This is a genomic window from Pseudomonas sp. NPDC089741 (genome assembly GCF_044748825.1).
GTDB classification, from domain to species: domain Bacteria; phylum Pseudomonadota; class Gammaproteobacteria; order Pseudomonadales; family Pseudomonadaceae; genus Aquipseudomonas; species Aquipseudomonas helmanticensis.
In genome coordinates, this window is sequence record NZ_JBIVGT010000026.1 from 35,990 (window position 1) to 81,114 (window position 45,125).

General features: G+C 59.4%; 49 protein-coding genes and 2 tRNA genes. 32 read left to right on the forward strand and 19 right to left on the reverse strand.

The annotated features are described in order from the left end of the window. From ACIPZE_RS21260 to recX, 23 genes are all read left to right on the forward strand, one after another. Positions 1-224: phage tail assembly protein (locus ACIPZE_RS21260; protein ID WP_400775093.1), on the forward strand; the 224-nt coding region annotated here is incomplete at its 5' end. A 130-nt stretch (positions 225-354) separates the two neighbouring features. Beyond that, positions 355-2,043 carry a phage tail protein gene (locus tag ACIPZE_RS21265; protein WP_400775096.1) on the forward strand — a complete coding sequence of 563 codons (1,689 nt, stop codon included), beginning with the start codon at positions 355-357 and terminating at the stop codon, positions 2,041-2,043. Beyond that, complete coding sequence (locus ACIPZE_RS21270) at positions 2,030-3,265, forward strand: DNA circularization protein (RefSeq protein ID WP_400775097.1); 1,236 nt, start codon at positions 2,030-2,032, stop codon at positions 3,263-3,265. Before ACIPZE_RS21265 ends, ACIPZE_RS21270 begins: the two co-directional genes overlap by 14 nt. A 3-nt stretch (positions 3,266-3,268) precedes the next feature. Beyond that, positions 3,269-4,315 carry a phage baseplate assembly protein gene (locus tag ACIPZE_RS21275; protein ID WP_283437483.1) on the forward strand — a complete coding sequence of 349 codons (1,047 nt, stop codon included), beginning with the start codon at positions 3,269-3,271 and terminating at the stop codon, positions 4,313-4,315. Between the two features lie 114 nt (positions 4,316-4,429). Next, entirely contained in the window at positions 4,430-4,939 is a 510-nt protein-coding gene (locus tag ACIPZE_RS21280) for a phage baseplate assembly protein V (RefSeq protein WP_129389952.1), read from the forward strand. Beyond that, on the forward strand, positions 4,939-5,337 hold the full coding sequence (locus ACIPZE_RS21285; RefSeq protein WP_038358016.1) for a phage GP46 family protein: 399 nt from the start codon (positions 4,939-4,941) through the stop codon (positions 5,335-5,337). Before ACIPZE_RS21280 ends, ACIPZE_RS21285 begins: the two co-directional genes overlap by 1 nt. After that, complete coding sequence (locus ACIPZE_RS21290; protein ID WP_400775101.1) at positions 5,327-6,367, forward strand: baseplate J/gp47 family protein; 1,041 nt, start codon at positions 5,327-5,329, stop codon at positions 6,365-6,367. Before ACIPZE_RS21285 ends, ACIPZE_RS21290 begins: the two co-directional genes overlap by 11 nt. Further along, positions 6,358-6,957: a YmfQ family protein gene (locus ACIPZE_RS21295; RefSeq protein ID WP_400775103.1), complete on the forward strand. Its 600-nt coding sequence runs from the start codon at positions 6,358-6,360 to the stop codon at positions 6,955-6,957. The genes ACIPZE_RS21290 and ACIPZE_RS21295 overlap by 10 nt, the downstream gene beginning before the upstream one ends. A 12-nt stretch (positions 6,958-6,969) precedes the next feature. Further along, a complete protein-coding gene (locus ACIPZE_RS21300; RefSeq protein WP_283437480.1) occupies positions 6,970-7,851 on the forward strand; it encodes a gp53-like domain-containing protein in 882 nt (293 codons plus the stop codon). A 17-nt stretch (positions 7,852-7,868) separates the two neighbouring features. Beyond that, positions 7,869-8,288 (forward strand): tail fiber assembly protein, encoded by a 420-nt coding sequence (locus tag ACIPZE_RS21305; protein WP_052178193.1) that lies wholly within the window; start codon positions 7,869-7,871, stop codon positions 8,286-8,288. Positions 8,289-8,359: 71 nt separating this feature from the next. Next, a complete protein-coding gene (locus ACIPZE_RS21310; protein ID WP_283437478.1) occupies positions 8,360-9,517 on the forward strand; it encodes a phage tail protein in 1,158 nt (385 codons plus the stop codon). After that, positions 9,514-10,029, forward strand: coding sequence for a phage tail protein (locus tag ACIPZE_RS21315; protein ID WP_400775107.1), 516 nt, complete (start codon positions 9,514-9,516; stop codon positions 10,027-10,029). The genes ACIPZE_RS21310 and ACIPZE_RS21315 overlap by 4 nt, the downstream gene beginning before the upstream one ends. A 139-nt stretch (positions 10,030-10,168) precedes the next feature. Continuing rightward, complete coding sequence (locus tag ACIPZE_RS21320; protein WP_283437476.1) at positions 10,169-11,248, forward strand: phage tail protein; 1,080 nt, start codon at positions 10,169-10,171, stop codon at positions 11,246-11,248. 7 nt (positions 11,249-11,255) lie between these two features. Further along, positions 11,256-11,822 (forward strand): tail fiber assembly protein, encoded by a 567-nt coding sequence (locus ACIPZE_RS21325; protein WP_283437475.1) that lies wholly within the window; start codon positions 11,256-11,258, stop codon positions 11,820-11,822. Between the two features lie 23 nt (positions 11,823-11,845). Next, positions 11,846-12,550 (forward strand): hypothetical protein, encoded by a 705-nt coding sequence (locus ACIPZE_RS21330; protein ID WP_283437474.1) that lies wholly within the window; start codon positions 11,846-11,848, stop codon positions 12,548-12,550. A gap of 9 nt (positions 12,551-12,559) precedes the next feature. Beyond that, positions 12,560-12,997, forward strand: a complete 438-nt coding sequence (locus ACIPZE_RS21335) for a phage tail assembly chaperone (RefSeq protein ID WP_283437473.1) — start codon at positions 12,560-12,562, stop codon at positions 12,995-12,997. 92 nt (positions 12,998-13,089) lie between these two features. Then, positions 13,090-14,292 (forward strand): carbohydrate-binding protein CenC, encoded by a 1,203-nt coding sequence (locus ACIPZE_RS21340; protein ID WP_400775111.1) that lies wholly within the window; start codon positions 13,090-13,092, stop codon positions 14,290-14,292. A 10-nt stretch (positions 14,293-14,302) separates the two neighbouring features. Continuing rightward, positions 14,303-14,518 carry a hypothetical protein gene (locus ACIPZE_RS21345; protein WP_283437471.1) on the forward strand — a complete coding sequence of 72 codons (216 nt, stop codon included), beginning with the start codon at positions 14,303-14,305 and terminating at the stop codon, positions 14,516-14,518. 36 nt (positions 14,519-14,554) lie between these two features. Continuing rightward, entirely contained in the window at positions 14,555-15,121 is a 567-nt protein-coding gene (locus tag ACIPZE_RS21350; RefSeq protein WP_283437470.1) for a glycoside hydrolase family 19 protein, read from the forward strand. Then, on the forward strand, positions 15,100-15,618 hold the full coding sequence (locus tag ACIPZE_RS21355; RefSeq protein ID WP_283437469.1) for a lysis system i-spanin subunit Rz: 519 nt from the start codon (positions 15,100-15,102) through the stop codon (positions 15,616-15,618). The genes ACIPZE_RS21350 and ACIPZE_RS21355 overlap by 22 nt, the downstream gene beginning before the upstream one ends. Before the next feature lie 67 nt (positions 15,619-15,685). Further along, positions 15,686-16,186 (forward strand): CinA family protein, encoded by a 501-nt coding sequence (locus ACIPZE_RS21360; RefSeq protein WP_283437468.1) that lies wholly within the window; start codon positions 15,686-15,688, stop codon positions 16,184-16,186. An 83-nt stretch (positions 16,187-16,269) separates the two neighbouring features. Next, positions 16,270-17,325, forward strand: a complete 1,056-nt coding sequence (gene recA / locus ACIPZE_RS21365) for a recombinase RecA (protein ID WP_201227715.1) — start codon at positions 16,270-16,272, stop codon at positions 17,323-17,325. Positions 17,326-17,333: 8 nt separating this feature from the next. Continuing rightward, positions 17,334-17,804 (forward strand): recombination regulator RecX, encoded by a 471-nt coding sequence (recX, locus tag ACIPZE_RS21370; RefSeq protein WP_400775117.1) that lies wholly within the window; start codon positions 17,334-17,336, stop codon positions 17,802-17,804. A gap of 54 nt (positions 17,805-17,858) precedes the next feature. Here recX and ACIPZE_RS21375 read toward each other — a convergent pair whose 3' ends face one another. Further along, positions 17,859-18,977: a TIGR00730 family Rossman fold protein gene (locus tag ACIPZE_RS21375; RefSeq protein WP_283437466.1), complete on the reverse strand. Its 1,119-nt coding sequence runs from the start codon at positions 18,975-18,977 to the stop codon at positions 17,859-17,861. A gap of 353 nt (positions 18,978-19,330) precedes the next feature. On the opposite strand from ACIPZE_RS21375, the gene ACIPZE_RS21380 reads away from it, so the two are divergent. After that, on the forward strand, positions 19,331-19,525 hold the full coding sequence (locus tag ACIPZE_RS21380; RefSeq protein ID WP_008077170.1) for a hypothetical protein: 195 nt from the start codon (positions 19,331-19,333) through the stop codon (positions 19,523-19,525). Here the strand turns inward: ACIPZE_RS21380 and ACIPZE_RS21385 are convergent, their stop codons facing one another. Next, a complete protein-coding gene (locus ACIPZE_RS21385) occupies positions 19,526-19,951 on the reverse strand; it encodes a PA3611 family quorum-sensing-regulated virulence factor (protein WP_129390005.1) in 426 nt (141 codons plus the stop codon). Positions 19,952-20,140: 189 nt separating this feature from the next. On the opposite strand from ACIPZE_RS21385, the gene ACIPZE_RS21390 reads away from it, so the two are divergent. The 3 genes from ACIPZE_RS21390 to ACIPZE_RS21400 all read left to right on the forward strand — a co-directional run bounded on the left by ACIPZE_RS21390 (position 20,141) and on the right by ACIPZE_RS21400 (position 22,198). Continuing rightward, a complete protein-coding gene (locus ACIPZE_RS21390) occupies positions 20,141-20,887 on the forward strand; it encodes a tRNA-uridine aminocarboxypropyltransferase (RefSeq protein ID WP_129390008.1) in 747 nt (248 codons plus the stop codon). Between the two features lie 223 nt (positions 20,888-21,110). Then, the gene (gene erdR, locus ACIPZE_RS21395; RefSeq protein ID WP_129390011.1) at positions 21,111-21,761 is read left to right on the forward strand and encodes a response regulator transcription factor ErdR; all 651 of its coding nucleotides are present in this window, start codon (positions 21,111-21,113) and stop codon (positions 21,759-21,761) included. Positions 21,762-21,835: 74 nt separating this feature from the next. Beyond that, complete coding sequence (locus ACIPZE_RS21400; RefSeq protein ID WP_129390014.1) at positions 21,836-22,198, forward strand: diacylglycerol kinase; 363 nt, start codon at positions 21,836-21,838, stop codon at positions 22,196-22,198. On the opposite strand, the gene ACIPZE_RS21405 is transcribed toward ACIPZE_RS21400, so the two are convergent. Beyond that, positions 22,195-23,121: a LysR family transcriptional regulator gene (locus ACIPZE_RS21405; RefSeq protein WP_034154937.1), complete on the reverse strand. Its 927-nt coding sequence runs from the start codon at positions 23,119-23,121 to the stop codon at positions 22,195-22,197. The genes ACIPZE_RS21400 and ACIPZE_RS21405 overlap by 4 nt on opposite strands. Before the next feature lie 133 nt (positions 23,122-23,254). Here ACIPZE_RS21405 and fpr point away from each other — a divergent pair, with 133 nt between their 5' ends. Beyond that, complete coding sequence (gene fpr / locus ACIPZE_RS21410; RefSeq protein WP_007908723.1) at positions 23,255-24,034, forward strand: ferredoxin-NADP reductase; 780 nt, start codon at positions 23,255-23,257, stop codon at positions 24,032-24,034. 110 nt (positions 24,035-24,144) lie between these two features. Here the strand turns inward: fpr and tsaA are convergent, their stop codons facing one another. The 6 genes from tsaA to rimO form a co-directional block, all read right to left on the reverse strand. Further along, complete coding sequence (tsaA, locus tag ACIPZE_RS21415; protein WP_400775124.1) at positions 24,145-24,843, reverse strand: tRNA (N6-threonylcarbamoyladenosine(37)-N6)-methyltransferase TrmO; 699 nt, start codon at positions 24,841-24,843, stop codon at positions 24,145-24,147. Between the two features lie 168 nt (positions 24,844-25,011). After that, positions 25,012-25,782 (reverse strand): SDR family oxidoreductase, encoded by a 771-nt coding sequence (locus ACIPZE_RS21420; protein WP_400775127.1) that lies wholly within the window; start codon positions 25,780-25,782, stop codon positions 25,012-25,014. A 128-nt stretch (positions 25,783-25,910) separates the two neighbouring features. After that, on the reverse strand, positions 25,911-26,381 hold the full coding sequence (locus tag ACIPZE_RS21425) for a DUF1456 family protein (protein WP_053117744.1): 471 nt from the start codon (positions 26,379-26,381) through the stop codon (positions 25,911-25,913). Positions 26,382-26,453: 72 nt separating this feature from the next. Beyond that, on the reverse strand, positions 26,454-27,164 hold the full coding sequence (locus tag ACIPZE_RS21430; protein ID WP_129390023.1) for an rRNA pseudouridine synthase: 711 nt from the start codon (positions 27,162-27,164) through the stop codon (positions 26,454-26,456). A 189-nt stretch (positions 27,165-27,353) separates the two neighbouring features. Next, positions 27,354-27,827, reverse strand: a complete 474-nt coding sequence (locus tag ACIPZE_RS21435; protein ID WP_283437462.1) for a GNAT family N-acetyltransferase — start codon at positions 27,825-27,827, stop codon at positions 27,354-27,356. 289 nt (positions 27,828-28,116) lie between these two features. Beyond that, positions 28,117-29,454 (reverse strand): 30S ribosomal protein S12 methylthiotransferase RimO, encoded by a 1,338-nt coding sequence (gene rimO / locus ACIPZE_RS21440; RefSeq protein WP_129390028.1) that lies wholly within the window; start codon positions 29,452-29,454, stop codon positions 28,117-28,119. A gap of 349 nt (positions 29,455-29,803) precedes the next feature. On the opposite strand from rimO, the gene ACIPZE_RS21445 reads away from it, so the two are divergent. Then, positions 29,804-31,645: a potassium transporter Kup gene (locus ACIPZE_RS21445; RefSeq protein WP_400775144.1), complete on the forward strand. Its 1,842-nt coding sequence runs from the start codon at positions 29,804-29,806 to the stop codon at positions 31,643-31,645. Between the two features lie 162 nt (positions 31,646-31,807). Here ACIPZE_RS21445 and ACIPZE_RS21450 read toward each other — a convergent pair whose 3' ends face one another. Next, on the reverse strand, positions 31,808-32,134 hold the full coding sequence (locus tag ACIPZE_RS21450; RefSeq protein WP_400775131.1) for a DUF3077 domain-containing protein: 327 nt from the start codon (positions 32,132-32,134) through the stop codon (positions 31,808-31,810). A 371-nt stretch (positions 32,135-32,505) separates the two neighbouring features. Between ACIPZE_RS21450 and ACIPZE_RS21455 the strand changes: the two genes are divergently transcribed. Further along, on the forward strand, positions 32,506-32,652 hold the full coding sequence (locus ACIPZE_RS21455) for a hypothetical protein (protein ID WP_283437460.1): 147 nt from the start codon (positions 32,506-32,508) through the stop codon (positions 32,650-32,652). Between the two features lie 195 nt (positions 32,653-32,847). On the opposite strand, the gene ACIPZE_RS21460 is transcribed toward ACIPZE_RS21455, so the two are convergent. The 4 genes from ACIPZE_RS21460 to ACIPZE_RS21475 all read right to left on the reverse strand — a co-directional run bounded on the left by ACIPZE_RS21460 (position 32,848) and on the right by ACIPZE_RS21475 (position 37,437). Next, positions 32,848-34,143, reverse strand: a complete 1,296-nt coding sequence (locus ACIPZE_RS21460; RefSeq protein WP_400775134.1) for an AcvB/VirJ family lysyl-phosphatidylglycerol hydrolase — start codon at positions 34,141-34,143, stop codon at positions 32,848-32,850. Then, entirely contained in the window at positions 34,143-36,782 is a 2,640-nt protein-coding gene (gene mprF, locus ACIPZE_RS21465) for a bifunctional lysylphosphatidylglycerol flippase/synthetase MprF (RefSeq protein ID WP_400775137.1), read from the reverse strand. The genes ACIPZE_RS21460 and mprF overlap by 1 nt, the downstream gene beginning before the upstream one ends. Positions 36,783-37,061: 279 nt before the next feature. Beyond that, positions 37,062-37,138, reverse strand: a tRNA-Met gene (locus ACIPZE_RS21470). 222 nt (positions 37,139-37,360) lie between these two features. Continuing rightward, positions 37,361-37,437, reverse strand: a tRNA-Met gene (locus tag ACIPZE_RS21475). Between the two features lie 280 nt (positions 37,438-37,717). Here ACIPZE_RS21475 and dinB point away from each other — a divergent pair. Next, positions 37,718-38,779, forward strand: coding sequence for a DNA polymerase IV (gene dinB, locus ACIPZE_RS21480; RefSeq protein ID WP_283437457.1), 1,062 nt, complete (start codon positions 37,718-37,720; stop codon positions 38,777-38,779). 102 nt (positions 38,780-38,881) lie between these two features. Here dinB and ACIPZE_RS21485 read toward each other — a convergent pair whose 3' ends face one another. From ACIPZE_RS21485 to ACIPZE_RS21500, 4 genes are all read right to left on the reverse strand, one after another. Beyond that, positions 38,882-39,835: a hypothetical protein gene (locus ACIPZE_RS21485; RefSeq protein WP_283437456.1), complete on the reverse strand. Its 954-nt coding sequence runs from the start codon at positions 39,833-39,835 to the stop codon at positions 38,882-38,884. Between the two features lie 17 nt (positions 39,836-39,852). After that, positions 39,853-41,568 (reverse strand): proline--tRNA ligase, encoded by a 1,716-nt coding sequence (locus ACIPZE_RS21490; protein ID WP_158832082.1) that lies wholly within the window; start codon positions 41,566-41,568, stop codon positions 39,853-39,855. Positions 41,569-41,697: 129 nt separating this feature from the next. Beyond that, entirely contained in the window at positions 41,698-43,257 is a 1,560-nt protein-coding gene (locus tag ACIPZE_RS21495; protein ID WP_283437455.1) for an AmpG family muropeptide MFS transporter, read from the reverse strand. Between the two features lie 43 nt (positions 43,258-43,300). Further along, the gene (locus ACIPZE_RS21500) at positions 43,301-43,654 is read right to left on the reverse strand and encodes an MGMT family protein (protein WP_129390056.1); all 354 of its coding nucleotides are present in this window, start codon (positions 43,652-43,654) and stop codon (positions 43,301-43,303) included. A gap of 164 nt (positions 43,655-43,818) precedes the next feature. Here ACIPZE_RS21500 and ACIPZE_RS21505 point away from each other — a divergent pair, with 164 nt between their 5' ends. Then, on the forward strand, positions 43,819-44,826 hold the full coding sequence (locus ACIPZE_RS21505) for a DUF481 domain-containing protein (RefSeq protein ID WP_283437453.1): 1,008 nt from the start codon (positions 43,819-43,821) through the stop codon (positions 44,824-44,826). A 153-nt stretch (positions 44,827-44,979) separates the two neighbouring features. Here the strand turns inward: ACIPZE_RS21505 and ACIPZE_RS21510 are convergent. After that, positions 44,980-45,125, reverse strand: a 146-nt coding sequence (locus ACIPZE_RS21510; RefSeq protein ID WP_400775145.1) for a cold-shock protein, incomplete at its 5' end; no start/stop codon positions are given.

The window sequence follows — 45,125 nt, forward strand, 5'->3', positions numbered from 1 at the left end:
GTCCACCGGTGCAGGACGCGCGAGCCATCACGGCGCTGCCCTACCAGATCGACAAGAGCGAAGAAGTCAGCCTCGACATGGACGTGGCGGCCAAATACATCGCCGTGTGCGCCGGCATTCCGCCGTCGTCGGTCAACCAGTTGGATCTGGCTGACCTCAACGCGCTGAGCTGGGCTGTTGCGAGTTTTTTCATGAGTGCGGCGTCGGAGCCATCACCGACCTGATCGCAGTCGCCTATGACCTGGCCTGGTTCTGGAAGGTTGACCCCGAACAGATGATGGCCAGGCCACTGGATGTGCTCCGCGAATCGCTGGAGCACGCGCAACGGATCAATGCGATGCAGCAGGTGCAGTGATGGCAGACGAAGAAACCAAAGTGAAAACCCCGGTGCTGATCACGGGCATCGATGAACTGTCGCCCAAGCTCGGCGCGTTGCGAGCGAAGGTCGACAGCTTCAAGAAAAACCTCGAACAGACCGGCCTCGGCAAACTGGACATCAGCGGTCTGTTCAAGGGCGGCAGCGTGATCACGCCGTTTGTCGAGGGGATCAAGTCGGCGGCCGCGTTTCAGGGCAAGTTGACCGAATTCAGCGACACGGCAAAAACCGTCGACTTGCCCGCCGCGCCGAAAGTCGCCGCACAGACCATGAACGTGTTCAGTGCGTCGATGGAGAAGGTCTCGACGGCGGTGAGTGCCGCGTTGGTGCCGGCGGTTGGCGCGGTGGTGATCGGTCTTGAACCAATGCTCAACGGTTTCGGCAGCTTGCTGGCCGACAACCCCGAGCTGGTACAAGGCCTCGCGGCGGGAGCCATCGCCTTCTCGGCAATGCAAACCGCGGTGACGGGCGCGACCCAAGTGTTCGACATCATGAGCCTGGTGATGAAGGCCAACCCGATCATGCTGATCGCCACCGGGATTGCCCTGGCCGCCGGTTTGATCGTCGCCTACTGGAAACCGATCTCGACGTTTTTCAGCGAGCTCTGGCAGAAGATTGCGCCGGTAGTGATCCCGATGGCCGAGTTCTTCAAGACAATGTTCAGCTACACCCCGCTGGGAATGCTGATCAACAACTGGGGACCGGTCACTGAGTTTTTCTCGTCGTTCTGGCGAGGAATCAAGGCTGTAGCAGTACCCGCGTTCGAATTCTTCAAGGCCCTGTTTGCCTGGACTCCGCAGGGTTTGATTGTGAATAACTGGGGGATCATCAGCCCGATATTCACGGCGATTTTCGCGCGTATCCAGGAGAACGCAACTTCGTTTTTCGCAAATCTCAAAGAGGCTTTCAGCTGGACGCCGTGGGGCTTGATAGTGAATAACTGGGGACCGGTCACTCAGTTGCTCGCGGCCATCTTCGATTTGCTGACGGCGCTGATCGTACCGCTCAAAGAGACGTTGCGCAGCGTATTCAATGACTACGTCCCGATGGACAAGATCAACGAACTCTGGGGTCAGGTGCCTGCGTTCTTTGCCGAAAAAACAGAATCCATTCGTGCCGTGATGATGGCGTTGGGGGCGATTTTCGGCTTGCCGTTCATGGGTTCACCGCTGGACATGTTTGATTTGAAATGGTCGCCATTGACCGACCGTATCCGTGAGTTTGCCGACAAGATCGAATCGTACATGGCGCCAATCAGGGAAATGCTCGGCGGCAGTTTCGGCGGGTTCATCACCAAGATCACCGGCAAGATCGAAGGCTTTGCTGACGCTCAGAAAAAAACCAATGCCGAAGGCAAGGGTGAACTGGCGCCAGCGTTCTTCGGTGGTGCCAGCGAGGCGGCGTCGGGTGCGTTGTCGGAACCCGGCAACTCGCTGCAAAAACCGTTGATGCAGGGCGGCTCTCTGCCGCAATCCTCCAGCGCCCTGATCCAGCAAAGCGCAATCAACAATCGCACGCAACTCGAAGGCGGCCTGACGGTGAGCTTCGTCAATGCCCCGCCGGGGATGCGTACCGATCAACCGCGAACCAATCAACCGGGCCTGGCGCTGTCTTCGCGCATTGGCTATCGCTCGTTGTCCGTGGGAGGTTCCAATGAACTGGCGTGACCGTTTGTTGCCGGCATCCTTTCGCGGTGTCGGTTTCTGGATTGATTCGACGAAAACCCCGGTCGGTCGCAAGGGTCAGTTGCACGAGTATCCGCAGCGTGACCTGCCGTACTTCGAGGACCTTGGCCAGCAGGCGAGGATTCATGACGTCACGGCGTTCATCATCGGCGCCGATTGCCTGGAGCAGCGCGACAAGTTGCTCAAGGCATTGGAGGCGGGCAGTGGCGAGCTGGTGCATCCGTGGCTCGGACGCCTGCAAGTCAAGGTCGGCGAATGCGACATGACCCACACCCGCCAGGACGGCGGGTTGGTGACCTTTACCCTGAAGTTCTATCCCGACAAGCCGTTGCAGTTTCCGACTGCGTCCGTCAGTACCCAACAGGCAATACTGCTCAAGGCCGGGACTTTTCAGGCTTCTGCCCTCGCGCGGTTCGAGCAGGCGATGACGATGATCAAAGCGGCGCGGATCGGCATTGCCAATTTGCGTAACAGTCTCGCCGGGGTCTACGAGATCATCAAAGAACAGCTCCAGCCGCTGATCACGTACTACAAAGACATCACCGACCTGGTCAAAGCGGTCAAGGAGTTGCCCAAGGAGCTGGCGGCGGAGTTCAACGGCTTGCTCGGCGATATCAAGGAGCTGAAGACGTTTGCGAAGGAAGGCTACCGTGGCGTGATTGCCGACGTGTCGCAACAACTCGAAGCGATCCGCAAGGCCGATGCGCCGAAGCTCACCACCGGCACGGACACCAATGCGGCGGCGCAAGCCATGGCCGATCTGGTGCAGGACACGCTGATCGTGAAAGCGGCGCAGTGGATCGCGTCGATGCCGGTCGCCAGCAAACCGATGAAGTTGCCGTCGACGCCTTCCGTCAACAATCAGGCCAGCCAGCCAATCACTCATCAGGACGTGCCGTCCACCGACGATACGCTGGCGATGCTGAAGAATCTGGTCAGCACGCTGGATCTGGCGAAGAACAAATCCAGTCCTGCGCATCACCAGGTAGCCAGCGATTTGCAGGATGCGTTGGTCACTCACCTCAAGGCTGTTGCGTCCTCGGGTATACGGGTTGTCACTAAAACCATTCAGGAAAGCGCACCGGCTCTGGTGATCGCCTACAAGTACCTGAGCGATGCCACGCGGGCCCTGGAAATCCAGCAGCGCAACCCGACGAATCATCCCGGGTTCTCACCCAACCAAGTGAAAGTCCCCGGGGAGTGAACCATGAGCGAGATGGATAACCGCGTCACGCTGACGGTCAACAACCTGGAGTATGGCGGCTGGAAAAGCGTGGAAATCACGGCTGATCTGGAGCGCCAGTTCCGTACCTTCAAACTCGACATCACCTGGCAATGGCCAGGGCAAACGGTGGATCAACCGATCAAGCCCGGCGACCCGTGCGAGGTGAAGATCGGCAACGATCTGGTGCTCACCGGCTACGTGTTCAAGGCGCCGATCCGCTATGACGGGCGGCAGATCAGCCTGACCATCGAAGGCAGTTCGAAGACCCAGGACCTGGTTGATTGCGCGGCCATCAATCGCCCGGGTCAATGGCAGGAGCAACCGCTGCTGAGCATTGTCGAGGCGCTGGCGATGGGCTATTCGCAGTCGGTGGTCAACGAAATACCCGAGACCGCACGACTGACCAAACACACCATCGTGCCGGGTGAAACGGTGTTTCAGTCGATCGACCGTTTGCTCTCGCTGCTGCGGGTGTTTTCCACCGATGACGAGCAGGGCCGGCTGGTGCTGGCCAAGCCCGGCAGCGGCGGTCGGGCCAGTGATGTACTGGAGCTGGGCAAGAATATCCTTTCGGCCAACGCGGCGATGGATTACAGCCAGGTGTTCTCCGAATACCGGGTGATCGGCCAGCAAAAAGGCTCGGACAAGAAGAGCGGGGCGGCGGTCAGCGAAGTCGAATCGATTGCTGCCGACCTGACCTTCAAACGTCGCCGCACTACGGTGATCAACGAAGGCACGCAACTGACCTTTGAGTTGGCGCAGCAGCGTGCCCAATGGGAAAGCGCCACCCGCATGGGCCGCGCGCAGACCACCACCTATCAGGTGCAGGGCTGGCGTCAGGCCAACGGGGATCTGTGGCGGCACAACACGCTGGTACGGGTGAAAGATCCGGTGCTTGGGTTTGATGGCGACATGCTGATTTCCAAAGTCACGTATTCGCTGTCGGCGCAAGGTTCGGTGACCACGCTGCAAGTGGCGCCGCCGCATACCTTCGACGCCAATCCCAGCCCCCCGAAAAAAACCACATAGGCCCTGAAAAGATCGCAGCCTTCGGCAGCTCCTACAGGTGTACGCCGATCCTGTGTAGGAGCTGCCGCAGGCTGCGATCTTTTGACGTCGGCCCGTTTCTTACAGGAACCAAGCATGAGCCTACTGACACGCCTGCTGGCGCGCGGCACTGTCGTGCTCGCCAATTCGGCATCCAAGCTGCAATCGCTGCAAATGCGCCTTACCGCCGGCGAAGTGAACGACGACATGGAGCACTTCGAACCCTACGGTTTCACCAGCCATCCGCTGGCCGGTGCCGAAGGTGTCGTCACGTTCATCGGTGGCGATCGCTCCCACGCCATCGCCCTGGTCATCGCTGACCGCCGCTATCGCCTGCAATCGCTGGCTGCCGGCGAAGTGGCGATCTACACCGACGAGGGCGACCGGATTCACTTCAAGCGTGGCCGGATCATCGACATCGAAACCGCCACGTTGAACATCCGCGCCAGCAGCGCGGTGAACTTCGATACGCCGGTGATCAACCAGACCGGCAAAATCGTCTCCACCGGCGACCAGCTCGCCGGTGGCATCAGCCAGATCAAACACGTGCACGTCGGCGTACAGGCCGGCAGCGGCCAGACCGGCGCGCCGGCGGGAGGCAAATGATGCTTATCAGCCCGAACCTTCACGCCGCGCTGACCCGCGCCGTGCTCATCAGCCTGTTTACCTGGCGCCGCGCCGCCGATGACGACGCCCTCGATGACGACGAGCGCTTTGGCTGGTGGGGCGACAGTTTCCCCACCGTCGCCGACGATCGCATCGGCTCGCGGCTGTGGCTGTTACGCCGGGTCAAGCTGACCCGACAGACCCAGATGGACGCCGAATTCTATGCCCGCGAAGCCTTGCAATGGCTGATCGATGACGGCCATTGCAGCGCCATCGACATCATCAGCGAACGCCTCGACGCTCAGCGCCTGAACCTGCGCACGGTCCTGACCCTGGCCGACGGCGAACGCCTGGACATCAACCCCGATAATAGTTGGCAGGTGATCTATGCCGTTTGAAACCCCTTCGCTGCCGGTGCTGATCAAACGCACCCAAAGCGACCTGGCCGGCGATTCGCTGCGCCAGTCCGATGCGCAAGTGCTGGCCCGAACGCTCAGCGGCGCCGCGTATGGCTTGTACGGTTACCTCGACTGGATTGCCGAGCAGGTCCTGCCGGACAAGGCCGACGAATCGACCCTGGAACGCATCGCTGCACTGCGTCTGAACCAGCCGCGCAAACCGGCGCAAGCGGCCACCGGCACGGTGAGTTTTACCGCCACCGCCGGTGCGGTGCTCGACGCCGATACGTTGCTGCAAACCAACGACGGCCGCACGTATAAAGTCACCAAGGCACGCACCACGACCAATGGCAGCAACAGCACCACCATCGCCGCGCTCGACGCTGGCAGCCTGGGCAATGCCGATGCCGGTCTGACGCTCACTCCGGTGCAACCGATTGCCGGTATCGTCGGTAATAGCTTCGTCGTTACCGAGCCGGGCCTGAGTGGCGGCGTCGCCCTGGAAAGCCTGGAGTCGCTGCGTTCGCGGGTGATCCGTTCCTATCGCGTAATTCCGCATGGCGGTGCGGCCAGCGATTACGAGACCTGGGCATTGGAGCTGCCAGGCGTTACGCGCGCATGGTGCCGCGGCGGTTTGCTCGGGCCGGGCACGGTCAGCCTCTACATCATGCGCGACGACGATCCGCAACCGGTGCCCAACGCCGAGCAACTGGCTGAAGTCCAGGCACACATCGAACCGTTGCGCCCGGTCACCGCCGAGGTCCACGTACTGCCACCGGTGCAGGTGCCGGTGACCTACAACCTGAAGCTGACGCCGGACACCTCTGCCGTGCGTGCGGCGGTTGAAACCCAGTTGCGCGACCTGCACAACCGCGAGGCCGACCTCGGTCAGAACCTGTTGATCAGCCATATTCGTGAAGCGATCAGCAGCGCCGCCGGTGAAACCGATCACGTGCTCAATTCGCCGACCGGCAACGTCGCTGCCGATGACAGCGAACTGTTGACCTTCGGAGGTTGCGTATGGGCGTGATCAGATCCGCTGCGCAATACCAGGCGCAACTGCGTGCGCTGCTGCCGAGCGGCAAGGCGTGGGATCCGGAGCGCGTCCCCGAACTTGAGGAAGTGCTGCAAGGCGTCGCCGTCGAACTGGCGCGCCTCGACGCCCGCGCCGCCGACCTGCTCAACGAGATGGACCCGGCCGGCGTCAGCGAACTGGTGCCGGACTGGGAGCGGGTGATGGAACTGCCCGATCCGTGCCTGGGCGCCACACCGCTGTTCGACGACCGCCGCCTCGCCGTACGCCGACGCCTGCTCGCGGTCGGCAGCCAGGCCGTCGGTTACTACCTCGATATCGCCAAAAGCCAGGGTTATCCCAACGCCACCATCACCGAACTCGAAGCCCCGCGCATGGGCCGTTCGCGTTTTGGTTCAGCGCACTGGGGCACGTGGGAAGCGCAGTTCATGTGGACGCTCAACACCGGCGGGCGCCTGCTGCTCGGCCGGCGTTACGGCGCGAGCTACTGGGGCGAGCGCTTCGGCGTGAACCCGGGCTCGGCGCTGGAGTGCCTGATTCACCGCAGTGCGCCGGCGCATACCAAGGTGCACATCAATTATGACTAGGGAGTAAGCCGGATGGATTATCCGAAAAGCATGCCCGGTGTCGGTTTGGTCAACAGTCGTTTTGTCGATGAAAATCCTGTTACCGGGACGCCCGGATCGCTGATTCCAGCAGAGTGGGGCAACGCCCTTACCGAAGAGGTGTTGACGGTCATCAAGGCCGCCGGGCTCGAGCCGACAGAAGGCTTGAACACGCAGTTGCTGGCGGCCATTCGCGGCACAAAGCTGTTTGAAACGCCGGCCCAGTTCGATGTCAGCCAGAAAGTTGCGACCACCGAGTTTGTACAGCGCGCACTCGGCAATCTGGCGGGGCAGACCAATTACGTCGGTGAGGTTTCGATGACCGTCGCTGACGTCGGCAAACTGTCGATCTTTACTGGCCCCAGCACTGCAACATTGCCGCAGTGGTCGACTGTGCCTGCCGGAGGGTTGGTGTCTCTGATGGCAAGCTCCGGTGGCTTGACCGTAAAAGTCAGAAGTGGCGAAAGTCTGGTCACCGCCGCCGGTAGTGTGCCGGATAACACGTTGTCATTTGTCGGTGGTAGCTACGTTACGTTTCGCCGACTTCTACTCGGCGGAGGCTGGGGTCTGGACTCCGGTGACGGTGCACTCAAGTACTCGCCCGCGTTTACCGCTTCATTGAACACTGCAGGCGGCTATCAGCGTTTACCCAGTGGCTTGATCCTGCAGTGGGGACTGGCCACGGGCGGAGCACTCAGCGAAACCATTACCTACCCGATTGCCTTTCCAAAAAGCGTGCTTTTTCTCTCGGGTGGCGATATCTCGCCGGGATTCGCGGATCTGCGCTTCTCCCTGTACAGACTTTCGCCAAGCCAGTTTCAGCGCTTCTCCAATGCTGACCCTGGCGGCTGGAACTGGTTTGCCTTGGGCTACTGAAATCAACGGTGAATGAAATGAAATACATTGATTTTGATGCCCAGGGCGAACTGCTTGGGCGCTATGACTCGGCGATTCACACGCAGATGCCCGCCACTGCCGTAGAGATCTCCGATGAGCTGTTCCTGCGCACGATCGAGGAGCGCGACGGCATCTGGAAATGGACCGATGGCAAGGTCACCAAACATGCATTGCCGAACGCATCGCTGCTGGTTGAAAGCGAACAGCGAGCATCGGCCCTGGCACGGCGGGATGAGTTGTTGGCCGAAGCAGACCAGCAAACCGTCGGTATGGCCGACGCCTACATCGCAGGGTTGCTGGATGCCGATGACATGCAGCGGTTCAAGGCTTTTGCTACCTACAAACTGGCGCTGAACAAAATCGACAGGCAGCCAGGTTATCCGCAAAGCGTGGACTGGCCAGTGTTGCCGGTTTGATGCCTTTTCTGACTTGAAGCCTGCAAAAACAGCTTCTTGAACAATCACCCAGAATAACGGGAGGTCCCCGCGTGGATTATCCAAACAGTGTGCCCAGCGCCGGATTGGTGAATGGGAAATTTGTTGATGAAAACCCGATGACCGGAACCCCGGGATCGCTGATTCCGGCGGAATGGGGTAACGGGGTTACGCTGGAAATTCTCAACGTGATCAATGCCGGTGGGCTGACCCCGGACGAGAAGAAATACGATCAGTTGTTGCAGGCGATTCAGTCGGTGACGGCCAAGGGCTGGAATCAGGATCTGGCGTTGCCTCTTGTGGCATTGCCGCTGCCGACCGTTGCCACTGCCGATGGCCGGCTGACGGTCAGCCCGGCTGCGGCATCCACCAGCGGTGGCAGGGTTGCAATTGCGGCGGGCACGTTTATCAGCCTGGGTCAGGAAGTCGTGAGTGGCCAATTGGGTCGTTCGCGCACTTTTGTGACGTCCGCCTGGAGCAGTGCTGATCTGTTGCCCAGCAGTCATTATTTTCTGCGCGCGCAAGTCTCTGGCGGTGCGCTGACGTTCTATGTGCAGCGCGGCAACATCCATGACGTGACGCCCGAATCGTTGAAAGGAACAGTCAACGGCGCCGCCGGTGGCGGATTCCAGTCAACAGCTCTGGACATGTGCCTGGCCTGGGTAATTACCGGCGCACCGGGGTCGGTACCCACTGTGCGAACCATTTACAACCGTGCCCGTTTGACCTGGACCCAGACCGTCAACGGGACGGGCGCAATTTTCCTGCCACTGGATCCCCATGCACGTTCTGCACGATTGGTTGCCGGCAACCCGACACCGTCGTCGACGGCGGTGACGTCGGTCGCGTTTCCATCAACCGGATGGGTGGGGGGCAACTATTGCTTCCTGTCGCCCGTAATTGCCGGCAGCTCCAACAACCCCGGGGGCTGGAATCCCGCAACGATTTCCCCTTGTGTGTTGTTCACCAACAACATCGTTAACGACGTGACGGTTGCAACGCTGACCGCCAGTTTCGACCATGCCAATTTGCGCTCGCTGTGGCAGTGCTATCAGGCAGAGCACAACCTTGGCCAGTCGAACGCCGAGAGTGATGAGTTGTTGCTGAGCATGGGCATCAAGACTCATCCAATCACCGACTACAGCGTTGGTATTGCAATCAACTTTGCCGACGCCGTGAACGTCCAACTGTCGTGGGAGCTTATTCGATGATCGTTATTCAGGAGCTTCATCAGTTCGACGGCGAAATGCGTCTTCCCCAACCCTCTGCCGCCCACGATTGGGATGGTGATAAATGGGTAGTGAACGGCGATAAACAGGCGGCGCTGGACGCGCAGGAGACTGAACGCTTGTGCGCAAAAATCGACGCCGCCGCTGACAGCGCCCGCACAGTGTTGGCTGGCGATCCGCTCAAAGCCATGGAATACGCTCAGGCTGCCGCTGACGCGCAGGCTTATCAAGACGCCGGTTACCCGAAAAAGGAAGTGCCGCTGTCGGTCGCTGCCTGGGTAGCCAAAGGTCGCACGGCCAAACAGGCTGCCGAGCAGATCCTGAGCAAGGCTGAGCAACTCACCGATCACTTGCTGACGCTGCGTACTCTGCGCCTGAAGGCCAAGGCGCAGATTCGCGCGCAGGCTGCCAAGGGCAAAATGGATCTGGTTCGCAGTGCAGGTGACGAGGCTTTGGTCGCGATCCGTGAGCTGGCCAGCGGTGTTTCCGGCTAAGCCAAAAAGCCTTCCTTCCGCTTCACCCAAGCCCACTTCAACGTGGGCTTTTTATTTTCAGAAAACCGACCGGAGACGGACACGCTTGAAACGCTGTGTCGACGTAGGTCATTTGTCATTTCAAAGGAACGAACAACCTATGGATTATCCAAAAAGCGTCCCCAGCGTCGGCCTGGTCGATGGCCGTTTCGTCGATGAAAACCCGGTGGCGGGCACGCCGGGTTCTTTGATTCCGGCGGTGTGGGGCAACAGTGTCACTCAGGAGATTCTGAGTGTGATTACTGGTGCCGGGTTGGTCGCTGCCGAAGCGGACACCGGCCAGTTGTACAAGGCGATTCAGTCGATTATTGGTAATTCCAGTCCGATGCGTTCGGTCATTACTCGGGTTGGCACCTCCAGGTCTCTGACCATGGATGAGTTGGGCCTGGTTCTGATCGATGCCGGGGCCGGGGCACTGAGCGTCAGTCTGCCGCCAGCCAATACCAGCCTGGGCGTGCGTGACGTCATTGTGCGACGTGTCGATAACAGCGGTAATCGCCTCGTCGTGAAAAGTTCAGGCGGCGACTTGATCAGGTTTCACACCCACCTGAATGTTTCGGGTTATCCGTTTTTCGTATTGATGGGGGCAGGTGACTGGTGGCATTTGCGCAGCGATACAGCGGGCAACTGGTGGCCGATCGGTCGTCTGGACGGAGCTTCGCTCGGCTACGTAGCCTTTGAAACCACTCTGGCTGTAATGCCCGGTGGCTATGCAGTGCTGAATGGTTCCTTACTCAATCGCTCGGAATGGCCATGGCTCTGGGATCACGCACAGCAGTCGGGCATGTTGCGTTCTGAAGCCGATCGGGGCGGCGCGTGGACGCTTGGAGATGGCGCCGCGACGTTTCGTCTGCCAGAAGCCCGTGGCGAATTTTTGCGCGTACTGGCCGAAGGCCGTTTGGTCGATACCGGGCGTGCACCGGGGTCTTGGCAAAAAGGCTCTTTAGTTCAGGGCGACAACGGCATTGGCGACAATATTCTGTTCGCGACACACATCAGTACGCAGAAGGCCCAACTGGGTTTCGATATGGGCGAATACGCCGATTACGCGGGCTCCACCGTCAAATACATCACTCCTGCAGCGCCGGTTACGCCAATCACTGACGCTGATTTGCTGAACCATGGTGGTATCACGCGTCCTCGAAATATTGCTTATCCGGGTCGAATCAAACTTATCTGAGGTGTCCATGTTCAATTATCTGATCGATGGCTCGGGCGCTCTGTCCGGCCCCGTCGAGTTTCCTGTCACGCCCGGAATCGGCATTCAGCTTCCCGCCAACGCAATTGAGCTGTCGTTTGAGTTGCCTGAGCCTGAAGCCGGTCGTAGCTGGGCGCTGATCAATGGCGTACCCCGTGAAGCGATCGATCGCCGCGGTGTGGTTTATCGCAAGGACGGGGGCGCCCAACAGATCTGGACCGAACTGGGGGCGTTGCCCGAAACCCTTACGTCACAGCCTTGGCCCGGCGAGCTCCATGTCTGGCGCGACAACGCCTGGGTGCTGGATGAGCAGGCTCGTTTGTCGAGCGTCAGCCAACAGTCTCTCGCCAAGCGTGATGTGTTGCTGCGCGAAGCCGTTTTGCGCATCGCACCTCTTCAGTACGCCGAAGACATCGGCGATGCCAGCCACGAAGAACAACTGCAATTGCTCGAATGGAAACTCTACAGCGTCGAGCTCAATCGCCTCGAAAAGCAGAGCGGGTTTCCTGACGAAATCACGTGGCCGATTGTCCCCGGCGCTGCCGTGAACGGCTGATTTCTACACAAGGAAAAAGTGAAATGGATTATCCAAAGAGTTTGCCCGGCACGGGCTTGGTCAATGGCAGGTTTGTCGACGAAAACCCGTTGACCGGGGCCATCGGGTCTTTGATTCCTGCGCAGTGGGGCAACGCTGTCACTGAGGAAGTGCTGAATGTGATTCAGTCGGCTGGCCTCGCAGCGGATGAGCAGGACAACGCTCAACTGAAGTCCGCCATCGAACAGAAAATCACCCAAAGCGTGGTGCCGGTGGCCAGTGTTCAAGACGCGGAACAAGGCACTGACAACGTCAAGCGCATGACGCCGTTGCGAGTTTTTCAAGCGATTGCCAAACGCGTGGTGCAGGCGAGCGAAAGCATTGCCGGGGTGGCGAAGACGGCCACTCAGGCGCAAACCGATGGTGGTGCGGATAACACCACGATCGTAACGCCGAAAACGCTGCGCTTTGGTTTTTCTGCCAGTCTGACCACCAACGGTTACATCGTTTTTCCTACTTGGCTGGGTGGTTTCATCATTCAATGGGTTGGAATCTCGACACTGGGGATTCAGGGTGCTTATTCAAGCTTCGCCCTCGCGTTTCCCAATACCTGCCTGGCGGTATTCCCCTCCACATTGAATGGCAGCGCGCCTGGCAGTGTTTCGCTGGGGGCGAAAACGCAGACCGGGTTTACGTTGTACTCGGAACTGTTGCCTTGCGGCTTTTGTGCAATCGCGTTCGGGCGCTGAGGAAAAACCATGAGTCGTTTTTATAGCCAGTCGACAGGCTGTGTGTACCTGTCCGGTATCAATCCAAGCATGCCGAGCGATGCCGTACCGATCACTGAGGAGCGTTTCATCGCCGTGATCGGCAACCCTGCACCTGGAAAAGTGCGTAGCCATGATGCTGAGGGGCTGCCGGTGCTCATCGATGCCGCACCCTTGTCGGTTTCCGAGCTTTCAGACCTGGCGCGGAAATGGCGCGACGAGCAATTGTTGGCCAGCCAATGGCTGGTGGACCGTGATCGGGATGAGGAGGCCGCGGGCAGGCCGTTGAGTCTGAGTATCGAGGACCACCAAGAGCTTCTTGACTATCGCCAGGAACTGCGTGACTGGCCGGCGAGCACGGAGTTTCCCGCAGACACGAGTCGACCTTTAGCGCCGGGCTGGCTGATGCGAATGCTGGCTGGGGCTTGATGTCGCCAGTTGAACAGAGTGCCTCATTCATTTTTTGCCAACGCCCGCCTTTGCGGGCGTTGGCGTTTCATGCGACTTGAAAGGAGCTGAAAGTGGATTACCCGAAAAGCGTCCCCGGCTCCGGCCTGGAGAACGGCAAGTTTGTCGATGAAGACCCGATTGCGGGCAAGCCCGGTTCACTGATCCCGGCCAGTTGGGGCAACAGCGTTACCGAAGAAATTCTCAGCGCAATTACTGCCGCCGGTTTGACTCCGGATGAAGCACAAACCAATCAACTCGCGCAGGCGATTCGGCTGTTGTCGAAGCCGGACCCGTTGCAGCAATTCCCGGTGCAGGTGTACCGCAAGAATTTGCTGATCAACGGTGGATTCGATATCTGGCAACGCGGGACGACCAATCCGGGGCCGAATATTGGTGGTTACGTGGCTGATCGGTTTCGCTGTGACTGGAACAGTAATGCGGCTGTAGCGATCAGCCGGCAGAGCTTCGTTCCGGGGCAGACCGAGGTGGCCGGTGAGCCGGCGTATTTCCTGCGCTGGCAGCAGACCACGGCGGGCGTTGGTGCAACGGAGCATAAAATTTCCCAGGCTATTGAGTCGGTTCGGAGCCTGGCCGGGAAGACCGCCACTGTCACCTTTTGGGCACGTTCCGATGCGCCACGGGCGCTGCAGGTGACGGCGGGGCAATATTTCGGCGTCAGCGGCTCGGAACCTGTAGTGAAAGTGGTCGACGTTTTTCAGTTGAACACGGCCTGGACAAAGTACTCGGCGACGTTTCAGGTACCCGTCATCGCAGGGAAAATGCTCGGGGTGAACAATTTTCTGAGACTGGCTTTCGACCTGCCGCTCAATGTTTTGCAGACGGTTGACCTGGCACAAGTTCAGTTGGAGGAAGGACCGGTTTCCACGCCTTTCGAATACCGTCCTCCGGCCGAGGAGCTGATGCTATGTCTGCGTTATTTCGAGAAGTCCTTTGCCAACAGTTCAGTGATCCGGGCGAACAATGGCGTCGGTACTTGCATCGTCTCGTTTACCCAGTCTGCGGCAGCCGCCAGCCCTCAATATGGAATGGTCGTCTACATGCAGGTGCAGAAGAGAGTGCAGCCTACTGTTGTGTTGTATTGCCCTGCCAATGCCAGTAATCAGATCTGGAACTATTCGGCGGGAGCGGTTTGCACGGGGACTACCGTGCAAAGTACGACCGAGCGGAGCTTCGCGATTGGCACTGTGACGTCACCCAGCAGCGCGCCTGGTAACGGGTTGCAGATTGAATGGACAGCGGACGCTGAAATTTAGGAGTGAACTCATGACCTATCAACTGACTCCTTGCGGCGTATTGCGCATCGAGGATTCGGCATTCATCCCACAGGATCCGACCAATCGTGACTGGGTCGCGTATCAGTCGTGGCTGGTATCGGGTGGGCAAGTGCTGCCATTGGACGAAGCACCTGAAGCGGCAGCGGGCAGCACCCTGAAAACTCTGGCAAATAAATGGCTGGCAGGCATTGGCCGGCAGCCGTGATTCAATCGGGGGAGTATCCAGGGAGGATTACGCATCATGCAAATAACTGAAAATAACCTTATCGACATCATGCCCAACGCCCGCTCCCAAGCGGGCGTTTTTGTTTCTGCGCTCAACGCCGCCATGACGCGGCGTCGTATCGACACGCCCAAACGCATGGCTGCGTTTCTGGCGCAGGTCGGCCACGAGTCGGGGCAACTGCGTTATGTGCGCGAGCTGGGCAACAACCAATACCTGAGCAAATACGACACCGGCACATTGGCGCTGCGTCTGGGCAATACCCCAGAGGCTGATGGCGACGGGCAAAAGTACCGCGGACGCGGGCTGATACAAATCACTGGCCGTAGCAATTATCGGCAATGCAGCGTTGGCCTGTTTGGCGATGAGCGGCTGTTGTCGTTGCCCGAACTGCTCGAACAGCCGCAATGGGCAGCCGAATCCGCCGCGTGGTTCTGGGAACAGAACGGTTTGAACGAACTGGCCGATCGCGACCAGTTCAACACCATCACCCGGCGCATCAACGGCGGGTTGAACGGCTTGCAGGATCGCCTGGAAATCTGGGCGCGGGCGAGGGCGGTGTTATGCCAATCCCCTGGCGAATGATCGGCATCTTGTTGTTGGCGCTGGGAGCTTTTGCCGTGGCCTGGCAGTTGCAGGACTGGCGTTACGGCCGGCAACTCGCCGAGCAGGCTCGGTTAAACGCCGAAGTCCTCAATCAACAGAATTTTGCCGCTGCCTCAGCCCAACAGGCCGAACAGGATAAACGCCTGGCGCTGGAGCAACGGCTCGCCGCCAGTGAACAAACCCACTATCGAGCGCTGAGCGATGCCCAACGAGATCAGGATCGCCTGCGCGATCGTCTTGCCACTGCTGATGTGCGCCTGTCAGTCCTACTCGACGCCAGCGACGTTGCCCCAGGCTGCAACGTGCCAGCCACCGCCGGCCCCGGCGGCGTGGATCATGCAACCGTACGTGCCCGACTTGACCCGGCGCATGCTCAACGAATTATCACCATCACCGACAGCGGCGACCGCGGATTGATCGCGCTGCAGGCGTGTCAGGCCTATGTCAGAGCGTTGGCCCCCGAACATTTTGAATGACTCTGTGTATTGAAAGCGCAACCGGCTCGTGTACGGTGAAGGCATCCCACACGATCCGGAGTGCGCCGTGAAAGAGATCACCCAATTGGCTGCTGAACTTGGCCGACGCCTGCAAGTGCTCAATGCCCACGTCACCACCGCCGAGTCGTGCACCGGCGGCGGTATCGCCGAGGCGATCACGCGGATTCCCGGCAGCTCGGCGTGGTTCGAGGCCGGTTACGTGACGTACTCCAACCGGCAGAAAACCCTGCAACTGAATGTGCCGGTCGAGTTGTTCGAGACGGTCGGCGCGGTCAGTGCCGAGGTGGTCGAGGCAATGGTGCGTGGCGCGCAGGACAAAAGCCTGGCGCGATTTGCCGTGGCGGTCAGCGGGGTGGCCGGGCCGGACGGTGGTTCACCGAACAAACCGGTGGGCACTGTGTGGCTGGCCTGGGGTGTTGGCGAAACGGTCACCAGTGAGGTTCAGCACTTCCCCGGCAACCGTGATGAAGTCCGCCGACAAACGGTGAAGGCCGCGCTAGAGGGGCTCCTGCGACTAGCGGCACGAGAAATCGAAAATCAGGGGTAGGCGATCCGCGAACGCTGTGGAATAATACTGGCTACTTATACAGGTGTTGGCCGTCAGGCCTTATTGATTACGTGAGGACTTTAATGGACGACAACAAGAAGAAAGCCTTGGCTGCGGCCCTGGGTCAGATCGAACGTCAATTCGGCAAGGGTGCCGTGATGCGTATGGGCGATCAAGACCGTCAGGCGATCCCGGCTATTTCCACTGGCTCTCTGGGTCTGGACATCGCACTCGGCATTGGCGGTCTGCCCAAAGGCCGTATCGTTGAAATCTACGGTCCGGAATCCTCCGGTAAAACCACGCTGACCTTGTCGGTGATCGCCCAGGCTCAAAAAGCCGGCGCGACCTGCGCATTCGTCGACGCCGAACACGCCCTCGACCCTGAGTACGCCGGCAAACTGGGCGTCAACGTTGACGACCTGCTGGTATCCCAGCCGGACACCGGCGAGCAGGCCCTGGAAATCACCGACATGCTGGTGCGTTCCAACGCGGTTGACGTGATCATCGTCGACTCCGTGGCTGCACTGGTACCGAAGGCTGAAATCGAAGGTGAAATGGGTGACATGCACGTGGGCCTGCAAGCCCGTCTGATGTCCCAGGCGCTGCGTAAAATCACCGGTAACATCAAGAACGCCAACTGCCTGGTAATCTTCATCAACCAGATCCGCATGAAGATCGGCGTGATGTTCGGTAGCCCGGAAACCACCACCGGTGGTAACGCGCTGAAGTTCTACGCCTCGGTTCGTCTCGACATCCGCCGTACCGGCGCGGTGAAGGAAGGCGACGAAGTGGTCGGCAGCGAAACCCGCGTCAAGGTTGTGAAGAACAAGGTTGCTTCGCCGTTCCGTCAGGCCGAGTTCCAGATTCTTTACGGCAAAGGCATCTACCTCAACGGCGAGATGATCGACCTCGGTGTGTTGCACGGTTTCGTTGAGAAGTCCGGCGCCTGGTACGCCTACGAAGGCACCAAGATCGGTCAGGGCAAGGCCAACTCGGCCAAGTTCCTGGCAGACAACCCGGAAATCGCTGCGAAGCTCGAGAAGCAACTGCGTGACAAGCTGCTGACGCCGACAGTGATCGACTCCAAGGCCTCGGCAGTCAAAGAGACTGCAGACGACCTGGCCGACGCTGACATCTGATTGCAGCGATGACCACCGCCGTACTCGATACCCTCGTCGCGGTGCGGCGAACCGCCATGGACCTGCTCGCACGTCGCGAGCACGGTCGAGTCGAGTTGACGCGTAAACTGCGTCAACGCGGCGCTGAGGCGGAGTTGATCGAAACAGCCCTCGACCGTTTGACGGAAGAAGGGCTGCTTTCCGAAGCCCGTTACCTTGAAAGCTTTGTTTCCTACCGTGCCCGTTCCGGCTATGGCCCTCTGCGGATTCGCGAGGAGTTGGGCCAGCGCGGTTTGCAGCGTGCTGATATCGAACTCGCCCTGCGCGAATGCGGTATCAGTTGGCAGCAGCAGCTTCAGGACATCTGGCAACGCAAGTTCTCCGGACATTTGCCGATCGACGCGAAAGAGCGGGCCAAGCAAGGCCGTTTCCTGGCGTATCGAGGCTTTTCGATGGAGATGATCAACCGCTTGTTCAGCGGTCGCGACATGGACGATTAAAACGATTCAACAAAAACGGCCCGCTATGAAAATAGCGGGCCTTTTTTTTTGCCTTCAAATGACCTTTGACGGTTCGCGCGCGCGTTGCGTTGCTTGCGGTTTGGAGTCTGCCCAGTTTTCCGGCAGGTTAATGTAATCGATCAACTCCCGCAGACGCCCGTGAGTGCGCGCGTTAAAGGCGAAGGCCAGTCGCGCCAGATGGCTGAACTGCGCTTCGTCGTGTTCCTCGCCGTTGTAGGCGTGTTGATGAAACTGGTCGCTCAGGCACAGATCGGCGAAAGCTTCCTGCATATGCTCCAGCGCCTGATCGTTGAGTTTGTGATGCATGCGAATCACGAACTGCCGCTTGAGCCAGCGGCTCGAGTGGAAGTTGCTGTAGAACTGGTTGATCTGTTCTACGGCCTCTTCAACGCTGTAGACCAATCGCATCAGCTTCATGTCGGTCGGTAGGATGTAACGGTTGTCCTCCAGTTGCTGACGAATGAAGTCCATTGCGACCTGCCAGAACGTGCCGCCTGGCGCATCCAGTAACACCACAGGCACCAGTGGACTTTTACCGGTCTGGATCAGTGTCAGTACCTCCAGTGCTTCATCCAGCGTGCCGAATCCGCCAGGGCACAAAACCAGCGCGTCGGCTTCTTTGACGAAGAACAGTTTGCGCGTGAAGAAGAAGTGGAATGGCAGCAGATTATTGGTGCCATCGACAGTCGGGTTGGCATGCTGCTCGAAGGGTAGGGTGATGTTGAATCCGAGACTGTGATCACGGCCGGCACCTTCATGCGCAGCGGCCATGATGCCGCCCCCGGCGCCGGTAATGACCATCATGTCTGAATGCGCCAACGCGGCACCGAGTTCACGCGCCATGGCATACAACGGATGCTCGACCGGCGTGCGCGCCGAGCCGAATACGGTGACTTTGCGGCGGCCCTTGAATTGTTCCAGCACACGAAACGCCTGCTCCAGTTCGCGCAGGGCTTGCAGGGTGATCTTGGCGTTCCAGCGGTTGTGGTCTTCCTGTGCCATGCGCAGCACGGTGAGGATCATGTCGCGGTAGATGGGAATGTTCGGGCTGTTGGGGGAAACACGGTTGAGTTGTGCTTCGACCTGGCTGATAAGGTCGGGACCGCTTTCCTGAAAATGCCGGCTGAGCAAGTCATTCGGTTGGTAAGGCATTCAACGTCTCCTTCTGCACAGAGCGGATGGCCCTGACGAGCGGCGTCAGTGCCGCGCTGCAAAAAAAACACACGATCGGCAGTTCCTTGTCTGCCGTTGAAAAGTGATCGGGAATACTCTGAATCTAGACCCTTGCGCGCGTTTGCGCTGGCTTGATCATTGCGCCGCAACGTTCTGGCTGGCAACCGCTTATTGATTTTTTGCCAGTATCGGCACCGCTCGTCCGAACGCACGCCGAGTGGCTATCCCTCTGATTAACTAACTGACAGGCACCGTACGACAGCATTGCGTCAATCACCGTATGCAAGGTGCACGCGATTCAAGGATTTGCGGGTGGCAAGGAGGCGGGACACATGGCCAGAGTGATTCTGGAGATCGATACGCAGCTGTATCGAATGTTGAAGGCATCAGCCGAGACCAATCATGTCAGTCTCGAAGAGGAGTGCTGCCGGCGGTTGGCTGGCGGCGAACGCCGTTCGCACTATTTACAGGCCTTGCTGGCCGAACTGCGCGCCGAGGATGAACAGCGGCGCGCCAATTCACGTTGATTACTTCTTCTTCGCCGGGCCGGCTTTCGGGCAATCCGATTCCTGGTAGCTGGCAGAGCCGACCGCTTTGTTGGTTTTCACTTCGGTGAAGTCGTAACGCATGATCGCGCCCTTGGCCATCAGCTTGCGAAACGAAGGGTTGTTGCACACCGAGGCGCCCAACTGGAAATACACGGCTTTGGGGTCAGCACGCATCTTGTCGGCGTGGCTCTTTTGCACGCTCAGGTGGTTGATCAATTGTGTGCCTTCAACGGTGAAGCCCTGATCAAGAATGTCTTCACTGATGGCGCGTGGCGTGCCGACGCTGCTTTGGGCGGCGACGTTGCGCAGCTCACGGTTCAGATTCTGCTCACTCAGGGAGGCGGCCTGAGCGGTGAAGGACGACGCCAGCAGAATGGCAGCGGTGGGAACGATAAGGCGCAGCATGAAACTCTCCTGATTCGGTGACTGGTGGTTCGACCAGCCTCGGGGCTGTGCGTTCAGTGGCGGCGAATTATAGGGGAGCCGGTCGGGAGGGTACAGGCTTGTGCCCCTTGCTCTGGTAAACTGCCGGCCTTTATTGCCCTGCCGAGTGCTGTTCGTGTCGAGTTTCCCTGTCTGCCGGCGTTATCCGCGATGAACCATGCCCCCAACGCCGTCGCCCGTTTGCGCGACCAGCGCGAAGATGAAGGCATCAAGCCGATTCAGGCCCGTGGCTTTCGCTCCGAGCGTTGCCGCGATTGCCGGGTGATCATCAGCCATTGCCTGTGCGCCTGGCGGCCGAGTGTCGAGACCCGTTCGGGCGTGTGCCTGATCATGACCGGCAAGGAAGTGTTCAAACCGAGCAATACCGGTTGGCTGATTGCCGATGTGGTGCGCGATAACCATGCGTTCATCTGGTCGCGCACCGAGCCCGATCCGCAGATGCTCGCACTGCTCAATGACCCGCAATGGCAGCCGTATCTGGTGTTTCCCGGCGAATATGTCGAGCCGTCGCGGGTGACCAACACCGTCGCCATCGATAGCAGCAAACGCCCGCTGTTCATCCTGCTGGATGCGACCTGGACCGAAGCCCGGAAGATCTTCCGCAAAAGCCCGTACTTCGACCGTTTGCCGATCCTCAGCCTCCTGCCCGATAAACTCTCGCGCTATCGCTTGCGCCGTTCGACCCGCAGCGAGCACCTGTGCACCGCCGAAGTCGCGGCGCTGTGTCTGGAGCTGGCAGGCGACACGGATGCGGCCTCTGCCCTGGACGCTTACTTTGACGTGTTCAGCCAGCACTATCTGGGCGCCAAGCAGCAACTGGACATGAACGAGTCGACGCCGGCGCATGCCGAGTTGCAAGCCTATATACCAAAGCCGCAGCCGGTGTCGGCCGCATAGTGGCCCATACTGTACACAACGGTGGCCGTGCTGCTTGACCACCCAGTCTTCGCTGGGCATGCTTGGCGCCGATTAGGGAGCGGCCAAGGTTTGAAACGCCGTGTTTGCTGTTGATTGGCGTTGAACGTGCCCCTGTGGATATCGCTTCAAAGCGGCATCTCGAGTTGCTTTGGCCAGACCGGAATGCACCGCGTCTGCCATCAAAAACAGGATCATTTGAAAAATGGCCACATACGACATCCTGATTGCCGATGATCACCCCCTGTTTCGTAGCGCACTGCATCAGGCGGTGACGCTGGGCCTCGGCCCGGATGTACGCCTGGTGGAAGTGGCAAGCATTGCCGAACTGGAAACCCGCCTGACCGAAAAAGCCGACTGGGATCTGGTCCTGCTCGACCTCAACATGCCCGGCGCTTACGGATTTTCCGGCCTGGTGCTGCTGCGCGGGCAATATCCGCAGATTCCGGTGGTGATGGTTTCGGCGCAGGAAGAAGCTTCGGTCATGGTCAAGTCCCGTGAATTTGGCGCCAGTGGCTTTATTCCCAAGTCCAGCGACCTCAGCGTGATTCAGCAAGCAGTGCGCAAAGTACTCGATGGCGATGTGTTCTGGCCGCCGCAGGCGTTCGAGGCGGTCGCTGTTTCCGACGAAGCCAAAGCCGCCAGCGACGGCCTCGCAAGCCTGACCCCGCAGCAGTTTCGTGTGTTGACCATGGTCTGCGAAGGCCTGCTGAACAAGCAGATTGCCTATGAGCTGAGTGTGTCGGAAGCGACCATCAAGGCCCACGTTACGGCGATCTTTCGCAAGTTGAATGTGCGTACTCGCACGCAAGCGGCTTTACTGCTGCAACAACTTGAGTCAATTCCGAGCCATTAAAGGCTGGTGTCTTCACGCTTTTTTGACTTTTATTGATCTAGCTTTCTCACTCCTTTTTGGTTGGTTTCTTCCTTATGTCACCTTTCAAGGGCCAGACCGGCCTGAAACGTATCCTCAATGCCTCCGGTTATTCGCTCGATGGCCTGCGCGCCGCCTTCACCGGTGAAGCGGCGTTCCGCCAACTGGTGCTGCTCAATGTCGTGCTGATTCCGCTGACATTCTTCCTCAATGTCAGTCGCGTAGAGCAGGCGCTGTTGATTGCCGTGTGCCTGCTGGCTTTGATCGTCGAACTGCTGAACTCGGCAGTCGAAGCGGCCATCGACCGCATCTCGCTGGAACTGCACCCATTATCGAAGAACGCCAAGGACATGGGCAGCGCCGCGCAATTTGTCGCGCTGACCATGATCGCGCTGGTGTGGGCCGTCATTCTGCTTTAAGCAATCGTCGGCAAGACGATCTCGTCGCTGCGCTGCACCCCGGCGGTGAAAGCGCGGCACAGCTCGAGAAACTCGCGCATCGCCGAGGTCTGGTATTTCTGCTTGTGCCAGATGAAGTAGAACTGCCGCGCCAGATCCAGATCCGGCGTCTCTACCGGCACCAGACTGCCGCGCCGGAACGCATCGCGCAGCGCCAGCCTCGAGATGCAGCCAATCCCCAGTCCCGACTCCACCGCGCGCTTGATCGCTTCGGTGTGTTCCAGCTCCAGACGGATATTCAGCGCGCTGCGATGGTGGCGCATGGCCTGATCGAAAGTCAGCCGCGTGCCCGAACCCTGCTCACGCAGGATCCACGCTTCGTGGGTCAGCTCTTCCATGGTCGCGCTACCACGTTGGGCCAGCGGATGCTGTGGCGCGCAGAACACCACCAGCTCATCCTCGACCCAGCTCTGCACTTCGATGTCGGGATGGCTGCAATCGCCTTCGATTAGACCCAGATCAATTTCGTAGTGGGCGACTTGTTGCACGATATTGGCAGTGTTCTGTACGTGCAGCTTCACCTGACTCTCGGGATGGCGCTGCATGAAACTGCCGATCAGCAACGTCGCCAGGTAATTGCCGATGGTCAGGGTGGCGCCCACCGACAGCGAGCCGAAACCGGATTTGCCGTTGAGCAGGTCTTCGATTTCCTTGGCCTGATCGAGCAGGGCCACCGCTTGCGGCAACAGCTGTTTGCCAAGGGCGTTGAGGCTCAGCCGTTTGCCGGCGCGGTCGAATAGCTGGCAGCTGGATTGGCGCTCGAGTTCGGTGATCGAGGTGCTGGCGGCCGACTGCGAGAGGTTGAGCAGACCCGCAGCACGGGATACGCTTTCCTGCTGGGCGACGGCGACGAAGACTTGCAGTTGACGGAGAGTAAATCGCATATCGATATAACCGATAACCCTTATCTTAATAATCCAGTTAACAGATATTGTCGTCGCTATTAGAATGCGATGCAATTGCGCACTCTCAGCGGTATAAGCCAGCGCAGACCCAATCTCCAGGAGTCAAACGTACATGAGCAACATGAACCACGAGCGTGTCCTCAGTGTTCATCACTGGAACGACACTCTGTTCAGCTTCAAGTGCACCCGCGATCCGGGCCTGCGCTTCGAGAACGGTCAGTTCGTGATGATCGGCCTGCAGCAGCCCAACGGCCGCCCGCTTATGCGCGCTTACTCGATCGCCAGCCCGAACTGGGAAGAGCATCTGGAATTCTTCAGCATCAAGGTGCAGGACGGTCCGCTGACTTCGCAGTTGCAGCACTTGAAGGAAGGCGACGAGATCATCATCTCGAAGAAGCCTACCGGCACCTTGGTGCTTGACGACCTGAACCCTGGCAAGCACTTGTACCTGCTGAGCACCGGCACTGGCCTGGCGCCGTTCATGAGCGTGATCCAGGACCCGGAAACCTACGAGCGCTTTGAAAAAGTGATCCTGGTGCACGGTGTGCGTTACGTCAACGAAGTCGCCTACCGCGAATTCATCACCGAGCACCTGCCGCAGAACGAGTTCTTCGGCGAAGCGCTGCGTGACAAGCTGATCTATTACCCGACCGTGACCCGTGAGCCTTTTGAGAATCAGGGCCGCCTGACCGATCTGATGCGCAGCGGCAAGCTGTTCAGCGACATCGGCCTGCCACCGATCAACCCGCAGGACGACCGCGCGATGATCTGCGGCAGCCCGAGCATGCTCGACGAGACCAGCGAAGTGCTCGACAGCTTCGGCCTGAAGATCTCGGCGCGGATGCGTGAGCCGGGTGATTACCTGATCGAACGTGCATTCGTCGAGAAGTAAGCGTTTGGCCGGTGACGCGGAGCGTCACTGGATGCATTCCCACGCGGAGCGTGGGAACGATCAGCCCGCGTTGCCTGAGAAGGCATCGCGGGCTTTTTCGTTTTCGGGGGTTATGCGTTGGCCGGGATGACTTCGAGTACGCGTATTTGCTCGGGTGTCGGGTAATGCCAGCGCACATCCAGATCCCAGAACTGCGCGCCGTACTCGCGTTCCGGCGCCGGGGTTTGATACGCCGGACGCGGGTCCTGAGCCAGGCACTGTTCGATCAGCTCAACCAATGGCTCGTCGAGGCGCTGAGCGTGTGTATGCGCTTGTTTCAACGCCGAGTCCGTCCACTGCACGTCAATCAGCTGCGGCGCGGCGCTGGCGATGCTGTTGACGGCGTTAGGGATGATATCGGCATAGGGCACATACGGTTTGATGTCGAGCACCGGCGTGCCGTCGAGCAAATCGATGCCAGAGATGAACAGTCGATTGCCTTCGACCTTGTCCAGTTTCACCACCGATTGGCCGATGCCGTTCGGCCGGTGAGTGGCGCGAGTCGCGAACACGCCCATGGACTTGTTGCCGCCCAGTCGCGGTGGACGGACTTTCAGGCGAGGCTTGTCTTCCAGCGCTTGATGGAACAGAAACAGCAACCAGACGTGGCTGACCTGTTCCAGACCTTGCACGGCGTCACCCTGATCGAACGGCGCCACCAGTTCCAGCACGCCACGGGCGGCGGGCGCTAGTTGCGGTTGGCGGGGAATGGCGAATTTCTCCTTGAAGCAGGAGCGCACGAAGCCGATGGGGGAGACGCTGTAGGTCATGGTTTGCATTCGAAGCGGGGCGGGGTGGGCATGATAACCCGACAGGCCTGAAGTCTGGTGTTAGCAGGGCAGGCCTCTTCGCGAGCAGGCTCGCTCCCACAGGGGTTTTGTACATGACACAGATCCAATGTGGGAGCGAGCCTGCTAGCGAAGGCCGCACCGCCGATGTCAGAGGCTAAACCCACCATCCAGCGGAATGATATTCCCGGTCATATACGCGCCAGCGGTACTCGCCAGACTGATCGCCAACGCCGCCATTTCTTCTTCACGCCCCCAGCGCTTCATCGGGATCAGCGCCGTATCCTCAGCCAACGCCTGCTGATCATTGCCAATATGCTGGGTCATCTTGCTCGGAAAGCGCCCCGGCGCGATCACGTTGACGTTGATGTGCTGGCTCACCAGTTCCCGCGCGAGAATGCGCGACAATTGGTGTAGGGCCGCTTTACTCGGCCCGTAGGCATAGGCCTGTTCGCCAAACGAAGAAATTCCCGCCACCGAACCGATGTTGATGATCCGTGCCGGGTTCGCCGCCGAACCGGCTTTGCGCAACAGCGGCAGAAACTGCTGGATGCAGCTGAACACCGAGGTCACGTTGAGCTGCATGACCTTCTCCCAACCCTTCACCGGATAACTCTCCAGCGGCGCGCCCCAGGTGGTGCCGGCGTTGTTCACCAGAATATCCAGATGAGTGATCTGCTCGCCCAGGCGCGCAGCCAGCTCCTGTACGCCTTCTTCGGTCGCCAGGTTGGCGGCGATGCCATGACATTTGCCCAGGACGCTGAGTTCTTCGGCGGTTTGATGACACGCTTCCGCGTCACGCGAGCAGACATAGACACGCGCGCCAGCCTCGACAAAGGCTTTGGCGATCATTTTGCCGATACCACGGGTGCCGCCGGTCACCAGAGCGGTGCGGCCTTGCAGGGAAAAGTATGGGTGCATGGCGAGTCCTGAGTGCTAGGGATCCATACACCCTAGTCGTCAGCCGCAAAAAGCGGAGCCACTATTTTCGCAGGGAATGAACGGTCATGCGCTGCGGCGGCGACTATCGGTCGCCACCGCAAAGAGGATCAGGCTGGGCGAACGCGCAGCGTGAGTCCTTTGAGGAAATTGCGCAGCAACTGGTCGCCGCAAGGACGGTAGTTGGTGTGGCCAACCTTGCGGAACAGCGCGCTCAGCTCAGGCTTGGACACCGGGAACTCGGCCGCCTTGAGAATCGCGTGCATGTCGTCTTCTTTCAGTTCGAAGGCCACGCGCAGCTTTTTCAGGATGATGTTGTTGGTCACCGGCACTTCGATCGGCTGCGGCGGACGGCTTTCGTCCTTGCCACGCTTGAAGATCACCAGGCCATCGAGGAAGTGCGCGATGACTTCGTCCGGGCAGCGCACGAAACCTTCTTCGTCTTCTTCTTTCTTGTCGAGCCAGGTCAGCACGTCAGCGAGCGCGACGTCCATGCCGCCGAGCTTGATGATCTCGACAACCTTCTTGTCGCTGATGTCGAGCATGTAGCGCACGCTGCGCAATACGTCGTTATGAATCATGTCGGTAATCCTGATAAGCGTTGTGGGCAGCACGCAGGCGCGCTGCCGGAATGTGTGGCGGCAGTGGAAGCCTTAGAACTTCTCTTTGCCGGACAGGTAGCGCCATTGGCCGACCGGGACCTTGCCGATCGAGACGCCGCCGATGCGGATGCGGCGGATGCCGATGACCTTCAGGCCGACCGCTTCGCAGAACTGGGCGATGATCCCCGGCTGCGGATTTTTCATGGCAAAGCGCAGACGGTTTTCGTTCTGCCAGCTGGCCTTCACCGGCGGCAGCTCCTTGCCCTTGTGCGTGAGGCCGTGCTGCAAGCGATTGAGGCCGTGGGCGACCATGTCGCCTTCGACTTCGACAATGTATTCCTGCTCGATCTTCGCGGCGTCAGCGGTGAGCTTGCGCAGGATTTTCCAGTCCTGAGTGAACACCAACAGTCCGCTGGCTTTGGCTTGCAGGTCGGAACTGGCGGTCAGGCGCAGGAAGTGCCCGCGCAGAGGGCGCTTGCTGAAACGATGCTCTTCGCTGAGGGTTTCGGCGCTGAGCGACTGCATGGCGGTCTCGACGTCGATGCCGGCCGGCGCGTTGAGCAGGATGGTCACCGGCTCCGGCGCGGTGGCCTTGGCGTCCTTGTCGAGTTCGACTTTCTGCTCGCCGACCTTGAATTGCGGCTCGTCAATCACTTCGCCGTCCACGGTGACCCAGCCGCCCTCGATGAACAGCTCGGCCTCCCGGCGGGAGCAACCGACCAGTTCGATGAGGCGTTTGGAGAGGCGAATCGGGTCAGTCATGACAGGGCCGTAACAAAAAAGGGGTGGGCATTGTACCTGTGTGGCGCCGGTTAAGCCCGGTTCCATTTTCACGGTGTGGCTTTTTGTAGGAGTGGGCCTGCTCGCGATAGCCATCTGACATTCGACATTGATGTTGGCTGATCTGGCGCTATCGCGAGCAGGCTCACTCCTACATTTGTTTGTGGTGTGTCAGGCGTGGCTTGAGCGTTGCTGGTTCTGCCTCAAGCGCATATGCAGCAACGGATACGGTTGGCCCATGCCATCCACCTCAGAGCGTCCGATCACTTCAAACCCCTGCTTGAAGTAAAAGCCCAGCGCTTGCGGATTCTGTTCGTTGACGTCGAGTTCATCGGCATTCAGGTGCTGCATCGCGTAGTTGAGCAGTTTCTTGCCCAAGCCCTGCCCCCGATAATCCGGATCGATGAACAGCATTTCAATTTTTCCCGCCGCAACACCGGCAAACCCGGTAATGCGCTGATTGGCGTCCTTGGTGCAGATCAACATCACGGCATCCAGATAACGCGTCAGCACCAGATTGCGCAGCAATTCGATGTAGCTGTCCGGCAGAAAATCATGGGTGGCGCGAACCGAGGCCTCCCAGACTCGGGTCAGTTCCTGATAATCGCTGAGTTTCGGTGTGTGGATGACCGAATGGTGACGCATGCCCGTCTGCCTCTTGTCCGTTTCAAGGGAGTCCGTCCCCCGCTAAACGATAGCCGTAAAAAAGCCCCGCATCTCTTAAAAAGAGCGGGGCTTTCTGTATTAGTTGCGGTGTCTGCCTTCCCCCTCACCCCAACCTTCTCCCCCAAGGGGGCGAGGGGGAAGGGAGCTGATCTTCGTGCTGTTCAAACCTGAGTTCGACTCGAACGTTCAGGTCGGTGCAGCTCGTGAGAACACCTCAATCAGTCCCCTCTCCCTCTGGGAGAGGGCTAGGGTGAGGGGCTTTTGACGTTTATATCTGCTCAGCCCACAGGTCGTATTCGTCGGCGTCGGTGACTTTGCACCAGACCTTGTCGCCCGGCTTCAGGTTGCTGCCGTTGTCGATAAACACGTTGCCGTCGATTTCCGGTGCGTCGAAGAAGCAGCGGCCAACTGCGCCTTGCTCGTCGACTTCGTCCACCAGCACTTCGATTTCACGGCCGATGCGCAGTTGCAGGCGTGCCGAGCTGATCGCCTGCTGGTGCGCCATGAAGCGATCCCAGCGATCCTGCTTGACGTCGTCCGGTACGATTTCCAGATCCAGATCATTCGCCGGAGCGCCTTCAACCGGCGAGTACTGGAAGCAGCCGACGCGGTCGAGCTGCGCTTCGGTCAGCCAGTTCAGCAGGTACTGGAAATCTTCTTCGGTTTCGCCCGGGAAACCGACAATGAAGGTCGAACGGATGATCAGGTCCGGGCAGATTTCGCGCCAGTTCTTGATGCGCGCCAGGGTCTTGTCTTCGAACGCCGGGCGTTTCATCGACTTCAACACTTTCGGGCTGGCGTGCTGGAACGGGATGTCCAGATACGGCAGGATCTTGCCGGCGGCCATCAGCGGGATCAGCTCGTCAACGTGCGGGTACGGGTAAACGTAGTGCAGACGGACCCAGACGCCGAGGGTGCTGAGCGCTTCGCAGAGTTCGGTCATGCGGGTTTTCACCGGCGCGCCGTTCCAGAAACCGGTGCGGTATTTCACGTCAACGCCGTAAGCGCTGGTGTCCTGCGAAATGACCAGCAACTCTTTAACGCCGGATTTGACCAGACGCTGAGCTTCGTCGAGCACATCGCCAACCGGACGGCTGACCAGTTTGCCGCGCATCGACGGGATGATGCAGAACGAGCAGCTGTGGTTACAGCCTTCGGAAATCTTCAGGTAGGCGTAGTGACGCGGGGTCAGCTTGATGCCTTGCGGCGGCACCAGGTCGATCAGCGGGTTGTGATCCTTGCGCGGCGGCACCACTTGGTGCACGGCGTTGACCACTTGCTCGTACTGCTGCGGACCGGTCACGGCCAGCACGCTCGGGTGGACGTTGCGGATATTGCCTTCTTCCACGCCCATGCAACCGGTGACGATGACCTTGCCGTTTTCCTTGATCGCTTCGCCGATCACTTCCAAAGACTCAGCCTTGGCCGAGTCGATGAAACCGCAGGTGTTGACGACTACTACGTCGGCGTCCTGATAGGTGGACACCACGTCATAGCCTTCCATGCGCAGCTGGGTCAGGATGCGCTCGGAGTCGACCAGTGCTTTCGGGCAACCCAGAGATACAAAGCCAACCTTTGGATTGGCCGGCGCAGGAGTGGTGGACATGTCTAACCTCGGTATTTTGTGACATCGCTTTCTGGGTGCGAAAGCCGACGGATGGGCGCTTAGGGCGCGCCTCTGATCAAAAAGTGCGCAATTCTAGCGGCGAGCAACGCACTTGACCAGCTTTATGCAGGGAAATACGACGAGTGCTGCGCTATGCTTCGCGCCGTGGAGCTTTACCAATTTTTTACAGTCAACAAAACGTCTGTAACAACAGGTAAAACGGCGCATGCTGCACCACAAAGCATAGTGCTTCATTCAAAGAAGCCGGTTCTAAAATCAGGAGTGTTGGATGGGTCAGGCAAGTAGTCATGCGGCAGGCGCCGAGGGTTCGGCCTCCAAGCCGCTGAGCATGCTGGTCGCGGCAGTCGGGGTCGTTTACGGCGACATCGGCACGAGCCCGTTGTACACCCTCAAAGAAGTGTTTTCCGGCGGTTACGGCGTACCGGTCAACCACGACGGCGTGCTGGGCATTCTGTCGTTGATCTTCTGGTCGCTGATCTGGGTGGTGTCGATCAAATACATGATGTTCGTGCTGCGCGCCGACAACCAGGGCGAGGGTGGCATCATGGCGCTCACCGCGCTGGCGCGGCGGGCGGCAGGGCATCGCAAGAAGCTGCGTTCGTTGCTGGTGGTTTGCGGGCTGATCGGCGCGGCGCTGTTTTACGGCGACAGCATGATCACCCCGGCGATTTCCGTGCTGTCGGCGATTGAGGGTCTGGGGCTGGCATTCGATGGCATCGACCATTGGGTGGTGCCGCTGTCGCTGGTGGTGCTGGTCGGTTTGTTCCTGATCCAGCGTCACGGTACGGCGCGGATCGGCATTCTGTTCGGGCCGATCATGGTCACCTGGTTCCTCGTCCTCGGCGCCCTCGGTGTGTATGGCATCAGCCATACACCGGAAGTGCTGCATGCGCTGAACCCGGTCTGGGCCGTGCGTTTCTTCATGGTGCACACCGGCATGGGCGTGGCGATTCTCGGCGCGGTGGTGCTGGCGCTGACCGGTGCTGAAGCGCTGTACGCCGACATGGGCCACTTCGGCCGCAAGCCGATTGCCCGGGCGTGGTTCATCCTGGTGTTACCGGCGCTGGTACTGAACTATTTCGGTCAGGGTGCATTGCTGCTGGAAAATCCTGAGGCGGCGCGTAACCCGTTCTATCTGCTGGCACCGAGCTGGGCGCTGATTCCGCTGGTCGGCCTGTCGACGCTGGCCACGGTGATTGCCTCGCAAGCGGTGATTTCCGGTGCGTTCTCCTTGACCCGTCAGGCGATCCAGCTCGGCTACATCCCGCGCATGTACATTCAGCACACCTCCAGCGATGAACAGGGCCAGATCTACATCGGCGCGGTGAACTGGGCGCTGATGGTGGGCGTGGTCCTGTTGGTGCTGGGCTTCGAGTCCTCCGGCGCACTGGCCTCGGCCTACGGCGTGGCGGTGACTGGCACCATGCTGATGACCACCATTCTGGTGTCGGCGGTGATGCTGCTGCTGTGGAAATGGCCACCGATCCTCGCGGTACCGGTATTGATCGGCTTCCTGCTGGTGGACGGCCTGTACTTCGCCGCCAACGTGCCGAAAATCGTGCAGGGCGGTGCGTTCCCAGTGATCGCCGGTATCGCCCTGTTCGTGCTGATGACCACCTGGAAGCGCGGCAAGCAATTGCTGGTCGAACGCCTCGACGAAGGCGCGCTGCCGCTGCCGATCTTCATCAGCAGCATCCGCGTGCAACCGCCGCATCGGGTACAGGGCACCGCGGTGTTCCTCACTGCGCGTTCCGACGCCGTGCCGCATGCGCTGTTGCACAACTTGCTGCACAACCAGGTACTGCATGAGCAAGTGGTTCTGCTGACGGTGGTCTACGAAGACATCCCGCGCGTACCGCCATCACGGCGTTTCGAGGTCGAGGCTCATGGTGAAGGCTTCTTCCGGGTGATCCTGCACTTCGGATTCACCGACGAACCGGACGTGCCGCAAGCGCTGAAGCTGTGTCATCTGGATGATCTGGACTTCAGCCCGATGCGCACGACTTACTTCCTCAGCCGGGAAACGGTGATTGCCTCGAAGCTTGAAGGTATGGCGCGTTGGCGAGAGGCGTTGTTTGCTTTCATGTTGAAGAATGCCAACGGCAATTTGCGCTTCTTCAATCTGCCGCTGAACCGGGTGATTGAGCTGGGGACGCAGGTGGAGATGTAAGCTTCGCCTCAACTGAAAAGCCCTCGTCAGCCTTGTGGCGGGCGGGGGCTTTTTTGTGGGCGGCAACTTCAGATCAAAAGATCGCAGCCTTCGGCAGCTCCTACAGGTTTCGCATTCCACGTAGGAGCTGCCGAAGGCTGCGATCTTTTGATCTTCAAACCTCTACAAGCCTTCAGGCATCTCTGCTTCAGACTCGGTCTTCGTACGCGCAGGTCGTGGGATCAGCGCTTGGATCACGTCATCAATCAAGGCTTTGCCCATCACCGTCAGGTAATGCGCGGCCCAGGCGTGGCGATCGGTGTCTCTGATAAAGGCCGCATCCTCGGCGAAGGATTTGGCGAGGGATAGCAGGTCGGAGGATTGGGACAAGGCATCGATGATCGGGATGCCGGAGCGGACGTTGAAGACCGCTTGATCCGCGTTGTAGAGGAAAGGGGTGAAGCCGATGGTTTTAACGTTTGCGAGTCCGTGCAGATCAGTTTCGGTCATCGTGTTACTCCTTGGTTCGAAGTGCCGCGACTTTCGTTACCACGCGAAAGGGAGGCAACTGTACGCAGGGTGGTAAACCGGGAACCAAGGAAACCGGCACGCCCGAAAGCGTCCCACGCACAGCCGCCATATCTTGAGGAGCGCGCTGTTGCGATGGTTTCTCCGGGTTACCACACCCGATCGCTGAATGGGTCAGCGACGTCCGGAGAGTACCCCGTCGAAAAACAGCGCAATAGAGCGGCAAAGCGCCCGAACACGAGTTTCGGAGTTTGCCTACAAGGTCTGTGGGCGTCATCTGATATTGCGAGACTAGAAGTAAACGATACTAAACGTCTGACACGAACTAGGGTGTGCAAATGAGCGAGGAGTGTATGACGGCGTCATCGGAACAAGAAAAGCAGGATGATCTCGAGAATCTTCGAATTGAAGCCGAAGCGATGGAACGACTGATCAACCTCGATCCGGTTCAAGTGATCAGCCATGACGATATGCGGGCAAGATACGCTTGCCGGGGCTAACGATTACTTGAGTCCAGCGCAATTCCCCTGTGGGAGCGAGCCTGCTCGCGAAGACGTAGTGTCAGTCGACGAATCTGTAAACTGACCCACCGCTTCGCGAGCAGGCTCGCTCCCACAGGGGATTTTGCTGGCGGCTGGAATGTAAAAAGCCCCCGCAACCGTGAAGTTGCGGGGGCTTTTTGTGGGGGGCTCAGATCACTCTTCGGCGACCGAGTCCTTGCTCTGACGTTTCTCGATCAAGTCCACCAAACGCTTGGCCAGCGCCGGGTAGTTCTCGTCGAAGTGGTGGCCGCCAGGGAGTTTCACTGCTTCACCGACTGCAGTCTTGTCAGTGCAGCCACTTTCATCCGTCTCTTCTTCGCCGTAGATGCAAATCACCTTGGCCGGAGGCAGTTTGGCCATTTCCGGCCCGGTAGCGGCTTCTTTGCCGGCGTTGCCCAGCCAGCCTTCGACTTCGATTTCGAAGCTGCCGGTGCGGGCGAAGGCCAGCAGGATGATGGCGTCGATGCGTTGCTGCTCGGTGTCCGGCAGGCGGTTGTAGATCGCCGGCAACACGTCAGCACCGAACGAGTAACCGGTGAGGATAAAGCGCTTGGTGCCCCATTTCTGCCGGTAGTGCTGCATCAGTTCGGTCAGGTCCAGTGCGCTTTGCTCCGGGCTCTTGTGCTGCCAGTAGTAGCGCAGGGTGTCGATGCCGACGACCGGATAGCCGATCTTGGCCATTTCACCGGCCACGTCGCGGTCGAGGTCGCGCCAGCCACCGTCACCGGAGAGGAACAGGGTGACGGTGTCTTTCGCCTGGCCGGCCGGCACTTCAACCACCGGAATCGCCAGACCGCCGTTGGCCTTGTCGCCGCCGACGAGGATTTTGCGCAGTTCGTTGTTGAGCACTTGCGGCAGGTTGATGTCGTAGTCGCTGATGCTGGTTTCGGCGTTCGGTTGATCGCGTACGAAACCTGCGCTGGCGTCATCCGGGTTGTCGTTCCACGCCACCAGCCAGTGGCCGTGGCCGGCGGATTTTGGCAGCAGGTGCGTGCAACCACCTTTTTCCAGAGCGAGGTCGACGGAGATGGCCTGGGCCTTGTCGTCTTTCTGCTCCGACAACCAGCGCCAGGCCAGCACAGCGCCTGGGCCGATGCCGCTGACCAAGGTGGCCGGGCCATTCAGTTCACGCAGACCCGATTGCAGGGCGCGGCTTTGCAGCAGGCAGTCCTTGGGCAGAATCACCTGGACGATTTGCGCCGAAGCGCTACGGCTCAGGGTGGTCAGTTGCTTTTCATTGAGCTTCTGATCGTCATTGACGGCGATCAGCACCTGCGCCTTGGCCTTGGTGCCGGGGATGACGCGGGTCATCGCCGCGCCATCGGCCGGGTTGAGCTGTTCGACGGTGGGTTCCGGTGCCGGGCGTTTCAGGTACCAGTAACCGCCGCCGGCAATCACGGCCAGCACGATCAGTGCGGCCAGGATGTACTTCAGGGAGCGTTGAATCATCAGCGTTTCACCAATCCAGTCAAGCCGCCCGCGATCAGGGCAGCAGTGTCGGCCAGCGCCACCAGCGGATCGAGTCCGGCGGGCACGGCCATATAACGGGGTTCCCAGTCAGGCTGGAATTTGTCTTTGAAGCGGCGCAAGCCTTGGAAGTTGTACAGCTGCTCACCACGGCGGAAAACCATCGAGCCCAGACGCTGGGTCAGCGGTGCACCGCGCCGGGGTTGCAACCCCGACAACGGCACCATGCCCAGGCTGAAGCGCGCGTATCCGTGACTCTTATAGTGTTGAATCAGGCCGACCATCATGAATTCCATGGTCAGCTTGGGGGCGTCCGGGTGCGCGCGCATCAGGTCGAGGCTGGCCAAGTCGTGGCTGTAAGTCTCGAGCAGGTTGGCGAACGCCACCGGGCGGCCTTCGAAGCGAATCACCGCAATACGGAAATGCTTCAGGTACTCGTCGCTGAAACGACCGAGCGAGAAACCTTTCTCGCGCACGTTCTTGCCGGTCAGCCACGCATCGGAAATCACTCTCAGCTCATCCATCGGCGCCTGGCCCGGCTCATGGATCTCCAGCGACAGGCCGTCGCGGGAGCCACGGTTCCAGGTATAACGCAGGTCCTTCATCTCTTTGCCCTTGGCTTCCAGGTCAAAGCGCTGCAGATCGACCCGGGCTTCTTCGCCAAGCTTGATCGCAGTCAGGCCGATGTCCATGTAGTACGGCAGGTTCTCCGCGCGCACCTGGTAGAAAACCGGGCGGGCGTGGTGGATATCGCAGAGGTCACGGAACTGCCAGATCATCTCGGCGCGTTGCTGGCCGGGGCCGATCGGGTCGTACAGTGCCACCAGGCTGCGACCACGGCGCGCGTACATCAGAAAGGCTTCGTCGTTCGGGTGAAACAGCAACGCCTTGTCACCGGTCAGTGCGAGGCCGCCGTCGGGTTGCGACGAGGCCATCAGAATCTTCACCGCGCGATCGAGCTCGTCAGGCGTCGGCAAGTGAATGACCGGGCGCGCGGTGCGCAGCAGCCAGGTCAGCGCGATCACCAGCAACAACACCGCAGCGCCGAGCAGCGAGCGCAGGCCACGCGGCGCGTCAGCATCGAGGGTGAACTGCCACCAGAGTTGATGGCTATAAGGAACGTCCTGATAGGCGAACAGCAGCAGCCACGTCGAAGCGCCCAGCACACAGAGGCTGGCCACCAGATACAGCGGCGAGAAGGGCAGTTCGGTCAGACGGCTCGGGCGATAGAACGAGCGACGGAACACACCGAGCAGCGCAGCCGTCAGTGTCATCAGCGTTGCTTCTTCCCAGTCGAAGCCTTTAAGCAGCGAGAGCAGGGCGCCGACCAGCAACAGAATGGTGGTCAGCATCCACGCCGCCGACAGGCGCCGACGCAGGCCCTGAGCGAGCATCAGGCAGAGCACGCCGATCAGGCTGGCGCCAAAGTGCGAAGCGTCGACCAGACGATGCGGGATCAGAAAACCGATGTGTTCCAGACGTGTGTCGATCTCTGGAGTGGCGCCGGAAAACAGCAGGACAACACCCGAGAGGAAAACCAATACCGCCAGAATCGGCGCCGCCAGACCGGATGCGGCACGCATGGTCTGGGTCTGGAACAGGCGTTGGCCTTCGTTGATCAGCAGCAATACACAGGCCACCAACAGCGGCAACACCACGTAGATCAGGCGATACAGCAGTAGGGCGGCGGCCAGTGGCGCGGCACCGAGCTTGTCGGCGAAAGCGGCCAGCAGGATCGCTTCGAACACACCCACGCCGCCGGGCACATGGCTGAGAACGCCAGCGGCCAAGGCCAACAGGTACACGAGCAGGAACGCACCAAACGGCGGCGCTTCCGGCAGCAACAGATAAAGCACGGTCGCGGCAGCAGCAACGTCGAGGGCGGTGATGATCAGTTGCAGAAAGGTCAGGCGCCGACCGGGCAGGCGCAGGGTGCGGCGACCGGCCCTGACCAGCAGGTTGTCCGGATAAGGCTGATCCGGCAGGCGGCGGCGATAGATGCCGATGGCCAGGATCGCGCCGAGCAGCAGAACAGTGACGGCAACGGTGCCGAGCAAGCCTTCGGACAGGCCCAGTGCCTGAGAGGCGGCGGGCAGGTCACTCAGGGTTGCCAGCGCGGCGAGCGGCGGCAAAGCGCAGCCCAGCGACAGGCTGGCGAACAGGGTCATGTGCGCGACTTCTGACGCCCCCAGCCCCAGTCGTGCATATAAACGGTAGCGCACCGAACCGCCGGACAGCAGCGACAGGCCGATGGCGTTGCCGATCGCAAATGCGGTGAAACCGCCGAGGGCCAGCGTACGCGGAGGCAATGTCACGCCGGCATAGCGACTCGCCGACCATTCATAGCCCAGCAGAATAATGAAGCCGACGACAGTAGCGCCGAACGCGCCGAGCATGGCGGGTTTCGGAACGTCGAGAATCGAGTCATGCAACGCATCGAGATCGAGTTCGGCGAGCAGATGACGACAGGCAATCAGCGCAATGGCGAACAACAGCAAAGTGACCGCCAGACCAATCGGTTGTCGGTATTTGCTCAACCGATCAAGCAAGCGCAGACGCTCAGGCTTGATCGGATGTTCCGCTGTGACGGTGTCTTGTGGATCAGACGAGTTGGCGCGCATCAATCACCTCTTGGATTGTGCGCGACAGGATGGGGGTATCCAGCCAAGTTACCAATCCCTGTAGAAAAAAATAATCACAAAATACTACGCCTCTCACCGGGTATCGGCGAGGGCAGTCATGGATTGCAGACGTCATGCCTGCGACTCAAAGCATAGTCGCAACTTGGCGCGTCTGACGATCCTGGACGATTCACTGCACGATGACAGATCATTGTTGCGAAAGGACTTTTTCGACAGATACAAAAAAGGCCACTCTTTCGAGTAGCCTTTTTTGATGTTTGGTTGCGGGAGCCGGATTTGAACCGACGACCTTCGGGTTATGAGCCCGACGAGCTACCAGACTGCTCCATCCCGCGTCTGTGTGGCGGCATTCTACAGAGGAACGACAGGGTGTCAACCGCTAATCCCATAAAGGGTCAAATAAGTGTGCAATAGCGTCAAACGGTCGCAGTTGGAGCGTTAAGCATCGGAAATGCAACGAATTCCTGTTTGGCGATTACTTCTCTATAAGTAGAAGAAAACCACAAAACAGACGCGCACAAAAAAGGCCACTCTTTCGAGTAGCCTTTTTTGATGTTTGGTTGCGGGAGCCGGATTTGAACCGACGACCTTCGGGTTATGAGCCCGACGAGCTACCAGACTGCTCCATCCCGCGTCTGTGTGTCGGCATTCTACAGAGGAACGCGGGGGTGTCAACCCGCAATCTGGATAAAATCTGTTGAGGTTCAATCGGTTAGCGTTTTTTCTCGGGTGTTTTTCGCGCTGCAGGTCAGGCGGGGCAAGGCTTTCAGCTCTATTGGAGGGCGTTGTTCGATTGATAAAATAAATTCAAAGCTGTTTTCCTACACGCGTAAAAGAACATTCATACCACTGGTGCTATATACAGGTGTCGGTGAGATACTGCCGATCCGGCTCGCCACGTTTCCTTTTCTGACATGACTCAGCGAAAAATCATCCACATCGACTGCGATTGTTTCTACGCCGCCATCGAGATGCGCGATGACCCGCGTCTGGCCGGCAAGCCGTTGGCGGTGGGTGGTTCGGCGGATCGGCGTGGGGTGATCGCCACCTGCAACTATGAGGCGCGGGCGTATGGAGTGCGTTCGGCGATGGCTTCGGGGCATGCCTTGAAACTGTGCCCGGACCTGACCATCGTCAAGCCGCGCATGGACGCCTATCGCGAAGCCTCGAAAGAAATTCACACGATCTTTGCCGACTACACCGACCTGATCGAGCCGTTGTCACTGGATGAGGCTTATCTGGATGTGTCGGACAGCGCGCATTTCGGCGGCAGCGCCACGCGTATCGCCCAGGACATTCGTCGCCGGGTCTCCAATCAATTGCACATCACCGTTTCCGCTGGCGTAGCGCCGAACAAGTTTCTGGCGAAAATTGCCAGTGACTGGAAAAAGCCCAACGGTTTGTTCGTGATTACCCCGGATCAGGTCGAGGACTTCGTCAGCGGTTTGCCGGTGAGCAAATTGCACGGCGTCGGCAAAGTCACCGCCGACAAGCTGGGCAAGCACGGCATCGTCGACTGCTCGCAATTGCGCGAGTGGGACAAACTGGCGCTGGTACGCGAATTCGGCAGTTTCGGTGAACGACTGTGGAGTCTGGCGCGTGGGATTGATGAGCGCTTGGTGCACAACGACAGTCGGCGTCAGTCGATCAGCGTGGAAAATACCTACGACGTTGATCTGCCGGATTTGCGCAGTTGCCTGGATAAGTTGCCGGAGTTGCTCGACACCCTGAAAACCCGCATGGCGCGGATCGACAGCAGTTACCGACCGGGCAAACCGTTCGTCAAAGTGAAGTTCCATGACTTTACCCAGACGACGCTGGAGCAGGCCGGGGCAGGGCGGGATCTGGGCAGTTATCAGTTGATGTTGACGCAGGCGTTCAATCGCGGCGGGAAACCGGTGCGGTTGTTGGGGGTTGGGGTGCGGCTGGAGGATTTGCGCGGAGGGTTTGAGCAGATGGAGTTGTTCGAACGATAGATTTTTGCGGAATGTAAGGGCCTCATCGCGAGCAGGCTCACTCCTACATTGAAATGCGTTCCAATGTAGGAGCTGCCGCAGGCTGCGATCTTTTAATAGGCCTTAATTCGGTCCCGGATCCGCCACCAGACGCCCCGCATCCTTGGTCAGCGACTTGAGAAACTCAGTCTGCAACTCAGGATCGTTACGCGTCAGTTCGATCAGGCTTTGTTCCAGTTCGCTGGCTTCTTCTTCCAGACCCAGTTCCGACAGACGTTTGACCCGGTGTACCCACTGACTCACTTCGTCGTCTTCCAGATCGTCATAAATCAGCCCGTGCGCTTCCAGCAGTTTGCCGCGCAGGTGACTGCTGATCATCAGCGTCGAGTCCGAGTGCACGTCATCCTTGGCGTCTTCGACGCTGATCTGCAGTTTGCCGACATGATTGAGGTTATTTTCGGCAAATGGGCTGTCGAGCAGGTTCAGGCGCAGAACGCCGTTGCGATCGGTGGTCATGTCGAAGGTCTGCTTGCCGGCCTTGACCTGCACCGGACGCTCGCTCCACGGCAGGCTCGAGTACTCCGTGCGCTTGTCGCGCTGGACTTCATCGATGCCGGCCAGATTCTGCTGCGCACGACCGTTGGATTGCACGTTCATGAACGGGTTGAGCCCGGCGAAACCGTAGCTGAGCCAGTCCTTGGTCACGCTGTCCGGCAGACTGCCGAGCGCAAACACGTTGACCACATTCGCGCCGACACCACCGACCACGGCCACCACGCCCAGCGGAATCTCGTAGACCTCCCGCCAAGGCTGGTACGGCGTGTAGCGATCGTAATGACGGGTGACCTCGAACTCGGTGACTTCAAAAGTCTTCTGTTCGTTGATCTTCACGCGACGCTGCGGCAGCTCAAGCGCCTTAGGCTCACCGACATCAATCTGCAGGCTATGGTCGAGCAACTTTCGCTCGACCCGCTCTTCGTGCTCGCTGCGTTGTGACATGTGATTGGCACAGCCGCTGACCAGCAGGGCACCGCACAGGGCGGTGCCTCCGAGGCCTAAGGTGTTTCGCTTGAACATGACGTCTCTATCTGGTTTCAGCGGCGGATACGGGCCTGCAGGAAGGACAATACGTCGGCCACCGGCAGTGCTTGCGCTTCGCCTTCGGTCCGGCTCTTGTATTCCAGGTTGCCTTCGGCGAGGCCGCGGTCGCTGACCACGATCCGGTGTGGAATGCCGATCAGCTCCATGTCCGCGAACTTGATGCCCGGGCTGGTTTTCTTGTCGCGATCGTCCAGCAGCACTTCGAAGCCGGCCGCCGTCAGTTCGGCGTACAGCTTGTCGGTGGCTTCGCGCACCTGCTCGGTTTCATAACGCAGCGGTACCAGGGCGATCTGGAATGGCGCGAGGGTGTCGCTCCAGATGATGCCGTTGGCGTCGTTGTTCTGCTCGATGGCGGCAGCCACCACGCGGGAAACGCCGATGCCATAGCAACCCATTTCCAGGGTCACTGGCTTGCCGTTCTCGCCCAGCACTTCGCACTTCATCGCCTTGCTGTACTTGTTGCCCAGCTGGAAGATGTGCCCGACTTCGATGCCGCGTTTGATTTCCAGCGTGCCCTTGCCGTCCGGGCTTGGGTCGCCGGCAACAACGTTGCGCAGATCAGCTACGGTCGGAACTGGCAAATCACGCTCCCAGTTCACGCCGAAGTAATGCTTGTCATCGATGTTCGCGCCGATGCCGAAGTCGCTCATCAGCTCGACCGAACGGTCGATGATGATTGGCAGTGGCAGGTTCAGCGGGCCGAGCGAACCGGCGCCGGCGCCAATGGCGTCACGCAGTTCGGCATCGGTGGCCATGACCAGTGGGTTGGCCACGCCTGGTTGCTGGGCAGCCTTGATTTCGTTGAGTTCGTGGTCGCCACGGATGACCAGTGCGATCAGTTTGCCTTCTTCTTCGGCGCGCACGATCAGGGTCTTGATGGTCTTTTCAATCGGCAGATTGAATTTTTCCACCAGCGCCGCGATGGTTTTGGTGTCTGGCGTATCGACCAGGCGCAGCTCTTCGGTCGCAGCAGCGCGCGAAGTCTCGCGAGGCACCGCTTCGGCCTTCTCGATGTTCGCCGCGTAGTCGGAACCGTTGCTGAAGACGATGTCGTCTTCGCCTGACTCGGCCAGTACGTGGAATTCGTGCGAACCGGCACCACCGATCGAACCGTTGTCGGCTTCAACCGGACGGAATTTCAGGCCCAGACGCGTGAATACGTTGCAGTAGGCTTCATGCATGCGGTCATAAGTGATCTGCAGCGACGCCTGATCCGCGTGGAAGGAGTAAGCGTCCTTCATGATGAATTCGCGGCCGCGCATCAAACCGAAGCGTGGACGGATTTCGTCACGGAACTTGGTCTGGATCTGGTACAGGTTGATTGGCAGCTGTTTGTAGCTGCTCAACTCGTTGCGCATCAGATCGGTGATCACTTCTTCGTGGGTCGGGCCCGCGCAGAAGTCGCGACCGTGGCGGTCTTTGATGCGCAGCAGCTCAGGGCCGTATTCTTCCCAGCGCCCCGATTCCTGCCACAGCTCGGCCGGTTGGGTGCTCGGCATCAACACTTCCAGAGAGCCGGCGGCGTTCATCTCTTCGCGAACGATGGCTTCAACCTTGCGCATAACCCGCAGGCCCATGGGCAGCCAGGTGTACAGGCCCGAGGCGAGTTTGCGGATCATGCCGGCGCGCAGCATCAGTTGGTGGCTGATGACGACCGCATCGGAAGGCGTTTCTTTCTGTGTGGCGAGCAAAAATTGACTGGTGCGCATGGTTGGCCGTTGTCGGTTGCTATGACTGGAAATGACGGAGCAGTGTACCGGCGAGTTTTGCTGACGTACAGGCGTGCGGCCGGTGGAGAGGTTCAACGGCGGGATTCCTCCCGCCGTTGAGGAAACGTCTTACGATTCTTCCGCCACCGGCGTCGGTACCGGCTCCGGCGTTGGTGTCGGGCCTGCGCGGCGGCTTTCCTGGAACCAGTGCAGGGCGATCAGCACCAGGGTCGGCACGCCAAGCAGGGCGGTGATGAGGAAGAAGCTGTGATACCCGAACTTCTCGACCATCACCCCGGAATAGCCGCCCATCAGACGTGGCAGCAGCAGCATGATCGAACTGAGCAGGGCGTATTGCGTCGCCGAGAACTTCAGGTTGGTCAGGCTCGACAAATAGGCAACGAACGCCGATGTGGCGAGGCCCGAGCTGAAGTTGTCGAGGGAAATGGTCACCACCAGCATCTGCAGGTTCGGGCCCATGTCGGCCAGCATCACGAACAGCAGGTTGGTCGCCGCCGAGGCTACGCCGCCGATGAACAGAATCGGCAGAATGCCGAAACGCACGATCAGCAGACCGCCCATGCCTGCACCGACGAGGGTCATGATCAGGCCGAAGATCTTGCTCACGCTGGCGATCTGATCCTTGGTGAAACCCTGGTCGATATAGAACACGTTGGCCATGACGCCCATCACCGTGTCCGACATTCGATAGGTGGCGATCAGGCCGAGCAGCAACAGCGCCTGCCAGCGGTAACGCAGGATGAAGTCGTTGACTGGCGTCAGTACCGGCGCCAAGCCGCGGCGGCCCATGGTCGACAGGCACAGACCGGTCAGCAGCGTATAGAGAATGGCGCGCAGGAAGGCGCGGTCTTCGAGCAGCAGGTCAAGCGGGCTCATGCCGCCGAACAGCACGCTGGCGAAGTCGGTGTTGTAGAGCTGGGTGAACATCGCCGGTACGGACACCAGCAGGACGATCAGCACGAACACCGACATCAATTGATGCATGAAGGTGTAGCGCCCGGCCTGCAGTTGGGTGCGCAACGGCACGGGTGGCTCGCGCATGAACAGCGTGGTCAGCAGTGCGGGCACCATCAGTGCGCCGAACAACACGTAAGTGCCGGTCCAGGCCGAGTGTTTATAGTTGAAGCCGGTAGAGCCGAAGCCTTCAGCGAAAAACAGTGCGCCGGCAGTGGCGAGCAGGGCTGCGACGCGATAACCGGACATGTAGCTGGCGGCGAGGGCAGCCTGACGGTTGTCCTCGGCGATTTCCAGGCGATAGGCGTCAACCGCAATGTCCTGGGTGGCAGAGGCGAAAGCGACGACAACGGCAATGGCGATCAGCCAGGACAGATGTTTCTGCGGATCGCAGAAACCCATGCCGATCAGGCCGAGGATCACCAGCACCTGTGAGAGCACCAGCCATGAACGGCGACGGCCAAGCTTGCCGAGCAACGGCAGGCGCCATTGGTCGAGTAACGGTGACCAGACCCATTTGAACGCATAGGCCAGACCGATCAGGCTGGCGTAACCGATGGTTTCACGGGCGACGCCCGCTTCACGCAGCCAGACTGAAAGCGTCGAAAACACCAGCATGTACGGCAGGCCGGCGGCGAAACCGAGCAACAACAGCACGAGCGTCGAAGGACTGGCATAGGCGGCGAGCGCGGCGCGCCAGGTTTTACGGGGCATGGGCTGAAGTCTGCCTCAAGATTGCGAAAACAAAGCGCGCACTCTAACCGCTGTGCTCTACCGGACGCCAGCCATGACGCTGAATATCCACACGATTATTCCGGACGGTGATGCCTTCCGTGCGCAATCGCGCCCGTTGTTCATCGCCTGAGGGTGTGCCCAGCGGCAGGCTGATCCGACCGCCGGCGCCCAATACGCGGTGCCAGGGCAGTTTGGTGTCGCCAGGCAACTGGCTTAAGGTGCGGCCGACCCAGCGCGCGGCGCGCCCCAATCCGGCGAGTTCGGCTAACTGGCCATAGCTGACGACTTTACCTTCGGGCACTTGCGCGAGGGTCGAGTAGAGCGCCGTGCGTCGGATTTGCGCTTCGCTGTCAGCTTCGTGGGTCGGGTCTGTCACGGGCGTGGTTCCTGAACTTCGGCGTGATGTTGGTTCAAGGGTAATCCGTCGCCGCGCTGTTGAGAAATGAACTCAATAGAAATAGTCCGGTCAGTCCTTGTCAGGGTCTTATTCCTACGGATAATGCCGACCTTTTTTCGCAAACCTGAGCCCTCGATTAGCTTATGTTGTCCAGAACCTTGCTGTGCCTTGCTGTTTTCAGTGCGTCTACGCCCCTGCTTGCCGACACCGTCTGGTTGAAGAACGGTGACAAGTTGAGCGGCACAATCACCGTGTTCGATGGCGGTAAGCTGTTGATCCAGACCAAGTATGCCGGTGCCGTCACGATTGACTGGAAAGAGGTCAAGACTCTGAACAGTGATCAGCATTTGCTGGTCAAGCAGGACGCTTACACCGCAGAGGTGTCGAAATCGCTGACCGCCGCTGAAGATGGCAAGGTCACCCTGGCCAATGGCGAGGCACCGAGAACGGTCGAGCTGGCGAGCATTCAGCAGATTCTCAAGCCTAAACCGGTGGTCGAGGATCTGGTCTGGAAGGGTAATGTCGATATGGCGCTCGATTATCAGCGCGCTGAAAAGGACACCGACGACTACGACGTTGGCTTCAAGACGTCTGCTCGTCACGGCCGCTGGCGTCACACCGCCGAAGGCGAATACAACCGCGAAGTGCAGGACGACGAGGTCACCACCAACAACTGGCGCGCCGAATACTCCCTCGACCGTTTCCTGACGGACAAATGGTTCTGGCAGGGGCGTTTGAATTACAAGCGTGATTACGTCGAAGAGTTGTCCCGTCAGCGCGTGGTCGGTACCGGTCCGGGTTATCAGTTCTGGGATGACGAGCTGGGTGCGTTCTCGCTGGGCTCGCTGCTCAACCGTACCGATTACGAGTACAGCGATGGCGGCAAGGACAACTTCTACTCGGTCGCAATGAAGTGGGACTACAACCGTTACCTGATCGGCAAAAAGGTCGAGTTCTTCACTAACGGTGAAATCGGCAAGCCGTTGTCCGGCGTGGCTGACTATGCGCTGGATGCCGAGATGGGCTTGCGCTACAAGGTCACGGACTGGGCGTCGCTGAACCTCAAGGCTGAGCGCGATATCATCAGCGGCACCAACGATGCTGACTTGAGCAAAACCCGTTACACCGCAGGGTTTGGCGTGGCCTGGTAAGACATAAGCAAAGGATCGCAGCCTGCGGCAGCTCTTACAGGGATTAATGTAGGAGCTGCCGCAGGCTGCGATCTTTTTTTGCGCCTGAAAAACAGACGCCCACAAAAAAGCCCCGCTTTTAAGGGCGGGGCTCTTTTCTAAAGAAGCTACAAGTTAGATAACTTGTACTTCTTCAGCTTGCATGCCTTTCTGACCGCGGGTAGCGATGAAAGAAACCTGTTGGCCTTCTTTCAGGCTTTTGAAGCCGTCGGATTGGATAGCTTTGAAGTGAACGAACAGGTCGTCACCGGATGGGGGAG

What these genes read in the sequence shown, in the direction of transcription:
- ACIPZE_RS21265 (WP_400775096.1), top strand. Translation starts at nt 355, where the DNA reads ATGGCAGACGAAGAAACCAAAGTGAAAACCCCGGTGCTGATCACGGGC.
- ACIPZE_RS21270 (WP_400775097.1), top strand. Translation starts at nt 2,030, where the DNA reads ATGAACTGGCGTGACCGTTTGTTGCCGGCATCCTTTCGCGGTGTCGGT.
- ACIPZE_RS21275 (WP_283437483.1), top strand. Translation starts at nt 3,269, where the DNA reads ATGAGCGAGATGGATAACCGCGTCACGCTGACGGTCAACAACCTGGAG.
- ACIPZE_RS21280 (WP_129389952.1), top strand. Translation starts at nt 4,430, where the DNA reads ATGAGCCTACTGACACGCCTGCTGGCGCGCGGCACTGTCGTGCTCGCC.
- ACIPZE_RS21285 (WP_038358016.1), top strand. Translation starts at nt 4,939, where the DNA reads ATGCTTATCAGCCCGAACCTTCACGCCGCGCTGACCCGCGCCGTGCTC.
- ACIPZE_RS21290 (WP_400775101.1), top strand. Translation starts at nt 5,327, where the DNA reads ATGCCGTTTGAAACCCCTTCGCTGCCGGTGCTGATCAAACGCACCCAA.
- ACIPZE_RS21295 (WP_400775103.1), top strand. Translation starts at nt 6,358, where the DNA reads ATGGGCGTGATCAGATCCGCTGCGCAATACCAGGCGCAACTGCGTGCG.
- ACIPZE_RS21300 (WP_283437480.1), top strand. Translation starts at nt 6,970, where the DNA reads ATGGATTATCCGAAAAGCATGCCCGGTGTCGGTTTGGTCAACAGTCGT.
- ACIPZE_RS21305 (WP_052178193.1), top strand. Translation starts at nt 7,869, where the DNA reads ATGAAATACATTGATTTTGATGCCCAGGGCGAACTGCTTGGGCGCTAT.
- ACIPZE_RS21315 (WP_400775107.1), top strand. Translation starts at nt 9,514, where the DNA reads ATGATCGTTATTCAGGAGCTTCATCAGTTCGACGGCGAAATGCGTCTT.
- ACIPZE_RS21320 (WP_283437476.1), top strand. Translation starts at nt 10,169, where the DNA reads ATGGATTATCCAAAAAGCGTCCCCAGCGTCGGCCTGGTCGATGGCCGT.
- ACIPZE_RS21325 (WP_283437475.1), top strand. Translation starts at nt 11,256, where the DNA reads ATGTTCAATTATCTGATCGATGGCTCGGGCGCTCTGTCCGGCCCCGTC.
- ACIPZE_RS21330 (WP_283437474.1), top strand. Translation starts at nt 11,846, where the DNA reads ATGGATTATCCAAAGAGTTTGCCCGGCACGGGCTTGGTCAATGGCAGG.
- ACIPZE_RS21335 (WP_283437473.1), top strand. Translation starts at nt 12,560, where the DNA reads ATGAGTCGTTTTTATAGCCAGTCGACAGGCTGTGTGTACCTGTCCGGT.
- ACIPZE_RS21345 (WP_283437471.1), top strand. Translation starts at nt 14,303, where the DNA reads ATGACCTATCAACTGACTCCTTGCGGCGTATTGCGCATCGAGGATTCG.
- ACIPZE_RS21350 (WP_283437470.1), top strand. Translation starts at nt 14,555, where the DNA reads ATGCAAATAACTGAAAATAACCTTATCGACATCATGCCCAACGCCCGC.
- ACIPZE_RS21355 (WP_283437469.1), top strand. Translation starts at nt 15,100, where the DNA reads ATGCCAATCCCCTGGCGAATGATCGGCATCTTGTTGTTGGCGCTGGGA.
- recA (WP_201227715.1), top strand. Translation starts at nt 16,270, where the DNA reads ATGGACGACAACAAGAAGAAAGCCTTGGCTGCGGCCCTGGGTCAGATC.
- recX (WP_400775117.1), top strand. Translation starts at nt 17,334, where the DNA reads ATGACCACCGCCGTACTCGATACCCTCGTCGCGGTGCGGCGAACCGCC.
- ACIPZE_RS21375 (WP_283437466.1), bottom strand. Translation starts at nt 18,977, where the DNA reads ATGCCTTACCAACCGAATGACTTGCTCAGCCGGCATTTTCAGGAAAGC.
- ACIPZE_RS21380 (WP_008077170.1), top strand. Translation starts at nt 19,331, where the DNA reads ATGGCCAGAGTGATTCTGGAGATCGATACGCAGCTGTATCGAATGTTG.
- ACIPZE_RS21385 (WP_129390005.1), bottom strand. Translation starts at nt 19,951, where the DNA reads ATGCTGCGCCTTATCGTTCCCACCGCTGCCATTCTGCTGGCGTCGTCC.
- ACIPZE_RS21390 (WP_129390008.1), top strand. Translation starts at nt 20,141, where the DNA reads ATGAACCATGCCCCCAACGCCGTCGCCCGTTTGCGCGACCAGCGCGAA.
- erdR (WP_129390011.1), top strand. Translation starts at nt 21,111, where the DNA reads ATGGCCACATACGACATCCTGATTGCCGATGATCACCCCCTGTTTCGT.
- ACIPZE_RS21400 (WP_129390014.1), top strand. Translation starts at nt 21,836, where the DNA reads ATGTCACCTTTCAAGGGCCAGACCGGCCTGAAACGTATCCTCAATGCC.
- ACIPZE_RS21405 (WP_034154937.1), bottom strand. Translation starts at nt 23,121, where the DNA reads ATGCGATTTACTCTCCGTCAACTGCAAGTCTTCGTCGCCGTCGCCCAG.
- fpr (WP_007908723.1), top strand. Translation starts at nt 23,255, where the DNA reads ATGAGCAACATGAACCACGAGCGTGTCCTCAGTGTTCATCACTGGAAC.
- tsaA (WP_400775124.1), bottom strand. Translation starts at nt 24,843, where the DNA reads ATGACCTACAGCGTCTCCCCCATCGGCTTCGTGCGCTCCTGCTTCAAG.
- ACIPZE_RS21420 (WP_400775127.1), bottom strand. Translation starts at nt 25,782, where the DNA reads ATGCACCCATACTTTTCCCTGCAAGGCCGCACCGCTCTGGTGACCGGC.
- ACIPZE_RS21425 (WP_053117744.1), bottom strand. Translation starts at nt 26,381, where the DNA reads ATGATTCATAACGACGTATTGCGCAGCGTGCGCTACATGCTCGACATC.
- ACIPZE_RS21430 (WP_129390023.1), bottom strand. Translation starts at nt 27,164, where the DNA reads ATGACTGACCCGATTCGCCTCTCCAAACGCCTCATCGAACTGGTCGGT.
- ACIPZE_RS21435 (WP_283437462.1), bottom strand. Translation starts at nt 27,827, where the DNA reads ATGCGTCACCATTCGGTCATCCACACACCGAAACTCAGCGATTATCAG.
- rimO (WP_129390028.1), bottom strand. Translation starts at nt 29,454, where the DNA reads ATGTCCACCACTCCTGCGCCGGCCAATCCAAAGGTTGGCTTTGTATCT.
- ACIPZE_RS21445 (WP_400775144.1), top strand. Translation starts at nt 29,804, where the DNA reads ATGCTGGTCGCGGCAGTCGGGGTCGTTTACGGCGACATCGGCACGAGC.
- ACIPZE_RS21450 (WP_400775131.1), bottom strand. Translation starts at nt 32,134, where the DNA reads ATGACCGAAACTGATCTGCACGGACTCGCAAACGTTAAAACCATCGGC.
- ACIPZE_RS21455 (WP_283437460.1), top strand. Translation starts at nt 32,506, where the DNA reads ATGACGGCGTCATCGGAACAAGAAAAGCAGGATGATCTCGAGAATCTT.
- ACIPZE_RS21460 (WP_400775134.1), bottom strand. Translation starts at nt 34,143, where the DNA reads ATGATTCAACGCTCCCTGAAGTACATCCTGGCCGCACTGATCGTGCTG.
- mprF (WP_400775137.1), bottom strand. Translation starts at nt 36,782, where the DNA reads ATGCGCGCCAACTCGTCTGATCCACAAGACACCGTCACAGCGGAACAT.
- dinB (WP_283437457.1), top strand. Translation starts at nt 37,718, where the DNA reads ATGACTCAGCGAAAAATCATCCACATCGACTGCGATTGTTTCTACGCC.
- ACIPZE_RS21485 (WP_283437456.1), bottom strand. Translation starts at nt 39,835, where the DNA reads ATGTTCAAGCGAAACACCTTAGGCCTCGGAGGCACCGCCCTGTGCGGT.
- ACIPZE_RS21490 (WP_158832082.1), bottom strand. Translation starts at nt 41,568, where the DNA reads ATGCGCACCAGTCAATTTTTGCTCGCCACACAGAAAGAAACGCCTTCC.
- ACIPZE_RS21495 (WP_283437455.1), bottom strand. Translation starts at nt 43,257, where the DNA reads ATGCCCCGTAAAACCTGGCGCGCCGCGCTCGCCGCCTATGCCAGTCCT.
- ACIPZE_RS21505 (WP_283437453.1), top strand. Translation starts at nt 43,819, where the DNA reads ATGTTGTCCAGAACCTTGCTGTGCCTTGCTGTTTTCAGTGCGTCTACG.